This window comes from Corynebacterium sp. CCM 9203 (assembly GCF_041357675.1).
Lineage (GTDB): Bacteria > Actinomycetota > Actinomycetes > Mycobacteriales > Mycobacteriaceae > Corynebacterium.
Genome location: NZ_JAUERY010000002.1, coordinates 690,485 through 737,187, shown reverse-complemented (window position 1 = coordinate 737,187; position 46,703 = coordinate 690,485). Strand labels below are relative to the sequence as shown.

Here is a 46,703-nt window from a genome sequence, read left to right as displayed (position 1 = left end):
TACCGTCAGTTTTCGGGATGTTCATCCGCCACTCATCCCGCGTTGGTTGCCCTGCCGGTGTTCATGCCCAACCAATCCGCCAACCCCCTCGACCCCGGCCGCCAACGCCGGACCAGCCACAGGTCGGCCACGATGTAGTTGACGATGAGGAATCCCGCGCCGACCACGGGATAGAGGGTCGGGTCAGGACCAATGTCTGCGGGCAACAGGGCCGGAATGCCCGTCAGCCCCATGATGATGATGAGATAGGGCGCCCACCACACGGTGAGCACGGGGAGGATGATGTCGATGGTGGTAATCAGGAATCCCACCGCGATCCACCTGCAGATCCCGGTGAGTAGATGGTCATCCGGGTTCACGATCAGTAGGGACGGCAATGACGCGACCGCAGCCATGACCGGATGGAGCAACGCCAGTCGCATCCGTTCCCGCAGCCAGGTCCGTCGACGACCGTTGAAGGCCATCCAGCGGTCCGGCCGTTCGTCGGATGTGAGACCCGTCATCACCATCACCAGCGGAAGGATCGGCCAGTTCACCCGAATGTCTGTGAGACAGATGACGACCGCAGCGACGGCCGTGAGTCCCCAGCCGATGAGGTTCCGCGGAACAACGTTGCCGGCGATGATCGCCCGGCACGCCCGGCGCGGGCCACCACCGCTGATCGCCGGATCTCCCGACCTCGACGTCGCCGTCCGGGGCGCCTCCGGCCAAGTCCGCGTGCTGCGGACCTGGATGATGGCGGCCACCACCCAGAACACGACGCTCACCAGAACAACGCCCTCGCCGCGCACGAACCAGTTGGTCAGGGCACAGGCGGAGAGGACGGCCGTGTACAGCCCCACCCGAAGAAGATGGTGGCGACGCCAGGTCGCGTGGTCGAGGTTGAAGGCCCGGTAGGTGTCCGCGCCACCGGTGGATGCCAAAAGCACCGCACCGAGTGCCACAGCGACCCACGCGGGCCACGCATGCGGCCGATATCCCGTGAAGAGGTACCCGTAGAGACCTGCGGCGGAGATCAGGGTCACCAGGACAGGCAGGACCCATGGGTTCGCGTGGCGCAGGATCGCGGTTGGTGAACCACCCATTGTTTTCACGGTCGGTATGCCCTTCCTCATCGTCGACTACCGGAGAACCGCTCCTGGAACGTCGCCCCGCTGAGGTCGGTGGTTCCAGCGAGTCGCGGGGAGATCACGAACAGCAGGATGAGCGTCCAGATCGTGAGTACCGCCAGCGATCCGGACATGACACGGACGTCCGTGGAGGCTGTCGCGAAGGCGACGGGGTACGCCGCCACCAGGCTCGCATACCACCAGGCATTCCGCCCGATGGCCCACGGTGCAAGTACCATTCCGCCGACGGCGAGGAGTCCGGCGGCGAGGAAGACGGGGATCCCCTCGTGGAAGGAGATCTCGCCCCGGAACGCCACGGCCCACGCGGCGGTCCAGACCAGGAGCGCCACCGGGAGGTTGAGCAGCGCCGTGATGTTCCACCCGCGGACGAAGTCCCGTCGCGGCCAGCCGTACGCCCGCCATGTCCTCGCGGCCAGGGGAGCCAGGGACGCCATGCTCCCACAGAAGGAGAGCACCATGATCGTGATGAACCCAAGGTCATCAGCCTCTCGGACGGTGCCCCACGGCGGGAGTCGGAGCATCAGAAGGTAGACCAGGACCCCGACCCAGACCATCACCGTGAAGCGGAGGACCGGGTCCCGGATGACCTGGGCCGTGGGGGAGGAGCCGATCAGCGTTCCACGGCTCATGCCGAGGTCCGCCGTCAACCACCACGGTTTCCCGTCGTCGGCCGGGGCCCCGGACTCCGGTATCGACCGTCCCCGCCAGACCTGCACGAGAAACGCCGCGACGAGAATGACGCCGACGGGTACGAGGGCGCGCGGGGGAAGAAAGCCGGGCGCGACGACCACGAGAGCCACGACAAGGGCGGTGATCAGGGTGAACACCGCTGAGCGCACGATGTGATGCCTTCTCCAGGTCGCCCGGGTGAGATTCATGGCCCGGTAGCCGTCGGCCGGGGTACGCAGCCACACGAGTGCACCGGAGAAAAGGACGAGTCCGATGTAGAGGACGTTCCATCGGCCGCCGTCCTCGATGAACATCATCAGCACACCGGTGAGCAGCACGTAGTCGGCGAGGATGAAGGCGAGGATGAGTCCTGCGCGGCGCCAGTCGCCGAGTGTCAGCATCAGTCGGCGGTCCACACCGCCGCCCGGGGTCACGTGGGGAGTCATCGGGCATCACCCGCCAGGGCGGTGACGGCGTCCTCGAGGTCGGCGGCCTGGACGCGGACGCCGAGTTCGCGTGCCTTCGCCCACAGGGAGTCAATGGCGTCTGCGGTAGCGCTCCGCAGGTCGAGGATCACGCGTTCCTGCCCGGTGAGCTTCTCGCGGATGAGCACTGTACCGGTGGATCCGAGCGCCTCGACGAGCGCGTCGATGCGGAACGCCGGACCTGTCGCGGAGAGCACTCCCTCATTGAGGTCGGCAACCTCGGCGGTGAACAGCAGAGACCGTGAACCGATGACGATGACGGAGTCGATGACGGCCGCTGCGTCGTCAAGCTGGTGGGTGGAGAGGATCACCGTGCGGGGATGCTGCTCCACATCGGCCCGGAGCTCGGTGTAGAGCACCCGGCGACGCTCGATGTCGAGCCCCAGATAAGGCTCGTCAAGGAGGGTGACGGGGCAGCGGGCCGCAAGCCCAATGACGGCCTGGAGCATGGACTTCTGTCCAGTTGAGTACGCCGAGTACTTCTTGTCCAGATCGAGGTCGAACCGTTCCGCGAGCTCGCGTGCGCGCGTCATGTCGAAAGTGGCCCAACGTGCCTCACCGATCTCCAGGAGCCTGCGCCCTTTCCAACTCCGCGGCAGCGGCACATCGGCACCCATGAGCACGACGCGGTCCATCACCTCGGCGTTGTCGAAGGGTGGGGCGTTGAACACCGTGAGGCTGCCGCCCTTCGTCTCGTGCTGGCCGGCGATGGAACGCAGCAGCGTGGTCTTACCGGACCCGTTGGGCCCGACGAGCGCGTGAATGCCACCCTCCGGAATCGTGAGGGTGAAATCGGTGAGCACGGGCGTTTTTCCATACGCGATGGTGACGTTGTCCGCGTGGATGACGGTGTTGTCGTTGTGGTTCATGAGTAGAGTCCTCGGCTTTCCGCTACCTGGTCGGTGAGAGTGTGCAGTTCTCCCCGGGTCATCCCGAGTTTGACGGCCTCGTCGATAAGTGGGGCGAGGAAACCGGCGGCGAAGGCCTCCCTGCGACGGGAGAGAATGGCTTCCCGCGCCGTGGCGGTGACGAACATGCCGATCCCACGCTGTTTCTCGAGCACGCCGGTGTCCACGAGCAGGGTGAGGCCCTTGCGGGCCGTGGCGGGGTTGATGTTGTGGAACGCCGCGAGTTCGTTGGTGGAGGGGGCTCGTTCACCGGCAGTGAGTGAACCGTCGACGATGGAGTCTTCGACGAGTGCGGCGATCTGCCGGAACAGCGGCAGAGTGGTCTCCTCCATGTCCCGCTCCCCGTTCCTCGATGGTTGATTGGTTGGTTACTTACGTAACTAACCATATAACCAAGTTCAACCATCCACAACGACCCGTGGAGCCAGTCGGATACGGGGGTGTAAACCTTAGCCGACTACCCCCCGAACGGGTGAGCGGTGATACCTGCAGATGCCCGGACACGCCCAGATCCCCGGCTTGTGCTGGCGGGACGTCGTAACGCACCCCTGAAGCGGTTGAAAGCACCAACCCGGGACATCGACGTAACCGGACCGTTTCAGGCATGCTGGACACCAGTGACTAAACGGATTTAGCAAGACAATGAACGGAAATTAGGAGCCATGCTTGAACGCACACAAGTATTCGTCGATACGTCCTACCTGCTCGCGAGCTTTTACAACTCGTGGGAAACGGGGGCACGTGCCCAGTTAGAGATAGATCTCCCCGAAGTCGTAGCCGTCCTCGGCACGATGATCCAGAACCAACTGGGCCAACCCATCCAGCGACAGATGTGGTACGACGGAATCCCGGATTCCGGCCCGCACCGTTATCAACGTGCACTCCGGACCTGCGACGGAGTGCAGCTCCGCGCAGGTCAGCTCATCGAATGGGGCGAACGCCGCACACAGAAGGCCGTCGATACGCGTCTGGTGGCTGACATGGTTCTCACCGGAATCCGCGGCCAGTGCTCCGATATCGTCCTCGTCTCAGGTGACGCCGACATGCTGCCCGGGGTCCAGGAAGCCACCGCCGCCGGTCTCCGCGTCCACCTCTACGGATTCGGCTGGGATTCTATGTCCTCCGCACTCCGCTACGCCTGCGACTCCACCACCATCCTCGATCCACGCGAAGATTTCGCCGAGTGCATGCAACTGCAGGTTCTCGAAGGCCCCCTTCCACCGGTCGTGCGGACCAAACCAATCGGTGATGCCGAACCGATCGAGGAAACCGGCCCAACGTCGATTCCTGACCTCTTGAACACCTCGTTTACGGTACCCGGGCGCCCCGACAACGTCGTCGATGACAATCGGGGGCATTCAGCGAAGCATCGCGCAACACCGACACCCGGAAACCCCGACCACGGACGTACCCGCGGCCCGGGCGAAGACCAAGTCGACGTTCCGGGTCCTCCCAGTGAAACCCGCAGGCCCGGCACACCCGTGTTGCGTGAAACCGCATCACCGTCAACCAACGCCGGAACCGAGGCCCCCCGAGAACCCATGGTTTCGGCACCACCTGAGCGCACTGACCGGGAAAAAACGGAGCCGGGAATCACTCATGCCGTAAACCGGGATGCATCCGGAATCACCTCGTCCTCTGCAGGCGAAACCCCCCAAGCTCCCGGTGCTGCCGCCGCCAAGACACAAAAAGAAACCGCCACACCGCGCCCCGCCCCGAATCCCTCCATGATGGCACCCCGCCGCAAACTACGTTCACGGTACGTGCCGCTCCCCAGTGAGGTGTGGGCATCTGACGGTTCACAAACCCCCTTCGACGTGGGACAGCAATACGCGAGCTGGTGGTACGACAACGCAGCGTCAGAGGAACAGAAGAACAACGCCCACCAACTATGCGGCGGAGGGCTCCCTCCCGAAATTGACCGCCCCCTACTCCAGTTCGCCTGCGAGACACTGCACGAGTACACGCTCACGGAATCTCAGCGCGTGAGTCTTCGGGACGGATTCCACTCCGGCATTCGGGGGGTTCTGCTCCACATCGCGCGCCGCTGATCAGCCACGCGATCCTGAACACGGCCCGACCTGCCTCTCCCGGTGAACTTATCCCGGGGAGGGGTCACGCCATGCTTTTCGGGGATTCAGGTGTTGGCTCCGCCGGTGTCCTCCGGTTTCTTCATTTCCGCGCGTATCTGATCCAACCGGGTGCTGGCCTTCATGTCGAGACCGGTGTCCCTGATCTCCGTGATCCGCTTCGCAACGGAGTTCTCCAGAAGCTCCTGCGATCCGAGAGCATCCGCGTAGCGACGCTCGATCTTCGCGCGCACTGCATCCAGGGTCGGAACCGCTGAATCAAGCTCCACCCCACCCGGAGACCCCGTCACATCATTGACAGTTTCCTGCATTTGAGACTGATCAACCTGGGTCTGCAGCGTCGCGATCTCAGTGAGCTGCTCCCGCAGGCGGGCTTCCGACTCCCGGACCTGCGATTCCGCCTGTTCCGCAGCCTGCACCGCACGAGCGTGGAGGTGTGTGGTCTCCTCAAGCTGTCCTTCCACTGCCACGAGGCGGGTGGAGAGAACCTCTGCGCTGACCATCAGATCATCCGCACGTTCTCCGTCACCTGCAGATCTTGCGGCATCCGCGGCATGTAGGGCATTGCGCGCCTCGTTCTCCAGGCTGTCCTTGTCTACGAGCAAGCGGTTGAGCTTCATCTCCAACTGACTCCGCGTTCCGATCATCGAGGCCGCCTGCCGCACGATCGCCGCATGCTGTTCTTTCGCCGCAGTAGTGGCCTGCTGGATCTGGACCTTCGGATCAGCATTGTCGTCGATCACCTTATTCAGGGAGGCGGTGAGATACTTCCATCCCTTGGCAAATGTGTTGGCCATGATCTGTTCTCGACTCTCTTCCCTGGGACCGTGGCAACGCCACACGAAACAGCTCTCTTGCACCCCAGTCTAGCCAGGACAGCGAGACCGCCAACCGAGTTCGCGGACGACAATCTCCCGAGGGGGGAGTGACACCCCCGGGGGAGGCTCACCGGAATCAGTCGCGCTCGCCCTCAGCTTTCTGTTCTTTCGCCATCTCCTTACGAACCTGCTCCATATCAAGTTCGCTGACCTGGGTATAGAGATCCTCCAGCGCCGCAGCGGACATGGAACCGGACTCCCGGAACATGAGGATCCCGTCACGGAAGATCATCAGCGTCGGAATCGACTGAATCTGCAGTGCAGCGGCCAACCCCTGGTTGGCTTCACTGTCAAGCTTGGCAAAAACAGCCTCCGGGTGGGCCTCGGAAACCTTCTCGAAGGTGGGTGCGAAACGGACGCACGGCCCACACCAGGATGCCCAGACGTCAACGAGAACGATTCCGCCCTTGGTGACGGTCTCTTCGAATGTGGCTTCAGTTACATCAATCGTGGCCATGGAATATTCACTCCGGATTCTTCGGTTGAGTACAGTGCACCCCGCTCAACACCGGAAGCCCACGTGGTATTCCCGCCACTGTTGCGGATCACCGGGTGAACTGGGGTAGTTTGTGCGGGGTAACCCCCACCGCACCGTCACGGTACCCGAAGAAAGCTACGGTCGTAATAGACCCACTCCCACGGAGAACACACCGGCGACGCTGACGGAGCAGCGAAAGAACAGGAGCAGTTATGACCAAGAACTATCGTGTGGCAGGTATGACCTGCGAACACTGCAGCAACGCCGTGGTCGAGGAGATCTCGACCGTACCGGGCGCGCAGGGAGTCACCGTTGATCTCGAGAAGGGCGTGGTCAGTGTGTCGGGCCACGGCTTCACCGATGACGCCATCTCCGCCGCGGTTCGGGAAGCCGGCTACGAGGTCATTGACTGACCCGGTCGCGCCGGATCCTGCACCACCTCACGCCGCCCCGCTACCCCTGGCAGGGCGGCGTGAGCTTTCCCGGCACCGGAAAATGGTGACTTGTACATCTCGATCAGGAGCATCAATGAACAATCCGACCGGAGTCACCGGTCCCTCCATCTCTGGCGAGACAGCCCACACCGATCTCGCCGTCACAGGCATGACCTGCACCTCCTGTTCCGGCAGGGTGGAACGAAAACTCAACCGGCTCGACGGGGTACGCGCCACCGTGAATTTCGCCACGGAGACAGCCTCCGTCGACTACGATCCCGGGATCATCTCCCCCGAGGAGCTGGTGGTCGTTGTCGAGAAGACGGGTTATGGAGCCACCATCGTCACCCATTCCGGGGCCGATGTATGCGGGCACGACGGATCGGAAGCCCCAGTCGATGACGGCGATCAGGCACGCGCGCGGGAGATCACCGATCTCCGACACCGACTCATTCTGTCGGCAGCCTGCGGCCTGCCGGTCATGCTGCTGTCCATGATTCCCCCTCTGCAATTCGACTACTGGCAGTGGGCGGCTCTCGTACTCACTTTCCCCGTGTTCTTCTGGGGTGGTTGGCCGTTCCACCGGGCGGCGGTGACGAACCTCCGCCATGGTGCCTTCACTATGGACACTCTTGTCAGTATGGGCACCACCGCAGCACTGGCATGGTCAGTCGTCGCACTTACCGTCGGCGATGCCGGCCGACCGGGGATGACGATGCACTTCCACCTCCTGGCCAGCGGTGGAGCCGCACTGAACGAGATCTATCTCGACACTGCAGCAATGGTCATTGTGTTTCTGCTTCTGGGCCGCTGGTTCGAGGCCCGTGCCAAAGGCCGTTCCTCACAGGCACTCCGGGCGCTATTGACACTCGGTGCAAAGGAAGCAACCCTTCTCGTCGACGGCCATGAACGACAGGTCCCGGTCGAACGGCTCGTGGTGGGCGACACGTTCGTGGTTCGCCCGGGGGAGACAGTAGCCACAGACGGAGTGGTGGTCTCAGGAACAAGCTCCGTCGACGAGTCCATGCTTACGGGCGAATCCATCCCGGTGGATGTCGGCACCGGTGACACGGTGACAGGGGCCACGGTGAACAACTCGGGACGACTCGTGGTCCGTGCGACCCGGGTCGGTGGAGAAACGACACTCGCACGGATAGGTCGACTGGTCACCGACGCACAATCCCGTAAAGCCCCTGTTCAACGTCTCGTTGACCGTGTCTCCCAGGTGTTCGTACCCGTCGTCATGGTCATTTCACTGGTGACACTCACCGCTCATCTCATTCTCGGGTCTACCACCGCAGCAGCGTTCACCGCTGCTGTGGCAGTTCTCATCATCGCCTGTCCCTGTGCTCTCGGTCTGGCGACTCCGACGGCATTACTCGTGGGCACCGGTCGAGGTGCCCAGATGGGACTGCTGATCAAGGGGCCGGAGGTTCTCGAATCCACCCAGCGTGTCGACACCATAGTCCTGGACAAGACCGGAACCGTCACTACCGGAGCGATGACCCTCTCCGGTGTCAACGCCATCACAGGATATGACCGGAGCGAGGTGCTGCGGCTTGCCGGATCCGTGGAGCAGGGGAGTGAACATCCCGTCGGACGTGCCATCGTCACCGCAGCACTCGACACAACATCCGGCGGCACGCTCCCAGAGTTCACCGCCTTCACCTCCCACGCCGGCAGTGGGGTCAGCGCAATCGTGGATGGCCGGCATGTCGCGGTTCTCCGCCCCGATGGCAGCCTCCCCGAGGAGCTCGCGTCAGCGGTGATGAAGGCCCAATCCGACGGAGCCACCCCGGTGGTTCTCCACATCGACAATGCACCCACTGCCGTCCTGATCGTCCGGGACAGGGTCCGTGACACATCGGCCACTGCCATCAGCTCACTGAAGAACCTCGGGCTGACCCCTGTTCTGCTCACCGGAGATAACCACGGTGCCGCAACCACAGTCGCCCGTGAAGTCGGTATCTCTCCGGACAATGTCTTCGCCGGAGTGCTCCCAGAAGGCAAGGTCAACGAGGTGCGGCGCCTGCAGGGAGAGGGGCGCATCGTTGCCATGGCCGGTGACGGTGTCAACGATGCTGCGGCGCTCGCACAAGCGGACCTCGGACTATCGATGGGAACCGGCACCGATGTCGCCATCGAAGCCGGCGACATCACACTCATGCGGGACGGATTGGACGGTGTGTCCGATGCGATCCGGCTCTCGCGTGCCACCCTGCGCACGATCCACGGCAATCTCTTCTGGGCGTTCGGCTACAACATCATTCTGATTCCTGTCGCGGCCCTCGGCTGGCTCAATCCAATGCTCGCCGGTGCGGCGATGGCACTGTCTTCGGTATTCGTTGTAACCAATTCCCTTCGGCTACGCACATTCCACTGACATGCCGGGAGAGGCAGCGCCTGTCGCATCTCTCCCGGTTGCGGTTCCGACGGCTGCATTCTGCACGGAGAACCGTGTCCTACCCCATACCTCGGGCAAGGTCCCGGAAACGCGAGTAATGCAACTGATGGGCTACGGCAATCGTACCGATCGGACCACCGCGGTGCTTTGCCATGATGATGTCCGCCTCGCCCGCCCGGGGATCCTCCCTGTCCTGAGAATCGGGGCGGTACAACAACATGACCATGTCCGCGTCCTGCTCCAGCGAACCGGACTCACGGAGATCAGCGAGCTGCGGCTTCTTATCAGTCCGGGATTCCGGTCCACGGTTCAACTGGGAGATGGCGATCAACGGCACATCGAGTTCCTTCGCCAGAAGCTTGAGCTGCCGGGAAAACTCACTGACCTCCTGTTGACGGGACTCGACCTTCTTTCCCGAACTCATCAACTGAAGATAATCGACCACGATCATCTGTAGATCATGCCGCTGCTTCAACTGACGTGCCTTGGATCGGATCTCCATCATCGTCAGATTCGCGGAATCGTCGATAAACAGGGGAGCGTCCGCGATCTTCCCGACACGTTCAGCCAATCGAGCCCACTGGTCATCGGTCATCGTCCCCGCACGCATATCCGTCAGCTTGATCTCCGTCTCCGCGGACAGGAGGCGCATGACGATCTCGGATTTCGACATCTCGAGGGAGAAAATCACCGAGGCCTTTCCTTGCTTCACTGAACAGGAACGCATGAAATCCAACGCCAATGTTGATTTACCCACACCGGGGCGGGCTGCCACGATGATCATCTGACCCCCGTGCAGACCATTCGTCAGTTCATCCAGGTCGATGAAACCCGTGGAGATACCGGCAGCCGCCCCACCGTGATTCGCAAACTCCTCGAGTTCCTCCATTGTCGGGTCAAGTACCTCTGACAGTGCCGCGTAGTCCGTCGTCGTCTTACGTTGCGCAATGGCGAAGACCTCCTGCTGCGCCAGGTCAAGTACCGTGTCGACCTCTGCGCTCTCGGTGCCTTCGTAGCCAAGCTGGACGACCCGGGTCCCCGCATCAACGAGACGCCGCAACAGGGCCTTCTCTGCGACAATCTCCGCGTAGTAGCGCGCATTCGCGGCGGTCGGCACCGAAGAGATGAGCGTGTGCAGGTATGGGGCACCACCTACCCGGTCGAGATCACCCTGTCGGTCCAGTCGACCTGAGACGATGATCGGGTCGATTTCCTTCTGTTCACTGAAGAGGTCCAGGATCACCGAATAGATGATCTGGTGCGCGGGACGGTAGAAATCATCGGGAGTGAGTTCCTCCACGATGTCGGTGACCGCTCCAGTGGAGAGCAGCATGGCACCCAGCACACTCCGTTCTGCCTCCAGATGGTGCGGTGGAACCCTGCCGAACTTCTTTTCGGCGGCATCCCCAGATTCCGAGCGGAACTGGGGCCTGTTCCCCCGCAACCGGTCAGAGGGTGGGTGAATCTGCCCGGCCCCATCCTCGACCGGTGGCTCCTCCGGGGGAAGGTAATCGTCATCGAAACTGGTGTCACTGAAACCGGAGGTCACTACGGGTACCTTTCGCTGTCTGAAAATCTATCTGTTCCTTCGCCTGGACCGGAAGCCGCTCAGACGAGCACGCGGCTCCACGGAAGCCAGCGATCTCAATCCGGGTATGCCCGCACCGATACTGGTCTGGCACAACAGTACCGCCCGAACCACCGCGGGCTGTCACAGCCACAGATCCACAGTAGGGGAGAAAAACCAGATCCCGTCATTCAGAGGAGCGTGCCCGGGTCTCCCCAGCGGAAAAGAAAAAGGGACGTTATCCACAAGGGTTGTGCACAGACCTAGGGAAAGGTGTGTTCTGTGCTGGGGATTCTCCAGCATGCCTGTGTATAACTTGTGGACAAACCGCCGAATTTTTCCCGAAAATGAGATGAACCCGCAGGTCAACCCTGCAAAATAGGCTGTTAGTAACTATCAGTAAGTCGTGGATAACTACCCCTCACCAGCCGGTTTGACAGCACATGGTGCGGAGAGTTAGGCAGGTTTACGCCGGTCAGGGCGTCGTGTTGCGTCAATCCCGGAGAAAGTTATCCACAATTTGACTCCCCTTTTCACAACCGTGTCAAAAGGGTGAGCGAACCAACACAGAGCACTCCACGCAACCCCTGCGATATCTCACCCAAGCGCCTCACCGGACCGGTTCAAACCGGAAAAGACCACGGCCCCCGTCTCACCGACCCCATGGACGCAGTTCAGTACGTCTGGGGAGGGAGCTACGGGGGCCGCGGCTGCTGTTGTCGTTGGGTCGGCACAACGTGCCGACCGCCGTCTTGCCACCTTTCTTAGGCGGAGACGACCTCAAAGTTAATCGGCGCGGTGACGTCACCGTGCAGCTTCACATCAACCTGGTAGGAACCGGTCGACTTGACCGTTCCCTTAGCCAACTTGACATTGTGCTTGTCCAGGGTCGGGCCACCGGCCTTCTTCACTGCATCGACGATGTCGTCTACGGTGACGGAGCCGAAAAGCTTACCCTTGTCGGAGGTGCGCACTGCGATGGAGACACCGGTGAGCTGCTCGAGCTGTTCCTTGACCTCGCGAGCGTGGTCGGTATCGCGGATCTCGCGGGCCTTCTGGGCACGCTGAATATCCTGGATCTGCTTTTCCGCGTTGCGGTTCGCAACGATGGCGTAGCCACGCGGAAGCAAGAAGTTACGTCCGTAGCCGGCCTTGACCTCGACGATGTCCCCGGGGACACCGAGATTGTCAACGGCGGCGGTGAGGATCAGCTTCATGATCCCTGCCTTTCGTTCTGCTCCCCGCCAGGTCGGACGCCACCTGCGTGGCACCCCGACGAGCGGGAATAATGTGGATGATTGATGCTGGGACGTACCTGTCGTTCTGTTCGAGCCCGAAAAGGGGATCCAATCAGAACGGAGGCTCGTCATCGGTTGAACCACCGAAACCACCGGATTGTGGGGCACTGTTCCACGGGTCATTGTCAGGGGCACGGTTGGCGTTGCCACCGCCGAAACCACCGGCACTCTGGCCGCCACCGAAACCGCCACCGGCGTTACCGCCGCTGAAGTTCCCGGCAACAGCGTTACCGCCGCCACCGAAGTTGCCGCCACCCTGGCCGCCACCCCTGGGGATGCGCGCCACCTGGGCCGTCGCATACTTCAGGGAGGGACCGACATCGTCGACCTCAACCTCGAAGACACTGCGCTTCTCGCCCTCGCGGGTTTCATAGGAGCGCTGGCGGAGCCGACCTGTGACCATGACACGCATTCCCTTGCTCAGGGACTCCGCGACATTTTCAGCGGCCTGGCGCCAGACGTTGCAGGTAAGGAACAGGGCTTCACCATCCACCCACTGCTTCGACTCCGCATCGAAACGACGCGGAGTCGAGGCGATCCGGAAATTGGCTACGGCCGCCCCCGAAGGGGTGAACCGGAGCTCCGGGTCAGCGACGAGATTGCCGACCACAGTGATGTTTGTATCTCCCTGTGCCATACCTTGAAACGACCTTCCTTTATGACTCGTGTACTGGGGGTTCACCGCCCGCCACCAGTGGCGGGGACTGTGTACGGGAAAAGTTCTCCCTACCAGTGTCCCTGTTTAACGGTCTGCCCGCAGCACCTTGGTGCGCAGGATGCTGTCATTCAGGTTCAGCAGACGGTCGAGCTCCTGCACTGTCGCCGGCTCACATGTGAGCTCGATGACGGCGTAGATGCCCTCTTCCTTCTTGTTGATCGGGTACTGCAAGCGACGCTTGCCCCAGATGTCAACCTTTTCCACGGTGCCGTTTTCCTTGCGGACAACCTCGAGGAACTTATCCAGGGACGGAGCGACAGTGCGCTCATCCTGGGAGGGGTCGAGAATGATCATGAGTTCGTATTGACGCACGGACCTCATCACCTCCTGTGGTCTAGTGTTTTGGATCGGCCACACCCTTGTGGTGTGGCAGGAGGGTTCGTTGCGTCAGCAACCCCACCAGCGTACACCAGGCGCACCTGCCCCGTGAACCAGAAATCTCGAAAAAGCTCCGTTCCCATTACCGGGCACAACTAGCCCGTTCCATTTCCGGCGAACAATGTGGCCCAAAAGATCGCGATCACCGTTGGCACAACGGTGATAAAGAAAATGGCGATGGTGAACAAGGTCCAGGTCAACTTCGGGTTCCGCCGGTAGCTGAAGCTTGCGTAGGAGCCGCCAAACAGGAGAAAACCGATAAACACACTCGTCATAGTGATGAAGACCACGGTGTTTCCCACAAGATCACGCATCCTTTCCGCCACCGGCATCCGTCACCGCGTATTGATCCGAGCCCACTGCTCTCTGCAGTTCGCCCGGATCAGCGCTTCGCGGGCCATCAAAGTTGCCCGCGAGCGGATCCTCACCGTGATGGGCCGCGAGTACCGCATCCTCGCTCAACCCGAGCATCTGACGAACCACAAGGACCATGATCACGACCACGAAGAACCCGCGGATGATGAGGGCGATGTTGAAGAGCTCTGCGGGGGCACCGAGTGCGTCATCACCCGCCATGAACCACATCCTCACCGGCCAGACCAATACCTCAGACAGCATCCACGCGGCGAGGAGTCGCCAGCGGGGAAGCGCCAGAACGGCGAGTGGGACCAGCCAGAGGGAGTACTGGGGACTCCACACCTTATTGAACAGAAGAAATGCTCCGACGATGAGGAATACCAATTCAGCGACCCTGGGTGTCCGACGCGCCCGCAGACCGAGCACACCGATAAGGACACACGCCCCGATGAAAAGAATCGTCGACACGGTATTCAGGATGACAGGTGGGGTGGCACCGTGATCCCAACCCGCCCATCCGGTCTGGCGTTCGATGAGGGCGTAGACACTGTCCCAGTCCGCGACCCGTTCCGAATTGAGGCGGAAAAACTCCAGCCATCCCGCCCGGAAAGCCAGCATCACCGGAAGATTGACCAACAACCACACCACGGTGGAAGTCCCGAGCATGACCAGGAACGGACGAATCGTGCGGTTCCGCAGCGCGAGAACCAGATACGCCCCAAGCAGGAACAAAGGCCAGAGTTTCACCGCCGTCCCCAGACCGATCAGGACTCCGGCCAGCCCGGGTTTGCACCGGGCGGCGGCGAGCAGTGCCCCCACGGCCACAGCGACAGCAAGAATGTCGTAATTGGTGAAGGCGTGTGCGATCACCAGTGGTGAGGCCGCCACCAGAACCGTATCCCAGACACGGTTACCGGTGAGGATGACCGTCCACCGGATGGCCAGAATCCAGAAGAGCGACAGAACCATCGCCGTGAGAGAGAAGTAAATCGCCGCAGATGGGACCGCGAGCCCGGTTGCGGCGATGACCGGAACCAGCAGCCGGGTGAGTCCAGCCATTCCCCACTGAAATAGCCCCGCAAGCACCGGATACTCCATGTAGCGGGTGGTTCCATCCGGGTCAGTCCACGAGTACTTGTACGGGAAGTGGCCTCCGGACAGACCATTGTTTCCGTAGAGAGGCACGATATCGCTATAACAGGCCGACAAATACTGTCTGCTACCGGACCAGTCGAGGCTGACCACGCCGTCCGATCCGACCGTCCCGCCGAGGCAGTTTGCTTTGGAGAGCCATCCGAGCGCAAGGAACACCAATGCCACGCAGAGCAACACCCGGAGCGGAGTGATCACCCGGGAGGTTCCCGGAGCGCTGAAGCGTCCCATCGGGCCACCGAGAAATACCGTTATGTCCCGGGCCAGTGGCTCGTCGCGGCCGGGTTGTCGCCGCTCCAGATCACGGACTGTATTTGTCAACGGTCGGGGATCCGGGTGTGTACTCATCGTCCTGATACCTGGCATTCGATTCTGTTCATGGGTCGGGATTACTCTGCCCCGGCTCTGACGCCGAAATCCCGCAGATCGGAGCAACCCGGGCACCGGAGGCCCGGTGCCCGGGGCAAATCAGTTGAAGATGTTCGGGACAGTGACGCCGGGAAAGATCTCCACTTCTTCCGGTGGGGCGGGAGTCGGCTCGATGGGGATCACAGGGACACTTGCTTCATCGGCTCCATCGGCCTCGCCGCCGTCCTCTGAACCGGTATTAGCGGTGTCAGACTGCGGTGTCGGGACCGACCGGGTTGTGTTCCGTACCGGAGGTACGTATTGCGGCGCCGGAGCGTTGTTGAAACCGAGGGGTTGAGGATCCGGGAACTGTTCGAGGGGCTTGCCTTCCAGCGCCGTATCCATGGTCGCCTTCCAGATCTGCGCAGGCAACCCGGCGCCATACATGTTTCCGCCCCAGTAGTTACGCAGCGGACTGTTATCCACAGTACCGACCCAGACCACTGTCGCGAGCTGTGGCGTGGCCCCGATCATCCAGGCATCCTTGTTGAAGCCGGTGTCACCCAACTGGGTTGTGCCAGTCTTCGCCGCAGAGGTCCGTCCCCCGGCAAGCTGGTTCTGGTTCGACCAGGCTGCGATAGGGGCCATCGCACTCATCACATTGTTCGCGACATTGGCGGCCACCCGACGTTGACCTGTGGTGGCGGTGTGTTCGTAAAGAACCTCGTTGTTCGAGGTTTCAACCTTCTCCACGAAGTAGGGGGCATGCCAGACCCCTTCGTCCGCGAGTGTTGCCAAAGCGATCGCCTGATCGAAGGGCCGGGACTCGTACTGTCCGAGAATGATGCCCTCATAGGGCTGTCCGCCGTTCTCGGTCAGGGTCGCAGGGAACCCAGGTAGTGATCGGGCCATGCCCAGCGCATGGGCCATGTCGGCGACATCCTGGGACCCATTGGCCAGATCCTGTTCCAGGCGGATAAAGCTGGTGTTGTGGCTGCGCTTGAGCGCCTCAGCGATGGTGCAGTAACCGCAGTCGTTCCCACTGACGTTGGTGACGGTCACGTTACCGGTCACGACGGGGGCTGAGGAATACATAGTGGTCAGTGGAATGCCTTGTTGAAGCGCGGCAGCCAGGCCGTAGATCTTGAATGTTGAGCCGGTCTGGATGGGGGCATTGGCGTAGTCCCATCCCGCCGCATCGTCACCACCGTAATAGGCACGAACGGCACCGTTGGACGGTTCAATGGAGACCACCGCTGAACGTAGTTTCTCGTCCTCTCCCTCGAAAAGCCGATTCACGTTATCGACGACCGCATTTTGGTTCCGGATATCGATTGTGGTGGTGATCCGCAGGCCCCGGGTATCCAGGTCCTCCTGTGTGATACCGATCTGTTCGAGCTCCGCCACCACCTGGTTCTTGATCAGCCCGTTGGCTCCGGTGGCTTCAACATAAGCCTGGTTCAGAGCCGGGTCAACGACCTCGGGGTACTCGGTGGCGTCCCGCTCCTCCGGAGAGAGGTATCCGGTGGCCACCATTCCGTCCAGAACATAGTTCCACCGTTGTTCAGCCTCTTCTCGATTCGTCCACGGATCAAGCTGACTCGGGCGTTGGATGGAGGCCGCCAACACCGCAGACTCGGCGGGTGTGAGTTCTGCGAGAGGCTTTCCGAAGTAGGCTTCGGAAGCAGCCGCGACACCGTAGGAGTTACGACCGAAATAAATGGTGTTCAGGTAAGCACCGAGCACATCGTCCTTCGACCACTCATTCGCCATCTTCGCACTGATGACGAGTTCCTTGAGCTTCCGCTCGTAGGAACGCTCATTACCAACGACCGCGTTCTTCACGTACTGCTGCGTGATGGTCGAGCCACCACCCGCGGAATCATCTCCGGTGATCTGCCCTTTAATCGCCCGGGCGAAACCACTCACGGAGAAGCCCGGGTTCGTGTAGAACTCCCGATCCTCGGCGGCGAGTACCGCGCCCCGCAACGACTCCGGGATCGCATCCAGATTCACCTGCTCACGGTTGCCTTCGGGCGGGACGATACGGGCGAGCTCGGTGGTGGAGTCCGAGGCGTAGATATTCGAGACCTGCTTGTTCACCAGCTCTTCAGGCTCCGGGACATCCGCCAGTATGTAGGCCGTCACGACCGCCACCACGGGGACGGCGATGAACAGCGCGAACGCGATCGCCAGGGACCAGACGATCCGGCGTCGACGGGGGGACCGGGGCGGTGTATCCACCTCGTCCTCGTCGTTGTTGTCCAACCGGTTGTTACTTGTCACCTTTGTGTCCACTCCATCGGATTGTTTCTGTTCACTTCACATGCATGAGGTAGTTGGTTCAGGGGCCCACCTCCCGGGCACTGAGTAGGTAATTCCAGCTACAGTCGGGGCAGACCTCGACGGTGTGCACGGTGAATTCCCGACCTGCATCAGCGAAACGCTCGATCTCCTCCACACTCCGGGCACTAGATGACATCTTCCCCAATGACTCACCAAATATCCACAGGACGATCCGGAGATCATCGGCGGCACAGATCGGACAGGGACGATCCACGGGCTGACCGTGAAAACGTGACGCTGCGAGAAGCCGGAAATCCGCGTCACACACGGAATCGCGGGACACCCGTCCCGCACGCCAGTCAGCCAAGAGACGACGGCGCGCCCACTGATGACTGACCTCACCGGAATAATTGACCACGGTGCCAGTCTATCCGCGTTCAACGATGCCCCATCGGACGGGACGGTAGGTGGAACCAGTCGAGACCCGAAAAATGGACACCTCCCAACACCGTTACTTTCGCGGTTGAACGCGGTTGAACAGAGCACTCGACCGGCTAGTGAAGCCCGAACAAAGCAAACATTACGCCCACATTAACTCCGCACCGACGACGCAGCGTATCCGTGCTAAATGACAATTACGCTACCATCAGCAAAAGCAGTTAAGATTGGGAATATGACTGCCGCAACCCCGATGGACATCGCCGCACAAATTCGGCCTGCCATGACGAAACTCTACGTAACCTACTTCCGCATGGCAGAGCAATCCGATCTCACAGGTCCTCAGCTAACCATTCTGACACGGCTCGCTGAACACGGAGCGTCCCGCATCAGTGAGGTGGCCCGTCAGGAGGGTATCCGGATGCCCACCGCGTCAAACGCACTGCATCAGCTTGAGCACCGCGGCATGGTGGAGCGCATCCGTGACACGAGTGACCGGCGCGGCGTCCGGGTCCAGCTCACTGAACTGGGACGCAGCGAACTCAAACGGGTCGGGGATGAGCGCACCACATACCTCGCCGACATGCTCTCTTCCCTAAGCACTGAGAAACTTGAGATTGCCGAGCAAATCATTCCCGTCATCAAGGAACTGGCCGAGCGCTATTCCGCCGACCAGAAGAACGCCTGATAATCACCGTCGACGGATGAGCGGCCGCCTTCCCGCGGCGGCACCGTGACCCGAGGTAGAGGACCGACCGAACGAATGCCAAAGAAGAACACCGCGTCGGGGGAAACCCCTTCGCCGATGCGGGTTCTCGTTGCCTGGCGGCCAGACGCCTCCGGTACTGAAGCAGTGGAGTTCGCTGCCTGGCTGGCACGGACCACACCTATCCAGGTACGGGCGGTCACCGCGTTCACCCGACCATGGCCGTCGTCTTCCCTCAGTCGGCTGGGCGGCAAATACAAGAAGTGGCGCAAGAAAGAGGCGTCCGCCTGTGAATCCCGCGTCCGCAAGGCCCTGACCGCTGCTGAGCTACCCGCCTCCATGTGGGATAAGACGGTGTCCGTCTTCGCCGAAGGTCCTTCGGAGACCTCGATCCTGACCCAGGCCGCCGAGGAGTTCCGGGCTGATGTGATTCTCCTCGGCTCTCACGGTTCGGCACCCAAGCGCCGATTCATGGCCGGGTCAACTGCCGACGCTCTTCTGCACTCATCTCCACGTCCCCTCGGGCTCACTCCACGCTCCCCGAAACTCTCAAGGCGCGGAGTGACACGAATCAACTGTGCATTCATCGACTCCGAGAATGACCGCAGCTTTCTCACCGACGCCGCCGACCTGGCATCCCGTTGGGCCGTACCATTACGCATTGTCTCCTTCGCACCCGAGGGCATCGCCGATTCTCCCGTGAAAAGCACCATCGATCTGGAATCGGAGATCCTGGTGGAGTGGCGGGAACACACCCTCGCGGTACTTGACCAGGCTCGGGATGCAGCCCTGGACCGGCACCCGGAGATTACCGTCGATACCGAAATAGGATCCGGTTGGGGGTGGTCCGGCGCTGTGGAGTCGGTGAAGTGGAGGAAGGGTGATCTGCTCTATCTCGGATCGGAGCACTTGGGATCCCTCGAACGGGTCTTCATAGGTTCCAACACGAATGAGATCCTCAGACATTCCCGGGTACCCGCGATCATTCAACCTGCACACGGCCGATGAACTCCACCCAGCACGCCGAGGAGACTCAACCCCGGCTATCGTCATAAAGGACCGAGGAACTTCGCTGAAACGTGGAAGGCTGGAATAACAAGTGAGCGACACCGGAACCGGGGGAGGCGACGGCGAGCAGAACAGGCGTATCCACCTCGACCCCGTGCTCGACAGTGCCCCCCGACGCGGCGCCTCTGATTTGGACTATGAGGCTGATCCCCTGCTGCGACTGGAACGCAACAATTCCTCGACACGGCAGGCCATCGTGTTCGCGCTCGCGGTACCTCCACTGACGTTTCTCACCGCATTCGTCATCGCGATGATTTCACGCGCCCACGGAGGCCCACTCTGTGACGCGGGAACGTCAATCTGGATCTGCTCCCGCACCTACGAGATCCTCTTCCCGGTTATACCGGGTCTGGTAACGCTGGGTGGAACCTTCGGCGCCGCCTACATCACCTACCGGCGCTGGGCGCGCTACGAACGCTGGCGCCCCTGGCTCGCCGCCCTCTGGCCTCTCATGCTCTTCTCCCTCGCATGGATCACCGGGGTGGGGACAATGGCCGTCATCGGTTCCTCCTAGAATCTCCTCGGGGGAGACCCTAGGGGGTGGCTTCGAGGGCAATCTCGAATTCGAGAAGCTCAGCCCCTGTCGCCACCGATTGCTTCTTCTCGCCGGAATGCGCCTTACGTGCATCACCGTCGCGCCATGCAACATAAGATTCCTCGTCCGCCCAACGGGTCACCACGAAATAGCGTTCCTCACCAGCGATAGGGCGCAGGAGCTGGAAGCCCTCGAAGCCAGGTGACTCGTCGACCACATGCTTCCGGGCCTCGAAGCGCTTTTCCAGTTCGCCCCCCTGTCCTTCAGGGACGGTGATTGCGTTGATCTTCACGATGCTCATACCCCCAACCTACTCCCGGAAGGCCCAGACCGCAGCCAGGAAGAACCGCCGCCGCGACAACCTCAACCGACTATGCAGAGCCGGATTCAGGCAACATCGACAGGCACCGACGGGCGACAGTCCAGGCAATGGGAACCAACCGTCGTATCCGCGCAGTCATCACAGATCAGAACCAGGCGACGACACGCACCATTCACGCAGTTCCGGTAGGTGTTGGTTCCCGCAGCACAATGGACGCAATGCCCGATCTGCACGAAGTTGTGGTCTGTGGCATCCCCGAACTCCAGATGCATACGACGGTCGAAGACGTAGAGCGATCCCTCCCACAGACCCTCATTTCCGAAAGTCTCCCCATACCGGACTATCCCACCGTCGAGCTGATAGACCTCACGGAAACCGCGTTTCAGGAGAAGTGCACTCAACACCTCGCAACGCACACCACCGGTGCAGTAGGTGACCACCGGCCGGTCCTTGAGATCATCGTATTTCCCGGACTCGATTTCCGAGATGAAGTCATGGGTCGTCTCCACATCCGGAATCACCGCTCCCCGGAATCTACCGATCCCTGCCTCCATAGCATTACGCCCATCGAAGAACACGACATCGTCACCCCTGGCCGCAACGAGTTGATTGACCTCTTCGGGTTTCAGGTGCACCCCACCACCGATGATTCCATCCTCGTCCACGTCGATGTCCTCCGGAGCCCCGAACGCAACCAGTTCCTCCCGAACCTTCACACTCAGACGAGGGAAATCGGCGGCCGATCCTTCGGAGAACTTGAACTCCATGTCACGGAATCCGGGATAGGAACGTGTCGCCCGGATGTAACGCTTGACCGAATCCAGCTCACCCCCAACCGTTCCGTTGATCCCGTGTCGGGAGATGAGGATCCGACCGGTGAGCTCGAGTGATTCGCACAGGGTGCGCTGCCACAGCATCACCGCCGTTGGATCAGAAAGCGGAGTGAAGCGGTAGTAGAGAAGTATCTTGCTGATGGCCACGATCAGGCAGTCTATCCTCCGGCGGAAAAATTTTCCTGCACACCCACTGCACTTTTTCGGATGAGTCAGTTAGCCTTGGCTAACCGGAGATCTTGCTGATCCACAGGAAAGGTCGTGACAGATATGTCTATGTCGTTGAAAAACATCATCTACCGAACCACGCTCAAGGCACTGTCAGCGGTGATGGGACGCACCATGGCCATGCCTACAAACCGGAATATCCGCGAGGAACTCGTACGGGCCACCGTCACATCGAACACGGAACTCGCGCCACAGTTGCGCCGCATCACCCTCCGAGCCGCCGGATTCAAGGGAATCAGCAGTGCAGGCCCTGACGAATACGTGGCCCTCATCATGCCCCCGGAGGGGAAGCGGCTCACCATGCCGGATGCCTCCATCCTGAATCCGCGGGCTGCAATCGCCGAAATGAACGAGGATGTGCGCCCCAACATGCGCTATTACACCATCCGCGAGCTCCACCCCGAGGACGGGGAGATGGTCATCGACATCGTCACGCACGGGGCTTCCGGACCCGGATCCGCATGGGCCCTCAACTCGGTGGCCGGGGATGAGGTCGGGGTACGTTTCCTCTCCGCCACCTACCGGGAGAACGTACTTCCACAGCTACTCATCGCCGATGCCACCGCTGTGCCCGCCCTGTCCGCCATCGTCGAATCACTTGACGAAGATGGGCGCACCCGGACCCACGTCATCGTCATCGCCGAATCCGACGACCTCCTGGCCCCCGGACTGGAAGACATACTCTCAGGTGTCGGCTCCTACACCCGCCTGACCACCCCCCTCGCCGAGGCTCCCACGGCAGGTGTAGCCGCTATATCCGGGCTACCCGTGGCCGTCGGAGAACTCTCTTATGCATGGATCTGCGGAGAGCAATCCATCGCAACATCGCTCCGGAGGCACCTGACCAAGGATCTCGGTATGGACCGTAGGTCGATCTTCTTCTCCGGATACTGGAGACTGGGTAAGGAGCGGAGCTGATTCGGTAGGGTCACCGTATGGACTCCATGCTGTTGCCCGTGGTCATTCTCGCGAGTGGGACACTCTTGGCCGGATACCGGGGGGTCGCCGAATTTCGGAGCCCCACCGCGCATCCACTACTTCCAGCGAGTCCACATCTTCGGTCGGTACTGTGGCTCATCGCAGCAGTGTTTTTCCTACTTTCACTGTGGATACTGGTACGGGGCCTGATCATCGCAGGGGTGGTTGTCGGCGTATGCGCCCTGGTCGTGTGTGTCATCGCGGATCAGCACATGACGCGGAGACACTGAAAAACGGGTTCCTGTAAATCTTTTCAAGTTCTAAGATGAGATAAAAATATTATTGATGAAGTCAATTTTTTAACCGGGTTTTTCTTCCCAGCTCCCCGGCAGCAGACGACCAGTACACGTCCCCAAACACCGGAAAGTCATGCCCGAAGGTCACGTCATCCATCGCCTCGCCGATCGCATCAACACCACGTTCAGCGATCGGGAACTCTCATTCTCATCACCCCAGGGACGGTTCGCCACCGAGGCGAAACGGATCACCGGCCACCGGCTCACCTATGCCGAGGCATGGGGCAAACAACTCTTCATTGACGTGGACACCGATGACCCCGAGCACATCATCCACATTCACCTCGGACTTATCGGCGGACTGAGTTTCGCCCCTCACGCCGCCCCGAAGGGCCAGGTCCGCCTCCGCATCACCGACGGAACAACCGCCGCTGACCTCCGTGGGCCGCAATGGTGCCGGTTGATCACCGACACCGAACGCGACGCAGCCGTCGCCAAACTCGGAGCCGACCCCCTGAGAGCCGACGCCGACCCCGGATCCATCTGGACACGGGTCCATCGTTCGAAGAAATCCATCGGAACACTCATGATGGATCAGACATTGTTCGCGGGCGTGGGCAACATCTACCGGGCCGAGGTGTTGTTTCGACTCGGCATTGATCCCCGCACACCGGGAAAAATTCTGGACCGCAGTGAGTTCGACGCCATCTGGACGGACCTCGTCCTACTCATGGCCGACGGAGTCCGGGAAGGCCGGATCGATACCGTACGACCCGAACACACCCCGGAGGCGATGCACCGGGAACCCCGGAAGGATGACCACGGGGGAGAGGTCTACGTCTACCGCCGTACCGGACAACCGTGCCACATCTGCGCCACTCCCGTAGCGACGACGGTACTGGATGGCCGCAACCTGTTCTGGTGCCCCGAATGCCAGGCGGGCACCTAAAACAATCCCTGGCCATACGCCGGGACCATCACGTATCCCGTAGAGATTCCCCGCGTTTGGATGATCGCCGAAGGCACCCCCTTCTATGGTTTTTGCCGCCAAAACCTGTACCCACTACTGAACATGTGATCTAATGCACTAAATAGCCAGATCATGTTCTCCCTCACATCGCCGCCGGACAATCATCTCTCGGATGCACCGGCACCGAAACGGAAAGACCTCCACCGCCATGAACGCACTCTTCCTCGCCATCATCGGCGTCGCCATGATGCTCGGGGGGTACTTTCTCTACTCCAGGTACCTCGGCTCACGGATCTACAAACTCAACGCTTCCTTCCGCACCCCGGCACACACCATGGAGGACGGCATCGACTATGTCCCCACTAACAAATATGTGCTCTGGGGACACCACTTCACGTCCGTCGCGGGCGCCGCACCTATCGTCGGACCAGCTATCGCGGTGATCTGGGGCTGGGTACCCGCATTCCTCTGGGTGACCATCGGCACCGTCTTCATCGCCGGGATGCACGATCTCGGAGCCCTGTGGGCATCCGGCAGGCACCGCGGCCAAACCATCGGTACCCTGTCCGGAAAGTACATCGGTCCACGGGGACGGAATCTCTTCCTGGTGATCATCTTCCTTCTTCTGCTGATGGTCAACGCGGCATTCGCCGTGGTCATCGCGAAACTACTGGTCACCACACCCACCGCCGTCATCCCCACCTGGGGTGCGATCATCGTCGCACTCCTCATCGGTCAGGCCATCTACCGCCTGAAGTGGAGCCTCCCACTGGTTTCCCTCGTCGGTGTCGTCACCCTCTACGCCCTGATGCTCATCGGTAACTCGATTCCCATCGTCCTCCCGGAGAGTATCCTCGGCCTGAATCCGAATGGCTTCTGGATAGTGGTGCTCTTCCTGTACGCCGGTATCGCCTCTCTTCTGCCGGTGTGGGTGCTGCTCCAGCCCCGTGACTACATCAACGGACTGCAACTGTTCGTCGGACTCATCATCCTCTACGGATCGGTGGCACTGTCCCTCCCGACCATCGTCGCCCCCACATTCAATACAGCGCTACCCGAGGCCACCCCCTCCATGATCCCACTGCTGTTTGTCACCATCGCCTGCGGCGCAATCTCCGGATTCCACGGCATGGTCTCATCCGGGACCTCATCCAAGCAGATCGACAAAGAGACCGACGAGCGTTTCGTCGGATACTTCGGCGCGGTCGGGGAGGGCCTGCTCGCCCTCGGCGCGATCATCGCCACCTGCGCCGGTTACCAGACGATCACCCAGTGGCGTGAGGTCTACTCCGCATTCGGACAGGGCAGTGTCAGCGCATTCGTGGAGGGCGGGTCCGGGATCATCAATGCCGGGCTCGGACTACCCACCGGCCTTTCGGCCACAATCCTCGCAACGATGGCGGTGCTCTTCGCCGCCACGACGATGGACACGGGCGTCCGACTTCAGCGTCTCGTCGTTCAGGAGATCGGTGATCACCTCGGTGTGAAGCTGACCAACATTGTCGCCACCATCATCGTCCTCGTCGTCGCACTCGGCCTCACATTCTCCTCCGGTGGCGACGGCTCAGGTGGGCTCGCCATCTGGCCCTTGTTCGGCACGACGAATCAGCTCATGGCATCCCTGACCATGTCGATTATTTGCATTATCCTGATCCGGCTGCGACGGCCCTACAAGGTGGTACTCGTCCCGATGGTGTTCGTCATGGTGGTCTCCGTCTGGGCGTTGGTCATCCAACTCGGTGCGTTCTACACAGCCGGAAACTGGATGCTGCTCATCCTCGACCTCATCATCCTGGTCGCCGCGGTCTGGGTAGTCGTCGAGTCCATCCGCGCAATGCGGACCGCCCTGCAGACTCCACCGGTGACCGACGCCGAATTCGATGAAGCAACCGAGGTCCGGGACGAACCCGACGCTCACGCGAAAGTCCACTGACGTGGGCTGGTTCGCCGACCTGCACGCCCGCAGCCGTGCGCTGGCCGACGGCTTGGCCGAATTCTATGCCGGGCCGTACCGGGTATCGCTCCAGCGCGCGGCCCGAGACGAAGATGATCTGTTCATGATGCTCGTCATGAGCGAGGCACTCGGTGTCCCCAACCCCGCCAGCTATCACACCCTCGAACTCCTACCCGTCATGTACGACCGTTTCCATGAATGGCACCGACGTATGGGCATGGAACATTCACCCGTCGAGGGATTGTCATGCTGCTGAACCTCATTGATACCCGCCGCGTGGTGTTCTTCGGAGGAAAGGGCGGGGTGGGTAAAACCACACTGGCCTCAGCGACCGCAATGGCTCTCGCCCGACACGGGCGACGTGTACTGCTCGTTTCCACAGATCCCGCACACAATCTCGGGCATCTCTGGGGCATCCGCATCGGAGATGCCGTGACGGAACTCGACACCCGCCTATCCGCCGTGGAGATTGATCCCGCCGCCACGACCTCAGCTCACCTCGCCCGCGTCGAGGACACTATGCACAGGATGATGCCCCGACATCTCCACTCCGAGGTGTCCAGACACCTCAAATTGTCCGCGAACTCCCCCGGAACACACGAGGCTGCGATCTTGGAACGCATCGCCCGGATCGTGGACGAAGCTGTTGGTGAGTGGGACCACGTCATCATCGACACAGCGCCGTCCGGACACACGGCGCGGCTCATGGCACTACCGGAGATGATGGCAGCCTGGACGGACGGGCTCTTGGGTCGCCGGGCAAAGGCCGAGAAACTCGCCGAAGCAGCCGACGCTCTGGGGCGAGAAAGCCGGCGCGAACGTGACCTCATCGGGGGACAAGGCTCAACCGGCACCGAGACGGATCCCGTCCGTCTCCGCAATGAACGACTACGTGCGATCCTGGAGCAGCGTCGCAGCCTCTTCGACCGTTTCCGGCGAATCCTCACCGCCCCGGACACCTGCACCTTCATCATCGTGCTCACCGCGGAACGCATGCCGGTGCTGGAGACGGTCGAGCTGTGCACAGAGCTCACCAGAACCGGAGTGGATGTCGCGGCCGGGGTTGTCAATCGGCGCTCGCCACGGGATCAGGGAGAGTTCCTCGCCGCGCGTGCAACTCTGGAGGAGGAATTCATCCGTCAACTACATTCCCATTTGACAGGGCTCCCGATCATTGAGCTCCCGCTGCTTCCCGGGGAAGCGGCATCACGGTCAGCGCTGGAGGAGATCGGTCGCCGACTGTAACCAGCCGGATGATGGAGTTCCCCGTTTGTTGTTCCGAAATCCCGGCCTACCTGACCTGGCTTACCTGAGCGGTGTCCGGAAACAGTACACCGCGGTGCGCTCTCCGCCATGGACCATCAAGCGACCTATGGAATCGAGCGCCACCTGACAATTTCCAACGCAAACCATTCAAGGCCTTGGAACTTAGGGAAGGTTGAGCTAATTTTAGGCAGAGACGTGGGTGACCTCTCTCACTGTGATCAGATGCGCTTAACAATGATCGACAAACCAGCCAGCCCCAGTCGATCCCCCCGGACCGGCCCGAACCAAGGATGAAAACCACCGTGATCATCGTTCCCCGTGACATCGACTGGATGTTGGAGTTCACCTCCGGCCCGACCTTCCACGGCGCGATGCAGCTTTTCTCGACCGGCAGGGACCCGTTGGAGAACTGGCCGGTACTTGATCGTGCGGAACTCGCCTCAATGCCTGCCCGTTCGGAGCGTGGTGAGGCGGCACTGACTCTTGCAACAACTGGACACCACGTTCCCGTGACCTGCCTCGAAGAGGCACTCTTGCATCTGTGGGCCGTCGAGGAACTGCTTGCGACCGATGCCGCCACCGGAGTGACCGCACTTCATGCACCCCGTACACATTGCGCGCTTGACCAGCTCCGGCTCTTCTGTATCGCCCTCTCCGGGGTCCTGTTTGAACAGCGTCTACTGTTCTGGTTGATTTTTAACGACGAGGGCAGCATGGACTACCGGATCAACGGCGAAACCTACATCATGGGCCGTGGTGAACTCGGTATTCCGTGGGAGGTCGCGGTCAACGGTGAGTTACCGTTCCAGTTCGGAGAACTGTTCGACTCGCTCGTTCCCTGCCGTGACACGGTTCGCTGGGACCCGTGCCTGAGTTTCTACCCGGTGGGAAAACTGGACCTGTTCTTCACCGGTAGCCCCACCTCACAACCGTGGCTAACCGATACGGCGAGCAAGTTCCTCACCCGCCTAGCTGATCCCCGAGTGTGGCCCACGCTGACTGATCTGACCCGCTGTGACCCATACTTCTTCTTCGCGGCTTACCGCGGACACGCACTCAACCGGATACTCGATGAGGGAACCCCTCTCACAGTCGCTCTCAGTGTCATCGAGCAGCGGGTACCGGACCACGGCCCGGAGGAACTGTATCTGCGGCGACTCATGGAATACCTTGCACACTCCATCAACTCCGAGTGGACGTTCGCGTCACTCCTTGACGGCGGTGAGTGAGGGACCGACGGCACCTTCCACTGCTGGACAAGCACGATCAGCAGCACACACCACAAAGTCGCCGTCATCCGGGGTGATGCGTAGCTCCCAGATGACGGCGATTGAGATGGTGCGTATGGTACAGCGGGCTATTTCACCACGATGTTGATCAGTCGCCCGGGCACAACAATCTCCTTTACCACGGTTTTTCCTTCGATGTGCCCGGCCACGTTGGATTCTGCCTGTGCGGTGGCGATGATTTCCTCCTTCGTTGCATCCACGGGAACGGTGATCCGACCCCGGACCTTCCCGTTGACCTGAACGGGGAGTTCGACGGTGTCATCGGTGAGCCACTTGTCGACGAAAGCGGGGAAGTCCGTGTAGGTGATGGTATCGGTGTGCCCGAGACGCTTCCAGAGTTCCTCCGCGATGTGCGGCGCGATGGGCGCGACCATCTGCACGAGGGGCTCCACGGCGGCACGCGGCGTACCCGATGATGGGTAAGCCTTGGTGAGATGGTTGACGTACTCGATGAGCTTGGCCACCACAGTATTATCCCGTAGTTCGGCGTAATCTTCCCGGACTCCGGCGATGGTGCGGTGCAGGGCACGATTGTCATCATCGGTGAGCTCCGCGTCGGTCACGATCACGGCACCGGTATTCTCGTCTATTGCGAGACGCCACAGACGCTGAAGGAATCGGTGCGCACCGATGACGTCCTTCGTGGCCCAGGGCCGCGAAGCGTCGAGCGGGCCCATCGCCATCTCGTAGACGCGCAGTGTGTCCGCTCCGTAGTTGTCGCAGATCTCGTCCGGCGAAACCGAGTTCTTCAACGACTTGCCCATCTTTCCGTACTCCCGGTTGACCCTTTGACCACCGTGGAAGAACTCGCCGTCGATCTCCTCAACCTCGGCCGCGGGCACGTAGACGCCACGGTCATCGGTGTAGGCGTAAGCCTGGATGTATCCCTGATTGAACAGGTGGCGGTAGGGTTCCAGCGAACTGACATGACCGAGATCGAACAGAACCTTGTGCCAGAACCGGGAGTACAGCAGGTGGAGCACGGCATGCTCCACCCCGCCGACGTAGAGATCGACGCCACCCGGGTCCTGCGCACCGTGTTCCGCTGGGCGCGGTCCGGTCCAGTAGGCTTCGTTCTCCGGCGAGCAGAATATCTCGGCATTCGTCGGGTCGATGTACCGGAGCTGATACCAGGACGACCCCGCCCACTGGGGCATGACGTTGGTGTCACGGGTGTAGGTTTTCGGCCCGTCCCCGAGATCGAGTTCGACCTCAACCCAATCGCCGGCCTTGGCGAGCGGCGGGTGCGGCTCACTGTCCGCGTCCTCCGGATCGAAGGACACCGGGCGGTAGTCATCCACCTCGGGCAGCTCGACGGGAAGCATCGACTCGGGCAGGGCGTGCGCGACGCCGTCTGCGTCGTACACGATGGGGAAGGGTTCACCCCAGTACCGCTGGCGGGCGAAGAGCCAGTCACGGAGCTTGTACTGGATCGTGCCCCGGCCGCTACCCTGCTCCTCAAGCCAGGCAATGGTCTTCGCCTTGGCCGCCGCGAGCCCGAGGCCGTTGATATCCAGACCATTGTCGTTCGCAGAGTTCACGGCCGTTCCTTCGCCGGTGAAGGCGGCCTCGGTGATGTCACCACCGGAGACGACCTCCAGGATGGGCAGCCCAAAAACGGTAGCGAACTCGTGGTCTCGGTCGTCGTGGCCGGGAACCGCCATGATCGCACCGGTCCCGTAGCCGGTGAGCACATAGTCCGCGATGAACACCGGAACCTGCGCACCATTGACCGGGTTCGTGGCGTAGAAGCCGGTGAACACACCGGTCTTCTCCTTGTTCTCCTGACGCTCGAGGTCCGACTTCGCGGCGATGGCCGAACGATATGCGGCGACGGCCTCGGCGGGTGAAGCCTGGCCGTAGGTCCAGCGCTCGTCTATCCCCTCGTAGGTACCGGTGCCCTCGGCGACGAGGACATCGACCAACTCATGCTCGGGTGCGAGCACGACGTAGGTGGCGCCGAAGAGGGTGTCGGGGCGGGTGGTGAACACGTCGATGGGATGCCCGGCGGCGTCGAAGGTGACCTCGGCTCCACGAGAACGGCCGATCCAGTTGCGCTGCATCGACTTGACCTTCTCGGGCCAATCCAGAAGATCGAGATCATCGATGAGGCGATCCGAGTAGGCGGTGATCCGCATCATCCACTGGGAGAGGTTCTTGCGGAAGACAGGGAAGTTGCCGCGCTCGGACTTACCGTCGGAGGTGACCTCCTCGTTCGCCAGCACTGTGCCGAGTCCGGGGCACCAGTTGACGGTGGAGTTGGAGCGGTAGACCAGCCGGTAGGCGTCAACGACTTCAGCACGCTGCACACGGTCGAGGGTGGCGAAGTCGGAGCTACCGAACTTCTCCACCAATTCAGTGGGCACGGGGAGTTCGCCGGATTCGAGCAGCGGGATAAGCTCGCTGATCAGGCGGGCCTTACGCTGCGCCGGATCGAAGAAGGAGTTGAAGATCTGCAGGAAGATCCACTGCGTCCAACGGTAGTAGTCTGTGTCCGTCGTGGCGATCACGCGCCGCCGGTCGTGACCGAGGCCGAGGCGGCCGAGCTGGCGTTCCATGTTGTCGATGGATTCCTGCGTCTTGATCCGCGGGTGGGTTCCCGTCTGGATCGCGTACTGCTCGGCGGGCAGCCCGAAGGCGTCGTATCCGAGGGTGTGCAACACGTTCTTGCCGAGCATGCGGTTGAAGCGGCCGTAGACGTCGGTGGCGATGTAGCCGAGGGGGTGTCCGACGTGCAGCCCCGCACCCGAGGGGAAGGGGAACATGTCCTGCACGAAGAGCTTGTCCTCCGGCAACTCCGCGCCGTCCGCCGGGGCGAGATCCCCGACCGGGTTCGGCGCGTTGAAGGTGCCGTGTTCACGCCAGTGGTTCTGCCAGGTGCGTTCAATGCTGCCCGCCAGCTCCGCGGTGTAACGGTGTGCGGGAGTCTCGCTCGGTTTAGTCATAGAGCACAGTCTATAGCCGTCCCGCACGTCGATCAGCACAGGCCGCGACCCGGCTACCTATCGACTACCCATTGGCGCCGGAAACCGGCTCAGCAACGGGGGAGTATCGCCGCAAGCATGGCCGGAATGCGTACGGTGTCTGGGATCACATGCCGCAGGTTCAGGGGATCCACACAGCGGATCTGATTCTTGAGCTGTACACCGGTGACGACGCCCGGGGTCTCAGGCACCGTCGGGGGTTGGGGAACCGGGTCCGCGGGAACCACTGCGGCGTGAACGTCACGGGTGAGCTGTGCAGGTGGGCCATAGGTGCGCGCGGCGGCTGTCCACCCGTTGCCATAGGTCCCGGTGGCGTTGATCGTGCCGTCATCGGACCAGCCGAACTTCGTGGCCCAGGCCCCCGGAAGGGTAGCTGTACCGTAGTTCTGTGGATACCCGTCTGCGGCAACCGGAGTTGCGGCGGCCATGGCATCGATGATCGGCAAGGCTGTCGGATCGTTCCGGATGGCGGTCAGGAAGTGGACGACGTCATCGGTGGTCGTCGTACCCCAGCCCCAGTTCGGACCCGCTTGGCTCCGCCGCAGTCCGAAACGGTTTATGGTGTCGGCGATTGCCGTCGGATACTTCGCGGAGAGCCGCGATGCCGCCAGGTCGTCGGACGTTCGAATCATGTGTGTGACGGTATCCCGATCCACAGGGTCTCCGGCAGCGAGCACGCCGTACGCGAGGTAGAGCTTGGCGAGGGAGAGTGCGGGGCCGGTGCGGTCTCCTCGGACACTGAACACCGTGCCGTCACTGTTACGTACCGTGATTTCGGTGCGGTCCGGAACCAGCCAGGGCGTGACGGTAAGAGCTCCAGCCGATGGAACGGTAAAGAGCGTGCCGACGGCCACCAGCACTGTAACTAATAGTGTTCGGGTTTTCATCACCGCCACATTTTAAGCTCCCCACCCATAAAGACAATGGATATTAACGCTGAATGATGGTTTTTGATGGTTCCACGACACAACACACCTGTGTCCCACGACAAGAAAAGCCCGGTCCGGAGCCTTGCGGGTACCGGGCCGGGCGCAGGGGCCATACGTCGATGAATGCCTAGATCCTGGCGTCGAGCTCCTCGTCCTCTTCGATGACGTCGACCTCGTAGCCGAGGGTCTCCTGCTGTTCAGCACGGGAGATCTGCCCCTTGGCTAGTTTGTTCACCACCATCGCAATCGCGCCGTCACCGGTAACGTTGCAGGCCGTGCCGAAGGAATCGATGGCGATGTAGGCGGCGATCATCAAAGCGACCTGATCGTCATTGAAACCAAGCATCGAGGCCAGGAGACCGGTTGCGGCCATGATCGCACCACCAGGGACACCCGGCGCGGCCACCATTGTGATGCCCAGCATCAGGATGAATCCGATCGCCATCGCAAAGGTCAGTTCCATGTCGTTCATGTACATGATGGCGAAGGCGAACAACGAGATCTTGAGCATGGACCCCGAGAGGTGAGTGGTTGCGCACAGTGGAACCGTGAACCCTGCCACCGTCGGAGCGACGCCGTTACGCTTGGTGCACGCGTATGTGACGGGGATGGTGGCCGCAGACGACGAGGTACCGAGTGCCGTACCGTACGCGGGCAGCATGTTCAGGAAGGACCGCACTGGATTCCGGCCCGAGACTCCTCCCGCGATAGCGAACTGGACGACCAGGAGGATGAAAGTCATCAGAATCGCGATGACGATAACCGTACCGAAGGACGTCAGTGTGGAGGTCAGGTTGCCATTCATGCCCATCGAGAGGAAAAGACCGAAGATGAAGAGCGGAAGAAGCGGAATGATGAAGCGGGCGATGACGCGCATGATCACGCGTTCCAGATCGCGAACCGTATGGTAGAGCGTATCGCTCTTGACCGCGGTCATCGCTACACCGAGAGTAAAGGCCAGCAGCAGCGCCGTCATCACCCCGAACGGTGCGGGCATGTCGATGCTGAAGTAGCCACTCAACGCACCCTCTTCGACATCCATCGCCTCTACCATCGGCTGGTGGTGCAGCAACGACGGATACAGCAGAGCCGAGGCCCCGAACGCGAGCAGACCCGCAAACACCGTTGATCCGTAGGCGATGCCGGTGGTGATCGCGAGCCACTTGCCCGCACCACGTCCAAGCCCTGCAATGGCCGGTGTGATCAGTGCAAAGATCAACACCGGGATGAAGAATCCGAGGAAGCTTCCGAACAGTCCGTTGAAGGTTACGAAGACGCGTGCGAGCGACTCCGGGAAGAAGAAGCTGCAGACGATGCCGAGAATAATCGCGACAACGATCTTGAACAGCAGTGAGGAAGACAGTTTTTTCAGGTCCATGTGCCCTACCTAGGTCGGTGGAGTTCCGGTACACCGCACCGCTGTTCCATGACGACAGCGCGGGACGGATCGAAGGAACCCGACGCCAGCGACGTCCACTGACCGGAAAACCGGCGCGGGCATACAGGCGTGGGCTGAGCCGGAACTGTGGGAAGCCATACACCTTCCACAGAATTCCGGCATCTGGCCCTTACGATACGGGATGATGACCAGCCCACACCAATGATTTTGCTGTGGAGTTGCCGACGGGCACCCGTGTGGTCACACCCGACCGTTCCACTGGGCAACCGATCTCCCTGGACTCCGGGGTTTAGACTGAACCCCATGATCGTGATTCCCGTCCTTCTCCTCGTTCTGGCCCTCACACTGCTCGTGACAGGCGTGCTCGGGTGGACACGAAAGCTCCCCGGCAACCCCATCATCGGCATTCGCGTTGCAGAGGTACGTAAATCCCGCGACGTCTGGAATCTCGCGCACCGGGCGGCGGGGCCACTGTGGATCGCGGGTGGAATCCTCCTACTTGTCGGTGCCGTCATCAGCTTCACTGCGTCCGGATGGATGTGGCTTTTCCCGGTCGGAACACTGATCGCGGCCCTTGTCTTCACCGGGGCGGGGGCTGGACTCGGGGCACGAGTCGCCGCGGCAGCAGACGTCGCGGCGAACCGGAGTTCCGGAGGCGGTGGGGGGTGCTCATCCGGTGGGGGGTGCTGTGGCGGAGGATCCGAGAGTCAATCCGAGACGCCGATTGCAGAGGTAGACCTTGATGCCGTTCGGCGTGCCGCCAGCCAGGCCGACGGAAGCTAGAAATACCCGTGTCAACCCCCGACTTCATCCTCGATCTCCGCAGGAAAATCGGTCACGCCCCACTCTGGTTGCCTGGGGTAACAGCGATCGTTCTGCGGTCTTCGGTCCCCGAAGGCGAAGGCATACCTCCGGAGGTGTTGCTCGTCCGACGCGCCGACACCGGGGCCTGGACACCTGTCACCGGCATCGCCGATCCCGGTGAACAACCCGATGTGACTGCGCTTCGTGAGATCGCGGAAGAAACTGGTCTCCAGGCAAGGGTTGAGCGAGTGCTGTGGGTACGAGCCGTTGGTCCCGTCACCTACCCCAACGGGGATGTAGCCTCCTACATGGACACTGCGGTGCTGTGTCGACCCATATGCGCTTCTGCTGAGGTTTACCCGGCGGATGAGGAGAATACGGATGCCCGCTGGTTTGCGGTGGATCACCTGCCCGAGGTGTCGGAACGATTCAGGCAGACGATTGCAGCGGCCCTCGAAAACAGCCCGACCCGAATTGGCCTCCCCTCCAGATAGTTCACTGTATCGTGTACTATTTGAGAATGAGCCATATTGAAGCCCACGAACAGGCGCTTGTTAGACTAGGAAAGGCGCTTGCCGATCCCACTCGTTGCCGCCTCCTCCTCGCAATTTTGGATGGAAACCACTATCCGGCGCAGCTCGCCGAGCAATTAGAACTGTCGCGGGCGAACGTCTCCAACCATCTCGCCTGCCTCCGTGACTGTGGCCTCGTCCACACCCACCCCGAAGGCCGCAAAGTCCGCTACACCCTCGCCGGTCCCGAACTTGCTGCGAGCCTACGCAACCTCACCCGCGTTGTCCTTACCGTGTGCGAGGACCGGAACACCTGCCTCAACGAGATTCCCGCAGAGGTGAGCCGATGAGCGACGCATGCTGTGGCGGTGGGAACACCACACCGCCCCCGACGACAACCGACCTTCTCACCGATCGAAATACGCAGTCCATCCCCTGGTGGCGAGACACCGGCCTCATGGTGCCCGTGTTCTCAGGCATGGCCCTGCTCCTCGGGCACCTGCTACATCCCTTCCTGTTTTGGGTCGCCCTGGCACTGGGAGGATGGTCATTCATCCCACAATCGATACGGAAGCTGATCACCGGCCAGCCCGGCGGCCGACTCGGCATCGGCCTCCTGATGACTGTCAGCGCTGTGGGTTCGGTCACACTCGGTTACGTCGGCGAAGCCGCCGCCCTGGCGTTCCTCTTCTCCATCGCCGAGGCACTCGAGGAGAAGGCGATGGAGAAGGCCCGCTCAGGACTCCGTAGCCTGGTCAGCCTCATTCCGGAAACCGTGACAGTCCGCCGGGGACAGCTCACCGCGACGATCAACATCACTGATCTCATCGTAGGTGACATCATCATTGTTCGACCCGGAGAGCGTGTCCCGACTGACGGCACCGTCACAGGTGGCAAAGGCGCACTCGACACATCTGCGGTAACCGGTGAATCCATACCCGTGATGGTCAGCACCGGAGACCTCGTACCCGCCGGGTCGATAGCCGTGTCCTCGCCCCTCGAAATCACCGCAAACGCCCCCGGCACCGATAATTCCCTCACCACGATCGTCTCCATCGTCACCCGCGCACAGGCCGAGAAGGGCTCACGAGCCCGCATAGCGGACAGAGTTGCCCGACCACTCGTACCGGGGGTGCTCCTCGTAGCAATCGCCATCGCAGCAGTCGGTTCAACCATCGGAGATCCCGCCGTCTGGATCGAACGCGCGCTGATCGTGCTCGTCGCTGCCTCACCCTGTGCACTCGCCATAGCGGTACCGGTCACCGTCATCTCCGCAATCGGGGCGGCCAGTCGTTTTGGTGTCATCATCAAGTCTGGTGCCGCGTTCGAGCGTTTCGGTGCCGTCAACCGCATCGCCTTCGACAAAACGGGCACACTCACCCGCAACACACCGACCGTGGTGTCCGTCGATGGCCCCCCGGACCTTCTCACTCTCGCCGCCGCAGTGGAAAAACACAGCACCCACCCGCTTGCCGTAGCGGTCACGGCAGCCGTAGCAGAGGTCGATATCCCCGATGCGCAGGATATTGAGGAACATCCTGGACAAGGAATCAGTGGGCATATCGACGGACGCCGCATCACCGTAGGCAGCCCCCGCTTCAACCCACCTGGCGCACTGCAGCACAGGGTGGACGAGCTCGAGTCGGATGGACGGACAGTCATAGTGGTATGCGCCGATGATGCCGCTATCGGCATCATCGGCATCATCGATTCTCTCCGTGAAGAAGCCCCGGACACGATCACCGCACTGCACCGCATGGGTATGCAGGTGACGATGCTCACCGGTGATAATCTCCGTACCGCCTCCGCCGTCGGCACCGACTGCGGGATCCGGGACATTCGCGCCGAACTCCTGCCTGTAGATAAGGCTGCGGTGGTCAGCGGGTCAGGTTGGGCCATGGTGGGCGACGGCATTAACGACGCACCCGCTCTCGCATCGGCCGACATTGGGATAGCGATGGGAACAACGGGGACTGACGCAGCAATTGAGTCCGCTGACATCGCTTTCACCGGACACAGCCTCACTCTGCTCCCCCGTGCGCTCGCCCACGCACAACGCGGACGGCGCATCATGACCCAGAACATAGCCCTCGCCCTCGCCGTGATTCTCATCCTTCCACCACTGGCGCTGACCGGTGTGCTCGGACTGGCAATGATCGTGTTCATCCATGAGGCAGCCGAGATCGTCATCATCATCAATGGCTTACGTGCCTCACGGACAGCCGCGTCCCCCGTACACAACCCTGCAGAGAGAATGGTCTCTCCATAATCAGAATCAGCGGGGCCGATACCCCTATCTCGGCTCGAAGGTGACGTCCGCGACATATCAGGCGGGGGAGACAGAAGGGGGTAAATCCGTCCGCGGGCACACGTAAATGGACACAGACATGAAGCCGCGAGTAACCAGCAAAAAATGCCGAACATATCGCATTTGACCGGCTCAGCGCCCCGACTTCCCCTTAACGCCGTTCAATTCGTTATTGCGAAACCCTTATGCCTACTTGTAATAGAGGCAAGCCGTCCCTAATGTAGGCTTCGCTTACCTTATCCAAACGGGCGGGTTTACCCACACCGCGAGACCACGTCTGATCGGCCTGAGTTGCCCCGCCTGTTCCCCTACCAAGGAAGACCGTGCACTCATGAAGCAACATCACTCTCGTACCATCGGAAAGCGCGCCATCGCGACCGTCCTCTCAGCGTCCCTCATGACGACCGGCGTCATCGTCGCCACTCCACAGATCGCGGGGGCCCAGGAAAACCAGCCCACGAACAACACCGCATCTGCGTCAACGCTTCCGGAGAAGTCCGTGACCGGAGAGTCCCCCAAGAACGCGGGTAAGATCACTGGTGGAAAGCTCAGCCATGACCAGAAGGTCCTTCCCGGAGGTCTGCTCACGGTCAAAGGTTCCGAGTTCGAGCAGCGTCAGGATGTGACGCTCACCTTCAAGCTCAACGATGGCGAATTGGCGTTCCCGAAAAATCAGACGGGCACCTCGGTCACTCCTTCCAGTAGGGGATCGGTCGAGCTCCAGTCCGAATACTTCCCCGATGCCGACGGAAACTTCACAGCCACCGTCCGTGTTCCTGAGAACCTCGAAAAAGGCTACTACTGGGTCCGTGTACTCGGATCAGAACCCACAGTCTCAACCTACGGCTGGTTCGAGGTCGTTGAGAAGTTGCCCGAGGACAGCGAAGAAACCCCGGCCACTCAGCCCACCGTTACCGCAGAGAACGGGTACAAGTCCTCGCGCAGTGGTTCCATCAGGATTCCTGTAAAGATCACCGGTTTCCCGGCAAACACCGATCTCATACCCTTCGTCAATGATACGGAAGCGAAGTGGTCAACGGGTCGACATAAGTCAAAGACCATCACCACTGATGAGAACGGTACGGCCGAAGGTACAGCCTACGTTTCATCGAAGGAGGGGCTGAACGCCGGTGTTCCGGTTGTTGTCAAGGTCCAGGCCAAGGATGAGAATAAGACCAGCGCCGTCTCGAATGAGGTCATCGTTAATCCGTCGGTGAAGATTCTCTCGAGCACCGTTGATGGCCTCGATGACTCAGCTCGGAACTCCACCGTCAAGGTTCAGGTTGTCGGCCTCCCCAAGGACGCATCAGTAACTTTCGTCGGTGTCGGTGAAACCAACTTCCTGACCGGCGATCAGAAGGGTGTCTCCAACGATGATTCCCTCGCTGAGATCACGGACGTGAAGATTCCCGGGAACGAGGACCTACTCGGCAAACCGATCACCATCAAGTACACGGTTGATGGAAATGAGCGCAGCTCCGAAACGTACTACACCGTCACACCCGACAACTCCCTCTTCGGCACGGATAAGTACACCGTGGAAAAGGCTGAACTCGACCCCGGCCTGTACCAAGTTCGGTTCAACCACAACAACGGCAAGCTGTATGTTGCCCGGACTGACCGTTCCTCCAACAAGGCCGGTACGCGCCTCATGATCGTCAATCCGGACACCCTCAAGGTTGAGAAGGAGATCGAGCCCAAGGCGACCGGCGACAATAACGCCCAGGTCTTCGGTGTCGGGCTTGATCAGAAGCGTGATCGTGTATGGACCACAAACTCGACAGCCGACTCCGTCGCGGTCTACGACGCCGACCTCAATCTGATTCACCAGTTCCCTGCCGATGTCGTTTCTCATGGCCGTGACGTCGTGATCGACGAAAACACTGGCCTCGCTTACGTCGGTTCACCGCGTTCCGATGCCGAGTCCCTCACCGTGTTCAACGCTGAGACCAAGACCTACAAGCAGCTTCCGACCCCCGGTTTCTCCGGCGCGATGACACTACGTCTGGATCAGGAGACCGGAGACCTCTACAGCGTCTCCCAGAGTGCTCCGAAGGCAGTGAAGGTGAACGTCCGGACCAAGGACGTCGAGGTTTACGATCTCCCCGAGGACAAGGTTGGTCGCGCATCCGGGCTGGCCATCGATCCGGCGACCGGTTACCTCTACATCGCCAGCCAGGACACCCACAACGTGGTGGTCTTCGACCCGGCAAAGAAAGTCGTTGTCGCTGACATTCCCACCGGTGACCAGGCTCTGTCCGTGGTGTACAACCCCGTGACCAAGCGGATTTACACCGCCAACCGTACAGCCGGCACCGTCACCGTCATTGATCCCAAGACCAACGAAAAGGTCGCGAACCTCGATGCCGGGATCTACCCCAATGATCTTGAGGTTGATAACAAGGGCCGGATCTTCGTCACCAACAAGGTGAGCCGTACCGGTGCTAACAAGGACGGATTCTTCCGATTCACCCCCGTCGAGACAGCACCGGCACCGACGACCACCTCGTCCACACCGGCACCGACGACCACCTCGTCCACACCGGCACCGACAACGACCTCGTCCACACCGGCACCGACGACCACCTCGTCGACATCGGCAACGACGACCGTCTCGTCCTCAGCGGAAACACATCTGCCGAAGTTCCTGACCGGATTCCTGGTCTCATTCGGCGTTGTCAGTGGCCTGGCAGCCCTGTTCGGATTCCTGGCTAAGATCGGGATCATTCCGGTCCATGTCCTACCGGTGGAACTCCGTAACCTGCTTCACATGTAGTTCCCCAGAGGTCCACTCCGACGATCCACCCTGACCTGGCCGGAAAAGTTGCCCCGTCTGCATGCATCCGATATGCGGCGGGCAGCGGATTCCGGCCAGGTTTGGTACCGGTCGTCGTAGTGACCGATGAGCTGATCCCGGTTGTACCCTGCACCCGGTATCTGCATCTTCGGCCACTGAATCACCGCCGAAAACCGATAACGAGGAGTTCAAAAAATGAAACGTCGCGCCTTCTTACGCGCCGGAGTACTCGCATGCGCTGCAGCACTCGGCCTCACCGCCTGTGGCGGCGACGGTGGCTCTGGATCAAACCCCACCGTAGAGACGCGGACGGTCACCGATGTCGAGGGGACGAGCGTTGACGTTCCGGTATCCCCCCAGCGTGTCATCGCTCTGTCAGAGCCGACACTGGACGGTCTCCTCGCACTGGGTGTCACTCCTGCCGGTGCGGTCGCAGGCCGAGGACAGAGTGACATCGCCGGTTATCTCCGGGAGCAGGCCCAGGGCGTCCCGCTCCTGGGTAACGTCGCGCAACCGAACTTCGAGGCTATCGGCGCCGCCAAGCCTGACCTGATCCTCGTCGATGGCACGAGTATCAACAATAATCCTCCGGTTATTGAGGCCCTACGTGCGATTGCACCAGTGGTGTACACGGGTTACGCCGGTGGCGACTGGCGCATCAATTTTCGCCACATCGCCGACGCCATGAATATGACGGACGCCGCTGAACAGGTAATCGCGGATTATGACGCCCATGTCGCCGAAGTCAAGGCGCTCCTCACGGATTATCAGGACTCCACCTTCTCCATCGTCCGATGGCAGGGTAACTCTGCGGCGCTGATTCTCAAGGAGCTGCCTGCCGGCATCGCTCTCGAGGATCTCGGGTTGCATCGGCCCCCGAATCAAGACAGGAGGGGACGAGGCCACTCAGAGCCGGTCTCCCAGGAGAATCTCCGGGATATTGACGCGGACTACATCTTCTTCGGCACTCTTGGGGGGTCAAGCGTGAACAATCCCGCCGCAGGAGGTTCCGCAGATCTCGATGAGGCCCGCTCCGCGCTGGCACAGGCTGAGGAGGTGCCCGGTTTCTCAGAATTGAAGGCTTACAAGAACGGCACCATCATTCCCGTCGCCGGAGACCTGTGGACCAGTACCGGTGGCCCACTACTCATGAACCACATCCTCGATGACGTCGCCCAGCTCGCATCGTGACTCACCATCGCTCTTTCACCCACTGAAGGATTCTTCGTGTACCCGTCTTCCCGCCGCAGGCTTCGTCGAGTCGGCGCACTCGCCGTCACCACGCTCATCACAACCCCTTTCCTCTGCATCTCCGCTACCACAGCTACTGAGGAATCCACCGAGAGCATCGTCACGGACACTTTCGATAATGAAGCGTCCGAATACGCTCAGAATGAGGAGAATCTGTTCGGTCCGCTACTACTGATGTCCGAGGACACCGAGGTTATCAGTGGTAAAACCGAAGATGGAGCCTCCGCAGAGATCCCCTACGCCGTAAATCCCGGTGATACAGTGACCCTTAGAGGCAGTAACTGGACCTCGACAGACAAGAGCGCAGGCTCCACTCTCGTCGTGAAGCTCTACTATCAACTCGCCGACGGTCAGACCGGCACCTACCAACGGACCGGAACCGATGTGGTGGACCATCCGAAAAACGGGAATCCCGAACCAACCATCTGGAAACTCTTCAAGGCCGATTCTGAGGGCAACTTCGCCATAGATCTCGACCTCCCGAAAGAACTTGAACCTGGTCAAAAACTGAGCGTCACCATCACCAGTGGTCTGGCTAACAGTGCCGATGCTCAGCGCTCCCTGGTTCTCGATCCGTTAAAGATCGGCGGTGTCGAGTGGGTCGAACCGGACAAGGGTGACACCATCACCTGCACCCCCAGTACCCCGAAAGCCGTGGTCAAGGTGGCACAGACGGCTGTACCCGGTGGGACCCTCAGAATCTCCGGCACCGGATTCTGCCATCCCACTGACGGTGGCTCCCTTCTGTCAATCAAAATCGACGACGGCCTTTACAAACACGTCCCGGGGCATACCGTGCACGATAACGACACCATCTGGGCCATTGTGCCGGCAGATGACCGTACTGGGGACTTCTCCATAGACCTACATCTTCCGGATGGCACGGACAGCGGTCCATACGGATCCGACCCCGTGTTCACGACAGGGGCACACAGTATCCGCGTTCTCACTGGCACACTCAAGGAAGGTGACCGGACACGAACCATCCCACGTCGCGGTAGTAACGACACCGAGTTCGTGGTGGGTGAGTACCGTCCGAGTGGCGTCCCTGACCCACTCCACTACACCGAGACACTCACGGACACCGTCCGCAACGGGGTCTCTGCGACCGAAAGCAACCAACAAGTTACCGTGACCATACCCGGTGCCAAGCCAGGTGACTGGTTGTTCGCCAGTGCTTACATCGAAGACTCATCCCGGCGGCTACCGTGGGCCGATAACTGGTACACGGTCAATGATCAGGGACAGATCTCCCTTCCACTCAAAGACGCTGATATCCCGGAGGGGCGTCTGAAACTCGTCCTCCAGTCAGGAAATCAGGGACATACCGGTGAACTCGTAGGCTGGTCCTGGATCACACTGAAGGAGAGCACCGGAAACGGCCCGGGTGACACACCTCAACCCGGAGGTCCGGAGATTCCATCAAGAACGGGTATGGACCTCATCTTCGCCGTTCTACCCATCGCCACGGCGATCGACGGCTTCTCCGGGAAACTCAACGAGCTGTCTAAGGGAATTGATAGCTTCAGGCGGGAGAGCGGGATCGATACTCGTGAAAGCAGGGCCAACGAGACGGAGAACACCGTTCGCGATTCCGGGAACACCAATCAGTATCCGAATGACGAGGAACCCAGTGTGGTCACCGTGATTCAGCGGCGATCCACCGGTGGCGGCGGCGGGGGAACGCCCGCATCAGGAAACCGAGGTACGGCCTCACCACGTGGCAATAACCAGATTGAGTATCCTCCGCAGCCAGAAAATACTCCTCAACCTCCCGTACTCAACATCTCCAACCTGACCCCACGCCGGAAGGGGACAGTCGAAGCCATGTCCGATGATGACGGTGTGCTCACGCTGACCGTTCCCGATCTCTCTGCGGGGGACTGGGTGTATCTGTTCTCCTATGGTCCGAAACCGGAGCGAATCGGCTGGGCACAACTCGATGAGAACAAGCAGATGCTCCTCGACGTATCAGGACTTGGCCCGGGTGAACACAAGATCGCACTTGTGGACGCCAAGGAAAACCTCGTCGGTTGGGTAGATGTTCCGAAGACCTCCCTGAGTTCCTCCTCTGGTAGTGCAGATTCCACCGGTTCTGCGTTCCCCGCCGAACGGCCACAACCAGTCGTGGCAACCGCACCCCTGATGACCGGTGCGGACTGGGCGTTCATCCTCGGAGCCTTCGCCATCGCACAGCTCGCCATGCTCGGTGCGCTGGCCTATACGCGCCGACGGAACTAACGCCTCAACACACCGCACCCCTTTTCCTGACCCACCATCTCGCTTGAATCCCTGGAGTACACAATGAGTCCCTTCACCTCCCGAATCACCACAGCGGGCGCCGTTTTGGCCACCGCTTTCCTTATCAGCCTGCCTACCGCCTGGGCGGTACCGCCTGGCGGTGCCAGCAGTGACACCCCGGGCACGTCCTCCTCGATCTCACCACAGACGGTCGCTCCCTGTGATTCCCTGAGCTACTCCGTATATGGGTTCCCCCCCGGAGAGACCCTGAACATCAAGATTGATGACGGAGCGGGCTTCAATCAGTCGGTCCACGGGACCGGCGTAGTCGGCACACAGGTAATCAGCTCCGATGGCAGCGCGTCTGGCTCAGTCCAGCTTCCCTGTGACATCAATGACGGAGAGCACTGGCTCCGCTTCCTAGCTAGTGAACCAGTGGGCGACGACAGTGCCCTCGGATCAAAGGGTTATTCCCATCACAGTGATTACTTCACCGTCTCTTCCGGAAACAATAACTCAGGAGGAGACAGCGATTCCGGTGCAGGTCGTACTGGAGGGGACAACAACGCTGCGGCACGGGACAACAGCGGTGGCTCTCGACGCACCGCGTCTCCGCAGGGTAACCGTTCACAGGGATCTCGTAACACGGAGAATCGCGGTGGCGCACAGCGCTCAACAATCACCAAGGTCGTCGACGAACCTGCGGCGAACGCACCGCACCACGCCGGAGCCGGTGGAGCCGTACGCGCTGAAGCGGGTTCGGGCACCAGATCAGGCGACGGTGGCCGAGCGGCCAAGCCGCTGGGCCAGACGAAACTGTCAGCGGGCGGTAACGGTACTGTGACAACAGATACCGACGCAGGTGATGACGGCGACGCCTACTACGAGTACGTCCCGGTGCAACAGACTGCACAGGCCGCAAACTCTCAGGCACCCATCGTAGGCATGCTGATCGGCGGTGCCATCCTGGTCGTCGGCCTATCCGGGGTGGGAGCATACCTGTTCACCCACCGAAACAACACCGCACCACAGCGCTGATTAACTGATGTACCGTAGTCGTCGCCAACTCGGATTCCTGGTTGCCGGGATTCTTCTCTTAAGCCTCATCATCTCGTCGCTCATGATCGGGTCAAACCCGATTCCGTTCACCGACGTGCTTCATCTGTTGGTGCATCCAGACCTGAGCTTCGAATCCACGGTCGTCCACGAACAACGGATCCCCCGGACCATTCTGGTAATCGTCGTGGCCGCCGCCCTCGGAAGCGCCGGAGCACTCATGCAGTCCCTGACCCGTAACCCTCTGGCTGACCCTGGGGTACTGGGAGTGAATGCCGGAGCGTCACTCGCGGTGGTCGTATCCGTGGCCGTGGTTGGAGTCACGAGCATCTGGTTCTATCTATGGTTCGCTTTCGCGGGTGCCGCCGCCGCCGCCATCGTCGTGTACATTCTCGGTGGAGCGGGACGAACCGCTCCGACTCCCGTCCGACTCGCCCTCGCTGGCGTAGCCGTCACGATGGCTGTGTCCTCGATCGTCCAGGTTGTGATTCTCTCCGACCGAAACGCCTTCAACGAGTTCCGGTTCTGGGCCACCGGTTCCGTCGAGGGGCGGGGCTGGCCCATCCTGACCGCTGTCGGCGGCTTCATATTTCTCGGTCTCCTGATCGCCTTCGCCGTCGCACCGAGTCTCAATGCACTCGCGTTGGGGGATGAGGAGGGACGTTCACTTGGGGTCCGTGTCGAACGGGTCCGGACGCTGGTCATGGTTGCCGTAACGCTGCTCGCCGGCGCAGCGACAGCAGCAGTTGGCCCGATCATGTTCATCGGGTTGGGAGTACCCTACATCGCCCGGTTCATCTGCGGCCCGGACCAGCGTTGGGTTCTACCGTTCTCTGCACTGTCCGCCCCGGTGGTACTCCTGACTGCAGACATCATCGCCCGCATCATCGTGGCCCCCCAGGAACTACAGACCGGAATCGTGACAACAATCCTCGGAGGCCCATTCTTCGTCGCCATCGTTCGCCGTCGTCGGATCGAGGCACTATGACCAGACGAACACCGTTCCGTCAAAGAGTATCCAGTCAACCGCACCCCCGGCATCTCTTACTGCATCGCGGTTCGTGGACCCTACGAATCGAACGTCGAGCATTTCTCGCAGCTTCAGTTATCACAATAGCCACCTGCGTTATCGCGATAATAGCCCTGATGCTCGGAGACTATCCGATCTCAGTGCTTCAGGTTATCCGTTCTCTGCTCGGAATCAGTGACGACCCTCTAGCCCAGTTCTTCGTCCGCGATCTCCGTGCCCCACGCGTCGTCATGGCGATGCTCGTCGGTGCCGCATTGGGTGTATCAGGTGCGATCTTCCAGGCCCTGACCGCCAACCCGCTGGGTAGTCCCGACATCACCGGGTTCACGGTGGGAGCAGCTACGGGCGCACTCGTACAGATCATCATCTTCAACGGCGGGCCACTCGCCATCGGTACCGGAGCGATGTTGGGTGGATTCGCCACGGGAGCTGCGGTCTACCTTCTTTCCCGGAGCAATGGCGTCACCGGCACCCGGTTCGTGCTCATCGGCATCGGTGTCGCAGCCGTTCTTCAGGGAGTGAACGCTCTCCTGGTTGTCCGGGCATCACTGACCGCCGCCCAGACCGCCGCCCAGTGGCTCGCAGGCTCGTTCAACGCAACCAGTTGGAGCGGAACCATCACACTGGGGGCAGTACTTGCACTTTTGCTCCCCTCATCATTACTACTCTCACGCCCCCTGGGGGTGATGCTCACAGGCCCCGACCTCGCCGTCGGTCTCGGAGTCCGAGTCGATCTCCGACGGGTACAATTAATTGCCCTCGGGGTGGCACTCGTCGCCGTCACGGTGGCAGCCGCCGGCCCCATCGCATTCGTCGCCCTAGCCGCCCCACAGCTCGCCCGCCGCTTGACTCAAACCAGTGGCCCCGGTCTCGGAGGCGCTGCACTCATGGGTGCCTTCCTCGTCCTGACTTCCGACGTCATTTCCCAACGCCTATTCGCCCCCACCCAGCTACCCGTCGGAGTAGTCACCGGATCTCTCGGAGGTATC

At 61.0% G+C, this 46,703-nt stretch carries 41 protein-coding genes and 2 pseudogenes (1 of these 43 cut by a window edge); 24 read left to right on the top strand and 19 right to left on the bottom strand.

What is annotated here, in order from left to right:
• Window positions 1–32: 32 nt before the first annotated feature.
• From QWU44_RS06735 to QWU44_RS06720, 4 genes are read right to left on the bottom strand one after another with little or no spacing between them, the layout of a single operon-like run.
• On the bottom strand, window positions 33–1,085 hold the full coding sequence (locus QWU44_RS06735) for a hypothetical protein (protein ID WP_370914890.1): 1,053 nt from the start codon (window positions 1,083–1,085) through the stop codon (window positions 33–35).
• A 26-nt stretch (window positions 1,086–1,111) separates the two neighbouring features.
• Entirely contained in the window at window positions 1,112–2,245 is a 1,134-nt protein-coding gene (locus tag QWU44_RS06730; protein WP_370914889.1) for a hypothetical protein, read from the bottom strand.
• Entirely contained in the window at window positions 2,242–3,153 is a 912-nt protein-coding gene (locus QWU44_RS06725) for an ATP-binding cassette domain-containing protein (RefSeq protein ID WP_267174152.1), read from the bottom strand. The genes QWU44_RS06730 and QWU44_RS06725 overlap by 4 nt, the downstream gene beginning before the upstream one ends.
• Window positions 3,150–3,524, bottom strand: coding sequence for a GntR family transcriptional regulator (locus QWU44_RS06720; protein ID WP_370914888.1), 375 nt, complete (start codon window positions 3,522–3,524; stop codon window positions 3,150–3,152). Before QWU44_RS06720 ends, QWU44_RS06725 begins: the two co-directional genes overlap by 4 nt.
• A 330-nt stretch (window positions 3,525–3,854) precedes the next feature.
• Here QWU44_RS06720 and QWU44_RS06715 point away from each other — a divergent pair.
• Window positions 3,855–4,428, top strand: a pseudogene (locus QWU44_RS06715) (NYN domain-containing protein); the annotation flags it as partial.
• A gap of 464 nt (window positions 4,429–4,892) precedes the next feature.
• A pseudogene (locus QWU44_RS06710) lies at window positions 4,893–5,243 on the top strand (NYN domain-containing protein); the annotation flags it as partial.
• 86 nt (window positions 5,244–5,329) lie between these two features.
• On the opposite strand, the gene QWU44_RS06705 reads toward QWU44_RS06710, so the two are convergent.
• On the bottom strand, window positions 5,330–6,079 hold the full coding sequence (locus tag QWU44_RS06705) for a PspA/IM30 family protein (protein WP_370914887.1): 750 nt from the start codon (window positions 6,077–6,079) through the stop codon (window positions 5,330–5,332).
• Between the two features lie 157 nt (window positions 6,080–6,236).
• Window positions 6,237–6,617 (bottom strand): thioredoxin family protein, encoded by a 381-nt coding sequence (locus QWU44_RS06700; protein WP_370914886.1) that lies wholly within the window; start codon window positions 6,615–6,617, stop codon window positions 6,237–6,239.
• 233 nt (window positions 6,618–6,850) lie between these two features.
• Between QWU44_RS06700 and QWU44_RS06695 the strand changes: the two genes are divergently transcribed.
• Both QWU44_RS06695 and QWU44_RS06690 read left to right on the top strand, forming a co-directional pair.
• Complete coding sequence (locus tag QWU44_RS06695) at window positions 6,851–7,051, top strand: heavy-metal-associated domain-containing protein (RefSeq protein WP_370914885.1); 201 nt, start codon at window positions 6,851–6,853, stop codon at window positions 7,049–7,051.
• Window positions 7,052–7,166: 115 nt separating this feature from the next.
• Window positions 7,167–9,455, top strand: coding sequence for a heavy metal translocating P-type ATPase (locus QWU44_RS06690; protein WP_370914884.1), 2,289 nt, complete (start codon window positions 7,167–7,169; stop codon window positions 9,453–9,455).
• A gap of 79 nt (window positions 9,456–9,534) precedes the next feature.
• Here QWU44_RS06690 and dnaB read toward each other — a convergent pair whose 3' ends face one another.
• From dnaB to QWU44_RS06650, 8 genes are all read right to left on the bottom strand, one after another.
• Window positions 9,535–11,025 (bottom strand): replicative DNA helicase, encoded by a 1,491-nt coding sequence (gene dnaB / locus QWU44_RS06685; RefSeq protein WP_370914883.1) that lies wholly within the window; start codon window positions 11,023–11,025, stop codon window positions 9,535–9,537.
• Window positions 11,026–11,807: 782 nt separating this feature from the next.
• Complete coding sequence (gene rplI / locus QWU44_RS06680) at window positions 11,808–12,260, bottom strand: 50S ribosomal protein L9 (RefSeq protein ID WP_370914882.1); 453 nt, start codon at window positions 12,258–12,260, stop codon at window positions 11,808–11,810.
• A gap of 133 nt (window positions 12,261–12,393) precedes the next feature.
• Complete coding sequence (locus QWU44_RS06675; RefSeq protein WP_370914881.1) at window positions 12,394–12,978, bottom strand: single-stranded DNA-binding protein; 585 nt, start codon at window positions 12,976–12,978, stop codon at window positions 12,394–12,396.
• Window positions 12,979–13,083: 105 nt separating this feature from the next.
• Complete coding sequence (rpsF, locus tag QWU44_RS06670) at window positions 13,084–13,371, bottom strand: 30S ribosomal protein S6 (RefSeq protein WP_267174148.1); 288 nt, start codon at window positions 13,369–13,371, stop codon at window positions 13,084–13,086.
• A 161-nt stretch (window positions 13,372–13,532) separates the two neighbouring features.
• Window positions 13,533–13,751: a hypothetical protein gene (locus QWU44_RS06665; RefSeq protein WP_370914880.1), complete on the bottom strand. Its 219-nt coding sequence runs from the start codon at window positions 13,749–13,751 to the stop codon at window positions 13,533–13,535.
• The gene (locus QWU44_RS06660; RefSeq protein ID WP_370914879.1) at window positions 13,744–15,294 is read right to left on the bottom strand and encodes a glycosyltransferase family 87 protein; all 1,551 of its coding nucleotides are present in this window, start codon (window positions 15,292–15,294) and stop codon (window positions 13,744–13,746) included. The genes QWU44_RS06665 and QWU44_RS06660 overlap by 8 nt, the downstream gene beginning before the upstream one ends.
• 120 nt (window positions 15,295–15,414) lie before the next feature.
• Window positions 15,415–17,502: a transglycosylase domain-containing protein gene (locus QWU44_RS06655; RefSeq protein WP_370914931.1), complete on the bottom strand. Its 2,088-nt coding sequence runs from the start codon at window positions 17,500–17,502 to the stop codon at window positions 15,415–15,417.
• A gap of 136 nt (window positions 17,503–17,638) precedes the next feature.
• Window positions 17,639–17,998: a DUF5318 family protein gene (locus QWU44_RS06650; RefSeq protein WP_370914878.1), complete on the bottom strand. Its 360-nt coding sequence runs from the start codon at window positions 17,996–17,998 to the stop codon at window positions 17,639–17,641.
• A 255-nt stretch (window positions 17,999–18,253) separates the two neighbouring features.
• On the opposite strand from QWU44_RS06650, the gene QWU44_RS06645 reads away from it, so the two are divergent.
• The 3 genes from QWU44_RS06645 to QWU44_RS06635 all read left to right on the top strand — a co-directional run bounded on the left by QWU44_RS06645 (window position 18,254) and on the right by QWU44_RS06635 (window position 20,306).
• Window positions 18,254–18,706 (top strand): MarR family winged helix-turn-helix transcriptional regulator, encoded by a 453-nt coding sequence (locus QWU44_RS06645; protein WP_370914877.1) that lies wholly within the window; start codon window positions 18,254–18,256, stop codon window positions 18,704–18,706.
• 75 nt (window positions 18,707–18,781) lie between these two features.
• Window positions 18,782–19,732 (top strand): universal stress protein, encoded by a 951-nt coding sequence (locus QWU44_RS06640; protein WP_370914876.1) that lies wholly within the window; start codon window positions 18,782–18,784, stop codon window positions 19,730–19,732.
• A 91-nt stretch (window positions 19,733–19,823) separates the two neighbouring features.
• Window positions 19,824–20,306: a hypothetical protein gene (locus tag QWU44_RS06635; RefSeq protein ID WP_370914875.1), complete on the top strand. Its 483-nt coding sequence runs from the start codon at window positions 19,824–19,826 to the stop codon at window positions 20,304–20,306.
• 19 nt (window positions 20,307–20,325) lie between these two features.
• Here the strand turns inward: QWU44_RS06635 and QWU44_RS06630 are convergent, their stop codons facing one another.
• Both QWU44_RS06630 and QWU44_RS06625 read right to left on the bottom strand, forming a co-directional pair.
• Window positions 20,326–20,628 (bottom strand): antibiotic biosynthesis monooxygenase, encoded by a 303-nt coding sequence (locus QWU44_RS06630; RefSeq protein ID WP_370914874.1) that lies wholly within the window; start codon window positions 20,626–20,628, stop codon window positions 20,326–20,328.
• Between the two features lie 86 nt (window positions 20,629–20,714).
• Window positions 20,715–21,629 carry a rhodanese-related sulfurtransferase gene (locus QWU44_RS06625; RefSeq protein WP_370914873.1) on the bottom strand — a complete coding sequence of 305 codons (915 nt, stop codon included), beginning with the start codon at window positions 21,627–21,629 and terminating at the stop codon, window positions 20,715–20,717.
• Window positions 21,630–21,752: 123 nt separating this feature from the next.
• On the opposite strand from QWU44_RS06625, the gene QWU44_RS06620 reads away from it, so the two are divergent.
• The 7 genes from QWU44_RS06620 (at window position 21,753) to QWU44_RS06590 (ending at window position 28,343) form a co-directional block, all read left to right on the top strand.
• Window positions 21,753–22,628, top strand: coding sequence for a siderophore-interacting protein (locus QWU44_RS06620; RefSeq protein WP_370914930.1), 876 nt, complete (start codon window positions 21,753–21,755; stop codon window positions 22,626–22,628).
• Window positions 22,629–22,645: 17 nt separating this feature from the next.
• Window positions 22,646–22,918, top strand: a complete 273-nt coding sequence (locus QWU44_RS06615; protein ID WP_370914872.1) for a hypothetical protein — start codon at window positions 22,646–22,648, stop codon at window positions 22,916–22,918.
• 139 nt (window positions 22,919–23,057) lie between these two features.
• Window positions 23,058–23,873 (top strand): Fpg/Nei family DNA glycosylase, encoded by an 816-nt coding sequence (locus QWU44_RS06610; protein ID WP_370914871.1) that lies wholly within the window; start codon window positions 23,058–23,060, stop codon window positions 23,871–23,873.
• A 229-nt stretch (window positions 23,874–24,102) separates the two neighbouring features.
• Window positions 24,103–25,827 (top strand): carbon starvation protein A, encoded by a 1,725-nt coding sequence (locus QWU44_RS06605; protein ID WP_370914870.1) that lies wholly within the window; start codon window positions 24,103–24,105, stop codon window positions 25,825–25,827.
• 1 nt (window position 25,828) lies between these two features.
• Window positions 25,829–26,104, top strand: coding sequence for a cory-CC-star protein (locus QWU44_RS06600; protein ID WP_370914869.1), 276 nt, complete (start codon window positions 25,829–25,831; stop codon window positions 26,102–26,104).
• Window positions 26,095–27,093, top strand: a complete 999-nt coding sequence (locus QWU44_RS06595) for an ArsA family ATPase (protein WP_370914868.1) — start codon at window positions 26,095–26,097, stop codon at window positions 27,091–27,093. The genes QWU44_RS06600 and QWU44_RS06595 overlap by 10 nt, the downstream gene beginning before the upstream one ends.
• Before the next feature lie 323 nt (window positions 27,094–27,416).
• Complete coding sequence (locus QWU44_RS06590; RefSeq protein ID WP_370914867.1) at window positions 27,417–28,343, top strand: hypothetical protein; 927 nt, start codon at window positions 27,417–27,419, stop codon at window positions 28,341–28,343.
• Window positions 28,344–28,471: 128 nt separating this feature from the next.
• On the opposite strand, the gene leuS is transcribed toward QWU44_RS06590, so the two are convergent.
• From leuS to QWU44_RS06575, 3 genes are all read right to left on the bottom strand, one after another.
• On the bottom strand, window positions 28,472–31,348 hold the full coding sequence (leuS, locus tag QWU44_RS06585) for a leucine--tRNA ligase (RefSeq protein WP_370914866.1): 2,877 nt from the start codon (window positions 31,346–31,348) through the stop codon (window positions 28,472–28,474).
• 89 nt (window positions 31,349–31,437) lie between these two features.
• A complete protein-coding gene (locus QWU44_RS06580; RefSeq protein ID WP_370914865.1) occupies window positions 31,438–32,277 on the bottom strand; it encodes a hypothetical protein in 840 nt (279 codons plus the stop codon).
• Window positions 32,278–32,443: 166 nt separating this feature from the next.
• On the bottom strand, window positions 32,444–33,694 hold the full coding sequence (locus QWU44_RS06575) for a dicarboxylate/amino acid:cation symporter (protein WP_370914864.1): 1,251 nt from the start codon (window positions 33,692–33,694) through the stop codon (window positions 32,444–32,446).
• A gap of 324 nt (window positions 33,695–34,018) precedes the next feature.
• On the opposite strand from QWU44_RS06575, the gene QWU44_RS06570 reads away from it, so the two are divergent.
• The 10 genes from QWU44_RS06570 to QWU44_RS06525 all read left to right on the top strand — a co-directional run.
• Window positions 34,019–34,498, top strand: coding sequence for an SdpI family protein (locus tag QWU44_RS06570; RefSeq protein ID WP_370914863.1), 480 nt, complete (start codon window positions 34,019–34,021; stop codon window positions 34,496–34,498).
• A gap of 8 nt (window positions 34,499–34,506) precedes the next feature.
• A complete protein-coding gene (locus QWU44_RS06565) occupies window positions 34,507–35,013 on the top strand; it encodes an NUDIX domain-containing protein (protein WP_370914862.1) in 507 nt (168 codons plus the stop codon).
• 26 nt (window positions 35,014–35,039) lie between these two features.
• A complete protein-coding gene (locus QWU44_RS06560) occupies window positions 35,040–35,381 on the top strand; it encodes an ArsR/SmtB family transcription factor (RefSeq protein WP_370914861.1) in 342 nt (113 codons plus the stop codon).
• Window positions 35,378–37,300, top strand: coding sequence for a heavy metal translocating P-type ATPase (locus QWU44_RS06555; protein ID WP_370914860.1), 1,923 nt, complete (start codon window positions 35,378–35,380; stop codon window positions 37,298–37,300). The genes QWU44_RS06560 and QWU44_RS06555 overlap by 4 nt, the downstream gene beginning before the upstream one ends.
• 370 nt (window positions 37,301–37,670) lie before the next feature.
• A complete protein-coding gene (locus tag QWU44_RS06550) occupies window positions 37,671–40,115 on the top strand; it encodes a hypothetical protein (RefSeq protein WP_370914859.1) in 2,445 nt (814 codons plus the stop codon).
• Window positions 40,116–40,331: 216 nt separating this feature from the next.
• Complete coding sequence (locus QWU44_RS06545; protein ID WP_370914858.1) at window positions 40,332–41,327, top strand: ABC transporter substrate-binding protein; 996 nt, start codon at window positions 40,332–40,334, stop codon at window positions 41,325–41,327.
• Window positions 41,328–41,363: 36 nt separating this feature from the next.
• Window positions 41,364–43,628: a hypothetical protein gene (locus tag QWU44_RS06540; protein ID WP_370914857.1), complete on the top strand. Its 2,265-nt coding sequence runs from the start codon at window positions 41,364–41,366 to the stop codon at window positions 43,626–43,628.
• A gap of 63 nt (window positions 43,629–43,691) precedes the next feature.
• Window positions 43,692–44,666 (top strand): hypothetical protein, encoded by a 975-nt coding sequence (locus QWU44_RS06535; protein ID WP_370914856.1) that lies wholly within the window; start codon window positions 43,692–43,694, stop codon window positions 44,664–44,666.
• A 7-nt stretch (window positions 44,667–44,673) separates the two neighbouring features.
• Complete coding sequence (locus QWU44_RS06530; RefSeq protein ID WP_370914855.1) at window positions 44,674–45,672, top strand: FecCD family ABC transporter permease; 999 nt, start codon at window positions 44,674–44,676, stop codon at window positions 45,670–45,672.
• Window positions 45,669–46,703, top strand: the 5' portion of a protein-coding gene (locus QWU44_RS06525; protein WP_370914854.1) for a FecCD family ABC transporter permease. Its footprint extends 48 nt past the window's final position; 1,035 of the gene's 1,083 nt are visible here — the first part of the coding sequence; its start codon is at window positions 45,669–45,671; its stop codon lies beyond the right edge, outside the window. Before QWU44_RS06530 ends, QWU44_RS06525 begins: the two co-directional genes overlap by 4 nt.

Excerpts from the sequence above, each read along its gene's own strand:
- QWU44_RS06735 (WP_370914890.1), bottom strand. The coding sequence starts at position 1,085 with ATGGGTGGTTCACCAACCGCGATCCTGCGCCACGCGAACCCATGGGTC.
- QWU44_RS06730 (WP_370914889.1), bottom strand. The coding sequence starts at position 2,245 with ATGACTCCCCACGTGACCCCGGGCGGCGGTGTGGACCGCCGACTGATG.
- QWU44_RS06725 (WP_267174152.1), bottom strand. The coding sequence starts at position 3,153 with ATGAACCACAACGACAACACCGTCATCCACGCGGACAACGTCACCATC.
- QWU44_RS06720 (WP_370914888.1), bottom strand. The coding sequence starts at position 3,524 with ATGGAGGAGACCACTCTGCCGCTGTTCCGGCAGATCGCCGCACTCGTC.
- QWU44_RS06705 (WP_370914887.1), bottom strand. The coding sequence starts at position 6,079 with ATGGCCAACACATTTGCCAAGGGATGGAAGTATCTCACCGCCTCCCTG.
- QWU44_RS06700 (WP_370914886.1), bottom strand. The coding sequence starts at position 6,617 with ATGGCCACGATTGATGTAACTGAAGCCACATTCGAAGAGACCGTCACC.
- QWU44_RS06695 (WP_370914885.1), top strand. The coding sequence starts at position 6,851 with ATGACCAAGAACTATCGTGTGGCAGGTATGACCTGCGAACACTGCAGC.
- QWU44_RS06690 (WP_370914884.1), top strand. The coding sequence starts at position 7,167 with ATGAACAATCCGACCGGAGTCACCGGTCCCTCCATCTCTGGCGAGACA.
- rplI (WP_370914882.1), bottom strand. The coding sequence starts at position 12,260 with ATGAAGCTGATCCTCACCGCCGCCGTTGACAATCTCGGTGTCCCCGGG.
- QWU44_RS06675 (WP_370914881.1), bottom strand. The coding sequence starts at position 12,978 with ATGGCACAGGGAGATACAAACATCACTGTGGTCGGCAATCTCGTCGCT.
- QWU44_RS06665 (WP_370914880.1), bottom strand. The coding sequence starts at position 13,751 with ATGCGTGATCTTGTGGGAAACACCGTGGTCTTCATCACTATGACGAGT.
- QWU44_RS06660 (WP_370914879.1), bottom strand. The coding sequence starts at position 15,294 with ATGAGTACACACCCGGATCCCCGACCGTTGACAAATACAGTCCGTGAT.
- QWU44_RS06645 (WP_370914877.1), top strand. The coding sequence starts at position 18,254 with ATGACTGCCGCAACCCCGATGGACATCGCCGCACAAATTCGGCCTGCC.
- QWU44_RS06640 (WP_370914876.1), top strand. The coding sequence starts at position 18,782 with ATGCCAAAGAAGAACACCGCGTCGGGGGAAACCCCTTCGCCGATGCGG.
- QWU44_RS06630 (WP_370914874.1), bottom strand. The coding sequence starts at position 20,628 with ATGAGCATCGTGAAGATCAACGCAATCACCGTCCCTGAAGGACAGGGG.
- QWU44_RS06620 (WP_370914930.1), top strand. The coding sequence starts at position 21,753 with ATGTCTATGTCGTTGAAAAACATCATCTACCGAACCACGCTCAAGGCA.
- QWU44_RS06615 (WP_370914872.1), top strand. The coding sequence starts at position 22,646 with ATGGACTCCATGCTGTTGCCCGTGGTCATTCTCGCGAGTGGGACACTC.
- QWU44_RS06610 (WP_370914871.1), top strand. The coding sequence starts at position 23,058 with ATGCCCGAAGGTCACGTCATCCATCGCCTCGCCGATCGCATCAACACC.
- QWU44_RS06605 (WP_370914870.1), top strand. The coding sequence starts at position 24,103 with ATGAACGCACTCTTCCTCGCCATCATCGGCGTCGCCATGATGCTCGGG.
- QWU44_RS06595 (WP_370914868.1), top strand. The coding sequence starts at position 26,095 with ATGCTGCTGAACCTCATTGATACCCGCCGCGTGGTGTTCTTCGGAGGA.
- leuS (WP_370914866.1), bottom strand. The coding sequence starts at position 31,348 with ATGACTAAACCGAGCGAGACTCCCGCACACCGTTACACCGCGGAGCTG.
- QWU44_RS06575 (WP_370914864.1), bottom strand. The coding sequence starts at position 33,694 with ATGGACCTGAAAAAACTGTCTTCCTCACTGCTGTTCAAGATCGTTGTC.
- QWU44_RS06570 (WP_370914863.1), top strand. The coding sequence starts at position 34,019 with ATGATCGTGATTCCCGTCCTTCTCCTCGTTCTGGCCCTCACACTGCTC.
- QWU44_RS06560 (WP_370914861.1), top strand. The coding sequence starts at position 35,040 with ATGAGCCATATTGAAGCCCACGAACAGGCGCTTGTTAGACTAGGAAAG.
- QWU44_RS06555 (WP_370914860.1), top strand. The coding sequence starts at position 35,378 with ATGAGCGACGCATGCTGTGGCGGTGGGAACACCACACCGCCCCCGACG.
- QWU44_RS06550 (WP_370914859.1), top strand. The coding sequence starts at position 37,671 with ATGAAGCAACATCACTCTCGTACCATCGGAAAGCGCGCCATCGCGACC.
- QWU44_RS06545 (WP_370914858.1), top strand. The coding sequence starts at position 40,332 with ATGAAACGTCGCGCCTTCTTACGCGCCGGAGTACTCGCATGCGCTGCA.
- QWU44_RS06535 (WP_370914856.1), top strand. The coding sequence starts at position 43,692 with ATGAGTCCCTTCACCTCCCGAATCACCACAGCGGGCGCCGTTTTGGCC.
- QWU44_RS06530 (WP_370914855.1), top strand. The coding sequence starts at position 44,674 with ATGTACCGTAGTCGTCGCCAACTCGGATTCCTGGTTGCCGGGATTCTT.